General features: G+C 71.5%; 51 protein-coding genes and 4 tRNA genes (2 of these 55 only partly in view). 24 read left to right on the forward strand and 31 right to left on the reverse strand.

Annotation, left to right across the window (positions count from 1 at the left end):
• From OG736_RS21780 to OG736_RS21815, 8 genes are all read right to left on the reverse strand, one after another.
• On the reverse strand, window positions 1–891 hold the 5' portion of the coding sequence (locus OG736_RS21780; RefSeq protein WP_327183928.1) for an HTTM domain-containing protein. Its footprint begins 306 nt before the window's first position; the window shows 891 of its 1,197 coding nt (coding positions 1–891); the start codon lies at window positions 889–891; the stop codon falls past the left edge of the window.
• Window positions 881–1,534 carry a DUF5819 family protein gene (locus OG736_RS21785; protein WP_327183929.1) on the reverse strand — a complete coding sequence of 218 codons (654 nt, stop codon included), beginning with the start codon at window positions 1,532–1,534 and terminating at the stop codon, window positions 881–883. Before OG736_RS21785 ends, OG736_RS21780 begins: the two co-directional genes overlap by 11 nt.
• A gap of 199 nt (window positions 1,535–1,733) precedes the next feature.
• The gene (locus OG736_RS21790; protein ID WP_327183930.1) at window positions 1,734–3,146 is read right to left on the reverse strand and encodes an ice-binding family protein; all 1,413 of its coding nucleotides are present in this window, start codon (window positions 3,144–3,146) and stop codon (window positions 1,734–1,736) included.
• A gap of 257 nt (window positions 3,147–3,403) precedes the next feature.
• Window positions 3,404–4,033, reverse strand: coding sequence for a hypothetical protein (locus OG736_RS21795; RefSeq protein WP_327183931.1), 630 nt, complete (start codon window positions 4,031–4,033; stop codon window positions 3,404–3,406).
• A 56-nt stretch (window positions 4,034–4,089) separates the two neighbouring features.
• Window positions 4,090–4,317 carry a hypothetical protein gene (locus tag OG736_RS21800; protein WP_327183932.1) on the reverse strand — a complete coding sequence of 76 codons (228 nt, stop codon included), beginning with the start codon at window positions 4,315–4,317 and terminating at the stop codon, window positions 4,090–4,092.
• 158 nt (window positions 4,318–4,475) lie between these two features.
• Window positions 4,476–4,994 (reverse strand): DUF5994 family protein, encoded by a 519-nt coding sequence (locus OG736_RS21805; RefSeq protein ID WP_327183933.1) that lies wholly within the window; start codon window positions 4,992–4,994, stop codon window positions 4,476–4,478.
• Window positions 4,995–5,005: 11 nt separating this feature from the next.
• The gene (locus OG736_RS21810; RefSeq protein ID WP_327183934.1) at window positions 5,006–5,164 is read right to left on the reverse strand and encodes a hypothetical protein; all 159 of its coding nucleotides are present in this window, start codon (window positions 5,162–5,164) and stop codon (window positions 5,006–5,008) included.
• A gap of 5 nt (window positions 5,165–5,169) precedes the next feature.
• A complete protein-coding gene (locus tag OG736_RS21815; RefSeq protein ID WP_327183935.1) occupies window positions 5,170–5,805 on the reverse strand; it encodes a DUF5994 family protein in 636 nt (211 codons plus the stop codon).
• A gap of 802 nt (window positions 5,806–6,607) precedes the next feature.
• Between OG736_RS21815 and OG736_RS21820 the strand changes: the two genes are divergently transcribed.
• Both OG736_RS21820 and OG736_RS21825 read left to right on the forward strand, forming a co-directional pair.
• Window positions 6,608–6,871 carry a hypothetical protein gene (locus OG736_RS21820; protein WP_327187676.1) on the forward strand — a complete coding sequence of 88 codons (264 nt, stop codon included), beginning with the start codon at window positions 6,608–6,610 and terminating at the stop codon, window positions 6,869–6,871.
• Window positions 6,872–7,570: 699 nt separating this feature from the next.
• A complete protein-coding gene (locus OG736_RS21825) occupies window positions 7,571–8,812 on the forward strand; it encodes a PP2C family protein-serine/threonine phosphatase (RefSeq protein ID WP_327183936.1) in 1,242 nt (413 codons plus the stop codon).
• 69 nt (window positions 8,813–8,881) lie between these two features.
• Here the strand turns inward: OG736_RS21825 and OG736_RS21830 are convergent, their stop codons facing one another.
• From OG736_RS21830 to OG736_RS21840, 3 genes are all read right to left on the reverse strand, one after another.
• Entirely contained in the window at window positions 8,882–9,754 is an 873-nt protein-coding gene (locus OG736_RS21830) for a helix-turn-helix domain-containing protein (RefSeq protein WP_327183937.1), read from the reverse strand.
• Between the two features lie 398 nt (window positions 9,755–10,152).
• A tRNA-Arg gene (locus tag OG736_RS21835) sits at window positions 10,153–10,225 on the reverse strand.
• 194 nt (window positions 10,226–10,419) lie between these two features.
• Window positions 10,420–10,510 (reverse strand) — tRNA-Ser (locus tag OG736_RS21840).
• 157 nt (window positions 10,511–10,667) lie between these two features.
• On the opposite strand from OG736_RS21840, the gene OG736_RS21845 reads away from it, so the two are divergent.
• Together OG736_RS21845 and OG736_RS21850 are read left to right on the forward strand one after the other, a co-directional pair.
• Window positions 10,668–11,225: an SSI family serine proteinase inhibitor gene (locus OG736_RS21845; RefSeq protein ID WP_327183938.1), complete on the forward strand. Its 558-nt coding sequence runs from the start codon at window positions 10,668–10,670 to the stop codon at window positions 11,223–11,225.
• Window positions 11,226–11,561: 336 nt separating this feature from the next.
• A complete protein-coding gene (locus OG736_RS21850; RefSeq protein WP_327183939.1) occupies window positions 11,562–16,076 on the forward strand; it encodes a hybrid sensor histidine kinase/response regulator in 4,515 nt (1,504 codons plus the stop codon).
• Between the two features lie 38 nt (window positions 16,077–16,114).
• Here OG736_RS21850 and OG736_RS21855 read toward each other — a convergent pair whose 3' ends face one another.
• Window positions 16,115–16,699, reverse strand: coding sequence for a TetR/AcrR family transcriptional regulator (locus OG736_RS21855; RefSeq protein ID WP_327183940.1), 585 nt, complete (start codon window positions 16,697–16,699; stop codon window positions 16,115–16,117).
• Between the two features lie 166 nt (window positions 16,700–16,865).
• Between OG736_RS21855 and OG736_RS21860 the strand changes: the two genes are divergently transcribed.
• Window positions 16,866–18,113, forward strand: a complete 1,248-nt coding sequence (locus OG736_RS21860; protein ID WP_442817060.1) for an MFS transporter — start codon at window positions 16,866–16,868, stop codon at window positions 18,111–18,113.
• A 190-nt stretch (window positions 18,114–18,303) separates the two neighbouring features.
• Here the strand turns inward: OG736_RS21860 and OG736_RS21865 are convergent, their stop codons facing one another.
• The 6 genes from OG736_RS21865 to OG736_RS21890 form a co-directional block, all read right to left on the reverse strand.
• Window positions 18,304–19,983: a long-chain fatty acid--CoA ligase gene (locus OG736_RS21865; protein WP_327183942.1), complete on the reverse strand. Its 1,680-nt coding sequence runs from the start codon at window positions 19,981–19,983 to the stop codon at window positions 18,304–18,306.
• A 127-nt stretch (window positions 19,984–20,110) separates the two neighbouring features.
• A complete protein-coding gene (locus OG736_RS21870; RefSeq protein WP_327183943.1) occupies window positions 20,111–20,659 on the reverse strand; it encodes a SigE family RNA polymerase sigma factor in 549 nt (182 codons plus the stop codon).
• A 185-nt stretch (window positions 20,660–20,844) separates the two neighbouring features.
• Window positions 20,845–22,023 carry a lipid-transfer protein gene (locus OG736_RS21875; RefSeq protein WP_327183944.1) on the reverse strand — a complete coding sequence of 393 codons (1,179 nt, stop codon included), beginning with the start codon at window positions 22,021–22,023 and terminating at the stop codon, window positions 20,845–20,847.
• On the reverse strand, window positions 22,020–22,415 hold the full coding sequence (locus OG736_RS21880; protein ID WP_327183945.1) for a MaoC/PaaZ C-terminal domain-containing protein: 396 nt from the start codon (window positions 22,413–22,415) through the stop codon (window positions 22,020–22,022). The genes OG736_RS21875 and OG736_RS21880 overlap by 4 nt, the downstream gene beginning before the upstream one ends.
• Window positions 22,412–23,434 (reverse strand): bifunctional MaoC family dehydratase N-terminal/OB-fold nucleic acid binding domain-containing protein, encoded by a 1,023-nt coding sequence (locus OG736_RS21885; RefSeq protein ID WP_327183946.1) that lies wholly within the window; start codon window positions 23,432–23,434, stop codon window positions 22,412–22,414. Before OG736_RS21885 ends, OG736_RS21880 begins: the two co-directional genes overlap by 4 nt.
• Before the next feature lie 285 nt (window positions 23,435–23,719).
• Window positions 23,720–24,034 (reverse strand): hypothetical protein, encoded by a 315-nt coding sequence (locus OG736_RS21890; RefSeq protein WP_327183947.1) that lies wholly within the window; start codon window positions 24,032–24,034, stop codon window positions 23,720–23,722.
• Window positions 24,035–24,396: 362 nt separating this feature from the next.
• Here OG736_RS21890 and OG736_RS21895 point away from each other — a divergent pair, with 362 nt between their 5' ends.
• Entirely contained in the window at window positions 24,397–25,290 is an 894-nt protein-coding gene (locus OG736_RS21895) for a bifunctional DNA primase/polymerase (RefSeq protein WP_327183948.1), read from the forward strand.
• 21 nt (window positions 25,291–25,311) lie between these two features.
• Here OG736_RS21895 and OG736_RS21900 read toward each other — a convergent pair whose 3' ends face one another.
• Complete coding sequence (locus tag OG736_RS21900) at window positions 25,312–26,010, reverse strand: LAETG motif-containing sortase-dependent surface protein (protein WP_442817061.1); 699 nt, start codon at window positions 26,008–26,010, stop codon at window positions 25,312–25,314.
• A 324-nt stretch (window positions 26,011–26,334) separates the two neighbouring features.
• Between OG736_RS21900 and OG736_RS21905 the strand changes: the two genes are divergently transcribed.
• Window positions 26,335–26,496: a hypothetical protein gene (locus tag OG736_RS21905; protein WP_327183949.1), complete on the forward strand. Its 162-nt coding sequence runs from the start codon at window positions 26,335–26,337 to the stop codon at window positions 26,494–26,496.
• Between the two features lie 135 nt (window positions 26,497–26,631).
• Here OG736_RS21905 and OG736_RS21910 read toward each other — a convergent pair.
• Both OG736_RS21910 and OG736_RS21915 read right to left on the reverse strand, forming a co-directional pair.
• Window positions 26,632–26,718, reverse strand: a tRNA-Ser gene (locus tag OG736_RS21910).
• A 217-nt stretch (window positions 26,719–26,935) separates the two neighbouring features.
• Window positions 26,936–27,454 carry a hypothetical protein gene (locus OG736_RS21915; protein ID WP_327183950.1) on the reverse strand — a complete coding sequence of 173 codons (519 nt, stop codon included), beginning with the start codon at window positions 27,452–27,454 and terminating at the stop codon, window positions 26,936–26,938.
• A 359-nt stretch (window positions 27,455–27,813) separates the two neighbouring features.
• On the opposite strand from OG736_RS21915, the gene OG736_RS21920 reads away from it, so the two are divergent.
• Window positions 27,814–28,665, forward strand: coding sequence for a hypothetical protein (locus tag OG736_RS21920; RefSeq protein WP_327183951.1), 852 nt, complete (start codon window positions 27,814–27,816; stop codon window positions 28,663–28,665).
• 164 nt (window positions 28,666–28,829) lie between these two features.
• Here OG736_RS21920 and OG736_RS21925 read toward each other — a convergent pair whose 3' ends face one another.
• Complete coding sequence (locus OG736_RS21925; RefSeq protein ID WP_327183952.1) at window positions 28,830–30,443, reverse strand: S1C family serine protease; 1,614 nt, start codon at window positions 30,441–30,443, stop codon at window positions 28,830–28,832.
• Between the two features lie 281 nt (window positions 30,444–30,724).
• Here OG736_RS21925 and OG736_RS21930 point away from each other — a divergent pair, with 281 nt between their 5' ends.
• From OG736_RS21930 to OG736_RS21940, 3 genes are all read left to right on the forward strand, one after another.
• Entirely contained in the window at window positions 30,725–31,561 is an 837-nt protein-coding gene (locus tag OG736_RS21930; RefSeq protein WP_327183953.1) for a glycerophosphodiester phosphodiesterase, read from the forward strand.
• Window positions 31,562–31,752: 191 nt separating this feature from the next.
• A complete protein-coding gene (locus OG736_RS21935) occupies window positions 31,753–32,391 on the forward strand; it encodes an ATP-binding protein (RefSeq protein ID WP_327183954.1) in 639 nt (212 codons plus the stop codon).
• Between the two features lie 219 nt (window positions 32,392–32,610).
• Window positions 32,611–33,576 carry a DUF5926 family protein gene (locus OG736_RS21940; RefSeq protein WP_327183955.1) on the forward strand — a complete coding sequence of 322 codons (966 nt, stop codon included), beginning with the start codon at window positions 32,611–32,613 and terminating at the stop codon, window positions 33,574–33,576.
• Between the two features lie 277 nt (window positions 33,577–33,853).
• Here the strand turns inward: OG736_RS21940 and OG736_RS21945 are convergent, their stop codons facing one another.
• Entirely contained in the window at window positions 33,854–34,408 is a 555-nt protein-coding gene (locus OG736_RS21945; protein WP_327183956.1) for a hypothetical protein, read from the reverse strand.
• 56 nt (window positions 34,409–34,464) lie between these two features.
• Complete coding sequence (locus tag OG736_RS21950) at window positions 34,465–35,130, reverse strand: bifunctional DNA primase/polymerase (protein ID WP_327183958.1); 666 nt, start codon at window positions 35,128–35,130, stop codon at window positions 34,465–34,467.
• Between the two features lie 524 nt (window positions 35,131–35,654).
• On the opposite strand from OG736_RS21950, the gene OG736_RS21955 reads away from it, so the two are divergent.
• The 4 genes from OG736_RS21955 (at window position 35,655) to OG736_RS21970 (ending at window position 41,654) form a co-directional block, all read left to right on the forward strand.
• On the forward strand, window positions 35,655–37,190 hold the full coding sequence (locus tag OG736_RS21955) for a PP2C family protein-serine/threonine phosphatase (protein WP_327187678.1): 1,536 nt from the start codon (window positions 35,655–35,657) through the stop codon (window positions 37,188–37,190).
• Between the two features lie 105 nt (window positions 37,191–37,295).
• On the forward strand, window positions 37,296–38,789 hold the full coding sequence (locus tag OG736_RS21960; RefSeq protein ID WP_327183959.1) for an aminopeptidase P family protein: 1,494 nt from the start codon (window positions 37,296–37,298) through the stop codon (window positions 38,787–38,789).
• A 127-nt stretch (window positions 38,790–38,916) separates the two neighbouring features.
• Entirely contained in the window at window positions 38,917–40,284 is a 1,368-nt protein-coding gene (gene pdxR / locus OG736_RS21965; RefSeq protein WP_327183960.1) for a MocR-like pyridoxine biosynthesis transcription factor PdxR, read from the forward strand.
• Between the two features lie 152 nt (window positions 40,285–40,436).
• Window positions 40,437–41,654 carry an MFS transporter gene (locus OG736_RS21970; protein ID WP_327183961.1) on the forward strand — a complete coding sequence of 406 codons (1,218 nt, stop codon included), beginning with the start codon at window positions 40,437–40,439 and terminating at the stop codon, window positions 41,652–41,654.
• Window positions 41,655–41,757: 103 nt separating this feature from the next.
• Here the strand turns inward: OG736_RS21970 and OG736_RS21975 are convergent, their stop codons facing one another.
• The 3 genes from OG736_RS21975 to OG736_RS21985 all read right to left on the reverse strand — a co-directional run bounded on the left by OG736_RS21975 (window position 41,758) and on the right by OG736_RS21985 (window position 44,153).
• Complete coding sequence (locus OG736_RS21975) at window positions 41,758–42,591, reverse strand: triphosphoribosyl-dephospho-CoA synthase (RefSeq protein ID WP_327183962.1); 834 nt, start codon at window positions 42,589–42,591, stop codon at window positions 41,758–41,760.
• Between the two features lie 9 nt (window positions 42,592–42,600).
• Window positions 42,601–43,545 (reverse strand): intradiol ring-cleavage dioxygenase, encoded by a 945-nt coding sequence (locus tag OG736_RS21980; protein WP_442817062.1) that lies wholly within the window; start codon window positions 43,543–43,545, stop codon window positions 42,601–42,603.
• Window positions 43,546–43,694: 149 nt separating this feature from the next.
• Window positions 43,695–44,153, reverse strand: a complete 459-nt coding sequence (locus OG736_RS21985) for an ATP-binding protein (protein ID WP_327183964.1) — start codon at window positions 44,151–44,153, stop codon at window positions 43,695–43,697.
• A 242-nt stretch (window positions 44,154–44,395) separates the two neighbouring features.
• Between OG736_RS21985 and OG736_RS21990 the strand changes: the two genes are divergently transcribed.
• The 9 genes from OG736_RS21990 (at window position 44,396) to OG736_RS22030 (ending at window position 54,346) form a co-directional block, all read left to right on the forward strand.
• Window positions 44,396–45,262: a hypothetical protein gene (locus OG736_RS21990; RefSeq protein ID WP_327183965.1), complete on the forward strand. Its 867-nt coding sequence runs from the start codon at window positions 44,396–44,398 to the stop codon at window positions 45,260–45,262.
• A gap of 126 nt (window positions 45,263–45,388) precedes the next feature.
• Window positions 45,389–46,153: a YcnI family copper-binding membrane protein gene (locus tag OG736_RS21995; RefSeq protein ID WP_327183966.1), complete on the forward strand. Its 765-nt coding sequence runs from the start codon at window positions 45,389–45,391 to the stop codon at window positions 46,151–46,153.
• 139 nt (window positions 46,154–46,292) lie between these two features.
• Complete coding sequence (locus OG736_RS22000) at window positions 46,293–46,943, forward strand: SCO family protein (protein ID WP_327183967.1); 651 nt, start codon at window positions 46,293–46,295, stop codon at window positions 46,941–46,943.
• A gap of 8 nt (window positions 46,944–46,951) precedes the next feature.
• A complete protein-coding gene (locus OG736_RS22005; RefSeq protein WP_327183968.1) occupies window positions 46,952–47,422 on the forward strand; it encodes a copper chaperone PCu(A)C in 471 nt (156 codons plus the stop codon).
• Between the two features lie 13 nt (window positions 47,423–47,435).
• Window positions 47,436–49,376, forward strand: coding sequence for a copper resistance CopC/CopD family protein (locus OG736_RS22010; RefSeq protein ID WP_327183969.1), 1,941 nt, complete (start codon window positions 47,436–47,438; stop codon window positions 49,374–49,376).
• An 8-nt stretch (window positions 49,377–49,384) separates the two neighbouring features.
• Complete coding sequence (gene efeB, locus OG736_RS22015) at window positions 49,385–50,692, forward strand: iron uptake transporter deferrochelatase/peroxidase subunit (protein WP_327183970.1); 1,308 nt, start codon at window positions 49,385–49,387, stop codon at window positions 50,690–50,692.
• An 89-nt stretch (window positions 50,693–50,781) separates the two neighbouring features.
• The gene (gene pheA / locus OG736_RS22020) at window positions 50,782–51,714 is read left to right on the forward strand and encodes a prephenate dehydratase (RefSeq protein ID WP_327183971.1); all 933 of its coding nucleotides are present in this window, start codon (window positions 50,782–50,784) and stop codon (window positions 51,712–51,714) included.
• Between the two features lie 551 nt (window positions 51,715–52,265).
• Window positions 52,266–53,543 (forward strand): serine--tRNA ligase, encoded by a 1,278-nt coding sequence (gene serS, locus OG736_RS22025; protein WP_327183972.1) that lies wholly within the window; start codon window positions 52,266–52,268, stop codon window positions 53,541–53,543.
• Window positions 53,540–54,346 carry an HAD family hydrolase gene (locus OG736_RS22030; RefSeq protein WP_327183973.1) on the forward strand — a complete coding sequence of 269 codons (807 nt, stop codon included), beginning with the start codon at window positions 53,540–53,542 and terminating at the stop codon, window positions 54,344–54,346. The genes serS and OG736_RS22030 overlap by 4 nt, the downstream gene beginning before the upstream one ends.
• A gap of 471 nt (window positions 54,347–54,817) precedes the next feature.
• On the opposite strand, the gene OG736_RS22035 is transcribed toward OG736_RS22030, so the two are convergent.
• The 4 genes from OG736_RS22035 to OG736_RS22050 form a co-directional block, all read right to left on the reverse strand.
• A tRNA-Ser gene (locus OG736_RS22035) sits at window positions 54,818–54,902 on the reverse strand.
• A gap of 283 nt (window positions 54,903–55,185) precedes the next feature.
• Window positions 55,186–55,428, reverse strand: a complete 243-nt coding sequence (locus OG736_RS22040) for an SGM_3592 family protein (RefSeq protein ID WP_327183974.1) — start codon at window positions 55,426–55,428, stop codon at window positions 55,186–55,188.
• 94 nt (window positions 55,429–55,522) lie between these two features.
• On the reverse strand, window positions 55,523–56,242 hold the full coding sequence (locus tag OG736_RS22045; RefSeq protein ID WP_020132774.1) for an ABC transporter permease subunit: 720 nt from the start codon (window positions 56,240–56,242) through the stop codon (window positions 55,523–55,525).
• A gap of 9 nt (window positions 56,243–56,251) precedes the next feature.
• On the reverse strand, window positions 56,252–56,685 hold the end of the coding sequence (locus OG736_RS22050; protein ID WP_057606361.1) for an ABC transporter ATP-binding protein. It continues 478 nt past the right edge of the window; only the last 434 of its 912 coding nucleotides appear in the window; the start codon falls outside the window, past its right edge; its stop codon occupies window positions 56,252–56,254.

Genomic DNA, 56,685 nt, shown 5'->3' on the forward strand with positions numbered 1-56,685 from the left:
GTGCATGCCCAGCAGCATGGCGAGGACGGGATACTTGAGCCTGCCGAAGAGCACGAACGGGAAGGCCACCTGCAAAAGCACGGTCAGGTATCCGGCCACGGCGACCACGAGCGTGTACTCGTCCACGAAGTGCGAGACGGCGGGCCAGGGCTGGAACAGTTCGAGGTTCAGGACGTAGTGGAGCGCGGTGCCGCCGCCCCAGAAGGCTCCCTGGACCTTGTACAGGCCGGCTGAACCGTAGAGAAAGCAGACCTGCGCCGCGATGACGAACATGCCGCAGTTGTGCACCACCGTGATCAACATGGTCCGGGCATCGCGGAGTTGCCGGACGAAGGGACTTCCGCCCGGTTCCGACGCGCTGCCCGCACGGGCCGCCTTCAGCCTGTTTCTGCGTGCGTCCAGGGACCAGCGCCGGCCGCACGCGGTGAGGACGAGGTAGAGGGACATCAGCAGGACCAGGTTGTCGCCCCCGTCCGTCATGAAGATCGCCCGGCCGTGGAACGAGGTCACCACGACGGCGAAGAGGACCGACAGGACACGGGTTCGCCAGCCCAGCATGAACAGTGCGGCCGTGACCAGCGCCAGCACATAGCAGAGCTCGAAGTAGGCACGGCTGTCGGACAGGACCAGAACGCTGAACCAGCCCGTCTGTTCGAAGAGCTGGTGTGCCAGGGCGGGCGTCCACGCAGAACCCGGGCCCCAGATCTCGTCACGGTGCGGGAACTCACGCAGCAGAAAGATCAGGTAGAGCAGTCCGTAGCCGATGCGCAGCACCGACGCCGCGTACAGGGACACCGGACGGCCGGTCAGGAGGTCCCACACGACCGTGATCCGATCGGCGAGCCATCGGTCGACGCCGGCGGACACGGACCTCTGTGCCTCATTTTCCATGGCGGGTCACCTTCCACCAGGGCAGGAGCCGGTTCTCGGCCGGCGTCGGCGGGCGATTGCCGGCGGCGGGGCCGGTCACGGGGATGGGCAGTGTGACGACGCGGAGCTGGATGAAGTCGAAGGGGCCGTTCTTGCGGGCGGCGGCGCGGTCCGCGGCGATGTTGCCGAGGTACTTCTGCATCATCAGGGCGCGTTCGGTGCGCGCCTTGTCGTCGCCGCCGTGCGAGTCGACGTAGCCGGCCCAGGCACGGCGCAACATGTTCTGCGCCGTGTGGCTCGGGAACGGATCATGCACGACCGCGGAGCGGTCCACGGCCGTCAGGTCGAACCAGGGACTCACCTGAACTGATCCGTCGGGGCCGGTGTGCGCGGTTCTCGCCAGAATCTGCCGGTTGACGGATTCGGGGTCCGGAGCGAAAAGCCGCCAATTCTGTTCGAAGAAGGGATACACCCATGCATTGATCAGCGGGCTGTATCGCTTGGAGACGGTGTTGGCCGGTGCCACGTGGAGAAACACCAGAAGCACGTGAACGACACTCGCCACCAGGCACAGGACCACGGTGGCGCACAGTCCGGATTTCAGCGCACGGGCACCTCTCGGCAGCTTGGGCGGCGCGGCCGCCTCGTCTGCACTTTCCTGCACGACCGGACCTGATTCGGAGTGAGGGACTTCCTTCACATCCGCTGAGTCAATTCCGCTCGACACCGCGTACCCTGTCTTTCTCGTTTCAGCTGCTCGCACCTGCTTTCCGCGTCGGCCGCCCCCGACGGCGCGCGGCGGACTCGAGGTGAATTCCGCCGCGCGCCGTCATCCGGTGAGCGGACCGACCGCAGTGCGCTGCCTAGCCCTCGTGACCCTGGGCGTCGCCCTCGTGGCTTCTGGGCACGTCGTCGTAGCCGAAGTTCTCGTCCGACTGCTTGCCGTGGTCGTCCTGGCCGTGGTCTTCCCGGCCCTGGTCGTACTTGCCGTGGTCTTCCCGGCCCTGGTCGTACTTGCCGTGGTCTTCCCGGCCCTGGTCGTGCTTGCCGTGGTCTTCCCGGCCCTGGTCGTGCTTGCCGTGGTCGGGCTTACCGGGGTGGATGTACTCACCGAGGTCGAGCTTGCCGCCGTGGTCATGCTTTCCGTTGCCGCCGTTGCCGCCGTTGCCACCGTGGCCCGGTCCGCCCGGTCCGCCCGGCGCATGGTCGTTCCCGCCGGGGCCGTTTCCGCCGGTGGTGTTTCCGGCGCTGTTGCCTGCGGTGTTCCCGCCGGTGGTGTTCCCCGCGGTGTTGCCCGCGTTGTTCCCGGCGGTGTTGCCCGCGGTGTTTCCGGACGAGTTACCGGCGGTGTTGCCCGAGGTGCCGCCGGTCCCGACGATGGGCCCGCCCAGGACGCCACCGGTGACGAGGCCACCGCTGACGAGACCGCCGCCGAGGAGCCCCCCGCTGGTGGTCGTGCCCGTGGTGGTGCCGGTGGTCGTGCCCGTGGTGGTGCCGGTGGTCGTTCCCGTCGTCGTTCCACCCGTGGTGGAGGCCGCGCACCCGCCGAGGAAGATCCTGTTGTTGTTGAGGGTCACCGAACCGACCTGGGCCAGCAACCGGCCCTCGACGTTCGTTCCCTGGTTCACGGTGATCGAGTTCTCGGCCATGAGGGTGCCCACGAAGCTGGTCGTGACGCCGAGCGACGCATCCTCGCCGATCTGCCAGAACACGTTGCACGCCGAAGCGCCGTTGGTGAGGAGAATCCGGCTGGAGGTCGCCGTCGTCAGGGACTCAGGAATCTGGAACACCCAGACCGCGTCGGAGCTGCCCTGACCGTCCAGGACCAGGTCGCCGGTGATGCCGACACCGGCTGTGGCCTTGTAGACGCCGGGAAGCAGCGCCGGGCCTCCGCCGATTCCCGCCGGAAGCGCGAAGTCCACGGCCTGGCCGGCGGCGTTGTTGTACGCCACGAGCAGGTCGGCCTTGGCCTGGAGGGCCGCGGCGTCCGCGGGGTGGATGGCGCCTCCCACCTGGCCGGGCGGGAATCCGGTGATGGCCGGATTCGGGTGCGTCCCGAGGTCGTGGGCGAGCACCGAGTTGCCGGTGTTGGTGACTCCCTGACCCGCCAGAACGGAGTAAGTGGCGGTGGTGCCCAGAGGTACGGGCAATGCGATCGCCGACGCCGCCGTCGGCGTCAGGAAGACCATCGCAGCGGAAACCGTCGCCGCGAGGGCGGAGGCCAGCAAGCCGGACAGAGTGCGGCGGTCAGCTGCTTGAGGGATCTTCAGCTTCATCAAAGCCATTTTCTGTGGGGGCCGTGGCGTACCGGGCCCTACCGATCACCCGGAAGCCTTTTCACTGCTGCCGCATATTACGCAGAAATATCCTGGCCCCGGCAGCAACGAAACAGGGGTATTTCTCCCTCACGCGAACAGCGGACAGCGCTCCGTAAATACTCTGATTCGCATTTCCGACTATGCGTCGCACTCCCGAACACGTGGAGCCGTCGGCAACGCGATGACCCCGCCGGCACCGCACTGCACGGCGTTCGTCAGCCGGGCCGCTGCGTGCGGTTCTCGTGGGCGAGCCCGTCCGGGTGCGCGGTCGTACTCGGCCCGAGCCCGAGCGGAAGGACCAGGGCTCGGTGCACCACAGGGTCCGACGGCCGGAGAGCCTGCTGGTCCGACGGCCGACGAACCAGTCCGATGTCCTGCCAGCCCCACGACAGGAAGGCGTTGCGGACCGCCGAGTCGGCCTGTTCCACCAACGTCGCCCCGAGCGAGGCGTGATGGTCGGCGAGCAGGCGGTACTGAAGGCGGCGGGCCAGGCGCTGGTCGTCCGTGTGGGGGTGGATCACTGTCTCGGTGATCGCGAAGACGTGCCCCGACGCCGTGAGCTGTTCGACGCTCCGCGGGAGGGGCCCGTCGAACCCCCGCCACCACGTACCGTCGCGTCGTACCGGGAATCCGTAGACACACCCGGCGAAAGCGGTGTTCTCCGCGATCAGCAGGGCGAAGCCGGGCCGCCGGACGGCGCCGGTCAGCCGCCGCAGAAACGCCTCCCGGCTCCGGTACCCCTCGCCGGGCTGCGCCCGGGAGGACTCCACGTACAGATCGGCCAGATCCTCCTTGAGGGTCTCGGCCTGCCAGCGGTTCAGCCGGCGCACGCGTAACGCGTCCATGGCGGACGGTGTGCTGCCGTCACCGAGCGGCGGCTGCTGCCGGCCGAGCGGGGGCGTCACAGAGCACTGCCCGTGGCAGCGGAGATCCGACCCGATCGCGCCCCGGCGACCGGGAACGAGACGACAGGGAACGAAGGGAGGCTGCTGCGGATGTCATCGCTCAGGCACTCGGCCGGCGCTTCGCGCGCCGGCGGTGCCGTGGCCAGGTCGATCTCTCCCGTGAGGGTGATCAGAGCGCGGGTGCCGCGTTCGTACCGGTGGACGTTCAGTTGTGGAAGGGCCATGGCTCCTCTGTCCGGACGCGTGTGGGTGTCGGGTGTGCGTGCGCGGTGACGGACGGGATGAACTTCCGGACCGGCGAACCGAGTTCATGCCCTCGGTTCTGAACTCGGTTCTTGAACGCGACCTCCGGCACCGGAGCCCGCGATGTGCGCCCGCCGGGCTACCAGCCGGGAGCGCCGGGCAGTACGGGCGTCCGGTCGGCGGGGGTGACGCCGGTGGCGGCGAGAATCCGTTCGGCCGAGGCGTCGTTGTCGTCCCGTACGGCCATGGCCATCGCGGCGCGAGCGAGCGAGGGAATCGTCTGCGGAGGGATCACCAGGAACATGAGGTGGTCCTGGTCGCCCCGAGTGACGATCATGGTGTCGTCGCCGACGGCCGACCGGTCGATGCGGACGGTACGACCGTCCACGACCGGATGACCCGGCCTCTCGTCCCAGGCGCCCGCGTCGAGGCCGACACGGGCGAGCGGACCCAGCCGGGCGGTCGACGTGGCGAGCAGTCCGGACAGTTGGCTCTCGAGGTCACGTGACCTCGGCCACCACGCGCCGTCGAACGTCCCCGTGCGCCGGGGCGTCGTCTCCATCCGCAGGACCGCGGTGCCCGGGAGTATCGGCTCCCTGCCGGTGTCCGCCAGGAGCCTGACGGGGATCGTCGGGAGCAGGGGGATCGTGGGGATCACGGGGACTCACCTCACTCCCTTCCGGGTGCCGCGTCTCGGCCGGGTCGCCCAGGGGCGGCCTCGGTGGAAGGCGGCGGTGCGATCGCGTGCTGCCGGTTGGCCAGGTGGACGAGGATCACACCCAGAGCGATCATCGCCATGACGACGGCCAGGGTCGCGAAGGTCTCCATGGTCCTCACATCCCCATCAGCAGAGGACCGGGCCGCGACAAATGCAACGGCTCGACTCCGCCCTCGGCCGTGGCTGCCGGGATCCGTGGACGCGCGGCCGGCTCGCGGGCCCCGTGCCCTCCCTCGGAGTCCCAGACCGCTTCCACGGCCCGGTCGGTCTCGGACGCAGTCCGCAGGCGCGCCGCCTCCTCCATCAACCGGCTCGCGGTCGACGTGCCCCGTGGGTCGCCGGCGGCGGCCATCAGCCAGGCTGCCGAGACGGGGTCCGTCCGCGGCGGGACCACCAGCAGGTTCCAGCGGCCCAAACGGTAGGAGAGCAGCAGCAGTTCGTGCGGGTCCTGCTCGGCCAGGAACCAGCCCACCTTCACGACGTGCCCGCCGACCGGCACCTTGCGCGGGACGACCGGCCAGTGGGTGGGATTCACCGTGACCCGGGTGATCCGCCCCCACAATGGATCCAATACCGCTGTCAGGACCGGGAGTTCCGCCGCCAGATCGCGGGAGCGGGGCCACCATGCGCCGTCCAGGAGAGCCGGTGCCGTGCCGACAGGAGCCAGCGACAGGCGGAGAGAGGAAGAAGCGGCGGAGGACGACGGGAGCCGGTCTTCGAGTATCGGCGAGAGGGAAATGGTCGCAGTCATGACGCGAACCCTGCCCCGGGCGACCGCGGTCGGCCCGGCCTATGCGATCGCCGAAAACGACACGAGCATGGAAGCCGGTGCGCGAAATATCCTCGGTACTTCGAGCGTACTCCCCGGCCGAGCCGAACGGACCGTGCCGTCGGCGGATGAACCGCCCCCCTTGCGCTCCTCTTCCGCACGAGCCCGATCCACGGCACTGTCCGGGGCGGACGAGTGATCACCAGGCCGGAGGCACGGCACACGGTGCCCGGTATCGAGGCGCCGTCCCCGCACGGTGGCCCGGACGGCGCGTTGTCCGGGAGAACGGCTGGTCACACGCACCCACAGGGGCCTTCGGGCGGAGTAGGGTCGAAATACCGGGAGCACTTCGCACACCAGATCAGATGCTGGTGCCGTTCTCGGCGAGCGACAGGACCGGACGTCGAAGACGAGCCCGGGGACAGGTTCGCGCCATGACCGCGACCAGCAGAGGTACAGCCCTCACCGAACAGGACCGCCCCGGTGCGCTCCGTCCGAGGGAGGTGAGGACGTGGAGACCGTCGTCACCGCGGTACTGATCATCGCCGTGATCGCGATGGGAGCCGTCCTGATCCATCAGCTCAACGCGCAGCACGACGCGAGGATCGCGGCCTACCGCTACGGCGATGCGCTGCCGGGAATCGGCCGCCTGCGGGCGAAGAACCGACCAGCGGCGAAGCCTTCCGCGTCGCCCGCTGTGGACGACGCCGAGCCGGGCGGTGCCACGGATGACTCGGCCCGCGCCCCGGTGGAAGCAGTGGGCCGGCCGGAACGGCTGCACCCCGTGGAGTCACCGGAACCGCCCGGCGGCGGGAACGTCGACGTGCGTCTCGTCGCCTCGTCCCCCGAGGCCGCCCGCCAGGTCGCGGAGGTTCTCCGTCGCTGCTTCGCCTCGTCCGAGCAGCGCAGCTACCCCTCCGGCACGGTGGCCGGCGGAACCCGCCTCCACCTCACGGTGGACACCGCGCGCGCGGCGGAGCCTGCGCGCTCCTGGCTGGTCTCCAGTCGGTCCTCCGGAAACGGCCGTACGCAGGCCGACGAGACCTGACCCGCGAGAACCGTAAGACGCCTTATGGCCGAAATGTGCACCAGGGCTACCATGAAAGCGGGTCGGCACACTCTCACGTGCGACCGGCCCGGAAGGGCGACCCCGGTGTGTATACGCCGGGGTCGTTGCAGCATGAGGGACACGGCCGCCGGGAGCGGGGCGTGATCCGTTCCGCCGGTGCCCGGAGTGCCTCGACCGCGACGACGTGGACCCGAACGGGCGCAGGATCGGGCTCTGAACGGCTGCGCGGACACCACTACCGACCGACCGGCCGCCCAGGGCCACCGACGGCCCGTTCGATCAGGGCCGGTGTCCGGTGTCCCGAACCCGGCCCGCTCATCGCTCGGCGTGCTCCCGCCCCCGCCGCCCAAGGCTCTTGTGGTGACCGCTGTCCGGGGCGACATGCCGCCCACGGCGTAATCGTCTCGTCGGGCCGGTCGGCGATGCGAGCCTGTGCCGGTCGACTGCGTCGTGCCACGCTGCTCGCCGTTGCCTGCCGGGCGGATCCGAGAGGAGCGGGGTGTGCGTCGCCTCGGGGCGCCGCGTCCGGACACGAGGTCGGGGTGCCGGAAGCGCCGGCACCGCCTGCACCGGCTGCGGTTCGACGAGGCCGGGGCACCGGGCCGCCCGGTGAACACCGCGTGGGCGCTGCCACCCCGATGAGTTCCCGATGCCCGGGACGAAGGGAAGCAGACAGCCATGACGGACGGTGGGCGCAGGCCGGACCGGATCGGGGTGGACCGGTCGGAGGGATTCGGCGAACGGCTGTTGGGGGTGCTGCTGGACCGCGCCCACGAGATGCCGCCGCAGTTGATCGCCCCACTCGTCGCGGAAGAGGTGACCAGGGTCGGGGGACGGGACGTCTCCATCCTCCTGCAGGACTACGAGCAGGTGCTGCTGGTACCGCTGCCGGGCCGGAGGCTGAAGCTCGGCGGCCCCGAGCCGGTCGAGGACTCCCCCGCAGGCGACGCGTTCCTGAGCCGCAGAACCGTGGAGGTGCCGCAGGACGGCAGTGTGCGGATGTACCTGCCGCTGCTGGACGGCAGCGACCAGATCGGGGTGATGGCCGTCACCCTGGACAGCGTCGATGACGACGACCGGCGACTGCTGCGCAGACTCGCCGGTCTGGTCGCGGACATGATCGTCACCAAGGACGCCTACACCGACCAGTTCTTCCAGGCCCGCCGCAGTGCCCCGATGAGTGTGGCCGCGGAGATCCAGTGGTCGTTGCTGCCCCCGCTGTCGATGACGGTGCCGCAGGTCGAGGTGGCCGGGATCCTGGAGCCCGCCTACGACGTGGCCGGCGACAGCTTCGACTACGCACTCAACGGCGACATCCTGCACGTGGCCATGATCGACGCGATGGGCCACGGGCTGGACGCGGCGACCATGGCGACGGTGGCCATCGGCGCCTATCGCCACACGCGACGGGCCCATACGGATCTTTCCCAGGTGTACGCGTTCATGGACAGGGCCGTCAATGAGCAGTTCGGCCCCGACCACTTCGTCACCGCTCAGATGATGATCCTGGACATCACCACAGGCCGGCTGCAGTGGGTCAACGCCGGCCACCCGGCTCCGTTCCTGATCCGTGACCGCGCCGTGGTGGACCGGCTGGAGAGCCCGACCACGTTGCCGGTCGGCTTCGGCGGTGAGGAGCCGGTGGTCAGCGAGCGGATGCTGCAACCGGGGGACCGGTTGCTGTGCTTCACCGACGGCCTGTTCGAGGAGCACCAGGCCGGCGGAGAACAGTTCGGTGAGGAGCAGCTGATCGAGTGGACCAACCGGATCCTCCGCGACCGCCCCCAGGTACGGGCGGTGGTACGAGCGCTCTCCCACGCCCTGAAACAGGAACGCGGCGGCACCACGACCGACGACGCGACCATCTTCCTCATCGAGTGGCGAGGCGGCGATGCCGATCACCTCGCCACCCTCGATTGAGCCCGCCGACGATGTACCGGCTCCCTCGCCGAAGCCTGCCGGTGACCTGTGGTTCGTACTCGAGGTCGCTCAGGACGGGATCATCGCGTCGACGTACGTCTTGGCGATGTCGGTGATGAAGTCGCGGCTGCTGTCCGGGGTGAGGGCCTGCGCCTGGAGGTGGTCGTACATCACGTTGTAGTGCCGCAGGTCGGACGGCTTCTCCAGGTAGAGATCGCTGGCGAACCGTTCCAGGTACACCACGCCCGCCTCGGGACTGTCGGCGAACCGCAGGATGGAGAACTGTCCTGACAGCCCCGGATGAGCGCCGGCCGTGTAGGGAAGGACCTGCACCGTGATGTGCGGCTCCGCGCTGAGTGCCTTCAGGTGCTCCAGTTGTTCACGCATGACGTCCGGGCCGCCGACGACGCGGCGCAGGGCCGACTCGTCGATGATGACCCACAGGCGCAGCGGGCAGGCCAGGTCGTAGATCCGGTGCTGGCGGCGCAGCCGTACCTTGAGCTGCGTGGCGGCCTGTTCGGCAGTGAGCCGAGGAATGATCTCCCCGATGACAGCCTGGGCGTAGGCAGGGGTCTGCAGCAGATCGGGCACCATCATTGGCGCGTGGGTGTGCAGGGAAGCGGCGTCCGTCTCCAGGCCGATGTAGACGCTGCCGGAGAGTTCGCCGTAGGGGTGCCACCAGCCTCGCTGACCGGATTCCCTGGCCATCTCCATCAGGGAGTCGATGACCTGCTGGTCCGTCACTTCGTAGATCACGCACAGGTCGCGCACATCACGGGGGCTGATGGCGCGGTTGCCGTTCTCCAGGTGACTGATCTTGGGTTGAGAGACCATGAGCCGCTCGGCCACTTGTGTGCTCTTCAACCCACTGAGCACGCGGAGCCGACGCAGCTCGGCGCCGAGACGGCGTCTCCTGACAGTGGGATTGGTCTTCGCCGCCACGCGCGGTGTACCTCCGGGTCCAAACGGGTGTGTCGGCACGCAGGTTGCCATGGCACGAGGGGTGCAGGTGACGCGCAATGCCGCCGTGATCGTCAGCAGCCGAAACGGACTCTTACGTTGGCAATTGCCGTGGCTGCAAGACCCCGCGATGAGCAGCCGACGGCTCCCCGCCCGCAAGGCGGAACCCGAAGGACGGACACGGGTGGGGCGCGTCGCGGCGGACCCGAGCAGAGTCGCCGCGCCGTGGCCGGAGCCGAGCCGCGAGAGCCGGAGCGGCCCGTCAGGACGACCGACCCGAGGGGGTCTGATCCGCCCCGCACCCGGTTGCCGTCGAACGCTGCCGTCAAGGCAAAAGCCAGAAGCCCCGTGGATCAATCCACGGGGCTTCTGGTCAGCTGTGCACTCGGCAGGATTCGAACCTGCAACCTTCTGATCCGTAGTCAGATGCTCTATCCGTTAAGCTACGAGTGCTTGTTATTCGGTTTTTCTGTCTTCGCTCTCGGCCCTTGCGGCCCGCTCGCGGCGACAGGAAGAACATTACATGACTGCCGCCGACATGTGAAATCCGTTTGCCATACCGCTTGTGAGCTGCGGAAACACCTGTCTGGAGGGCCTTGGGAAACAACGAAGCCCCGGTCGGGTGGACCGGGGCTTCGGTGATCGCGCGGAGGCGGAGGGATTTGAACCCTCGATGGGATTGAAGTCCCAAACCGCATTAGCAGTGCGGCGCCATAGACCGGACTAGGCGACGCCTCCAGCACAACCGCTCGCGTGTGGGCGAGTGGTGCGTGCAGATGATGACACAGTCGAAGGGCGTGTCACCAATCGGCGTCCACGGTACTAGGCAGGTGGGTCGCAGGGCAAAGAGGTTGCCGGGGCGCAACGTCGTCGGGGACCTCGCGTTAGTCCTGTCATGTTCCAGGTCACCTCACTCCGACGGCTCGCCGTCGCCGCTTCCGCCGCCTGCGCCGCCGTGGTCGCCTCACCCGCCACCGGGCCCGTCCCGGCGTACGCCGCCGGGACAGCCGGGACAGCCGGGGCCGCAACGTCGGTCGCCGCCGTCACCGACGTCACCTCGCTCGCCTCGCCCGCCTCGCTCGCGCCTCCGCCCGTCCGTGACGAGGACCGGGTCTCCGGTGATCACCTCACGGTCACCGTCCGGCACGCCGGCGGCCGGGCGAACGGGACGTTCGAGCTGTACTGCCACCCGGGAGGCGGCAGTCACCCGGACGTGGGAAGCGCCTGCCGCGCCGTGGACCGCAACACCCGGTGGGGCAGGGACGCCTTCGCGACCGCCGCCGACGGCGGTGTCTGCACCATGCGGTACGGCGGGCCGGCCACCGCCCACGTCACGGGCCGCTGGGCCGGGCGGCCGGTCGACGCGACGTACGACCGCAGCAACGGCTGCCAGATCGAGCGGTGGGACCGGCTCGTGCCGCTGCTGCCCGACCTGCGCCCGGCCGCCCGCTGACGCGCGCCCGGTGTCCGACGGGCCCCGTCCCGCCTCCGCGGTCGTGCGCGTACAGGCGACGCGTGGCGGAGGCACCGGTTCCGTAAAGGTCGCGCGAAGGTCCCGCGAAGTCCGAGCAGTGTGCGGGGCGGGCGCGGGAGCCGTCCGCCGTGCGCAGGGACAGGCCACGACAGGTGAGGACACACGTTCTGTGTCACTTCGTCGTGCGAGCTCCCTCTCATCCGGCGCCGCCGACGGGACCCCAGCCCTTAGACTCCCTCGCGTGACACGGTGCGGGCCGGTTGGCAAGATGGCCCGAACGGTCGGCAAGGTGCGGTAACAGGGAGGAAGCGACTCGTGAGCAGCAGGCCATCCCGAGGCGCTGCTCGCCTCGCAGCCATACTCGACGCGCTCCCCGATGCGCTGTTGCTGGTCAACGCCAACGGGACCGTCGTCAACGCGAACACCATCGCGCTGGAGGCGTTCGAGACGCCGGGTACCGCGCTGGTGGGGCGGGGGCTGCTCGATCTGCTGCCGCAGTTCGACTCCAAGCTCATCCCGGGGTCCATGCGGCGGCCCGATCACATGGACCCGCGCGGGCGGACCAAGCCGACCCGGATGGTCGCGCGCCGCACCGACGGCAGCGAGTTCCCGGTCGAGGTCACCAGCGCCAACCTCGAGAACGGTCAGCAGGCCTACGACGGCTACGGCTACTCCTCCGCCTCCGACGAACTGCTGATGCTCGTCGTGCGCGACCTGTCCGGGACCGTCGACACCGAGGCCGAGCTGGCGCGTTCGCAGCGGCAGACCGAGATGATCCTGAGGGCCGCGTCCGAGGGCGTCGTGGGCACCGACACCGACGGCCGGATCGTCCTCGTCAACCCGGCCGCCGCCCAGATACTGGGATACCGGGCCAGCGATCTCGGCGCCAAGGAGCTGCACACCCTCGTGCTGCACTCGCGCGCCGACGGCTCGCCGTTCCCGTACGACGAGTCGCCGCTCGCCGACACCCTGCGGTCCGGGCGCAAGCACCGGGTGCGCGGGCAGGTCCTGTGGTCCAAGAGCGGGGACAGGGTGGCGGTCGATCTGACGACCGCGCCCGTGCGCGACGGCGATCAGCTCGTCGGCGCCGTCATGACCTTCACCGACCGCCGGCCCTACGACGCCCTCGCCGAGGAGAAGGACGGCGTCGAGAAGCGGCACGCGGACGAGTTGGAGAAGCTCTCCGAGGAGCACGCCTCCGACCTCACCGCGCTGCGCCAGCAGCACGTCACCGAGCTCGAGGAGCTGCGCGAGCGGCACGAGGAGGAGCTGGCGGCCGGCGAGGAGCGCTACGCCTCGCTCGGCGAGCGCGAGAAGGACCGGTACGAGGCGCTCGCCGGGCGCCACGAGCAGCTGCTCACCCTGCTCGGGGAGTCCCTGCGCGGGCCGCTGGACGAACTGCGCCGCGAGCTGGCGGCGCTCGCCGCGGACGACGCCGGTCAGCTCTGGCCCGAGGCCAACCAGGTGCTCCACCACCTGTCGGCCGGCTACTCGCGGATCACCACGCTCATCGACAACGTGCTCGGCTACCAGCGTCTCGACACCGGGTCGGAGGTCATCGCCCGGACGAAGGTGATGCTCGACGCCGTCGTCGCCGCCGGTGTCGACGGCGCGGTGGATCTCATCGGGCCGGGACGGGTGCAGTTCGCCGTGCACGCGCCGCCCATCGAGGCCGAGGTCGACGCGCGGCTCCTCGCGACCGCGCTCGCGCACCTCGTGGCCGACGTCGCGGGCGTCGACGCCACCGGCAACGCGCCCGTCTCGGCGGGCGGTTACATGGACAACACGGTCGTGGTGGCGGCCGCCCAGCGCGGCGAGGTCGTCCGCATCGAGGTGCGCGGGCCGTACGCCGGCGGCGACCCCGTGCACGAACCGATCGTGCGGGGGATCGTGCGGGCGCACGGTGGCGTGCTGCAGACGCACGAGGTACCGGGCATGAGCGGCAGCGCGTACGTGCTGGAGGTGCCGTTGGGCGGTGGTGCGGGGGCCATGGCGGCTCCGGCGGCCATGGCCCTGCCCGCTCTCGCGGCCGGAGGCGGCGCCGCCTCGGCGGCCCCCGCGACCGCCATGGCCTCGGAGGAGGACGTTCCGGGCGAGTACGGCGCCGGTGGGCGCCGACGGGCTCGGCGGTCCTCCGTGGACGCCTTCCTGGAGGGCGACGTCCCGGCCGCGGAGGGCGGCGCCGAAGCGGAGGCGGCGGTTCCGACCGGACGGCGGCGCAGGCGGGCCGGGGCCGCGGCCCCCGAGGAGACGCCGGGCGAGCTGTCGCCCGCCATGGACGAGGCCGACGGCTCAGAGGGCTCCGGCGGCACCGGGCGGCGGCGTGGGCGGTCGGCCGAGATCGCCGTCGTGGGAGCCGACGCGGGGATGCCCGCAGCGCTCGACGGCGGCGTGAGCGAGGGTGCCGTCGTCACGGCCGCCGAACACGCGGCGGGGACCGCGGCCTCGGGTACGGGACTCGGCGGCACCGTTCCGCCGCAGGGCGTACCCGCGCCGGGCGGCCAGCGGCCCCCACACCACGCACCGGACGGCCGGCAGCCGCAGAACGCGCTGCCGCCCGCGCTGCCGGCGCTCGCGGGCGCACCGGCCGAGGCCCCGGGGACGGGTCCGGACGCCATGACACAGGCGGAGACGGAGGACGGACAGCCGACGGGCAGGCGACGGCGTGCCCTGGCCGCCGCGAACGAGCGCGCCGCCGCGCAGGAGGCGGGGCCCCGCGCGGTGTTCGCCCTGCCGCCCGCGCAGGCCGACCGTGCGCCTGACGGTGCCGTCGGCACGAGTGCGACCGCCCAGGGCACCCAAGCTCCCCAGGCCGCACAGGCCGCCCGAGCAGTGGGGCCGATTCCGGTTCCGGGTTCGGTTCCGGCTCCTGCTCCTGCTCCGGTGCAGGCGCTGGGAGCGGTTCAGGTGCCCGCGCAGGGCCCGGTTCCCGCGCAGGCTCATGCGCCCGTTCCGGCGCAGGCTCCCGTTCAGGGATCCGCCGAGGATTCCGCGATCGACCACGGGCGGCACGACGCCGTCCCGCTCGACCAGGCAGACGACCACACCCCGCCCCAGCCGCACCCCACGAACGCGCCCACGGGTCGCCGTCGACGGGCCGTCGCTCAGGCCGCGGAGGTCGCCGCCCCGGCACAGGTTCAGCACCAGCAGCCCCAGCCCCCCTCTCAGCCGCAGCAGGTGGGGCAGCCCGTCGCCGAGCAGCCCGCCCCCGCGCAGCCGGTTCCGGCAGCCGTGCCCGTCCCCGGACAGCCGTTGCCCGGGCAGTCGGCCGCGGGGCAGCCGCTCCCCGCGCAGGCCGCCCCCGGCCGAGCGGCCCCCCTCCCCGAGCCGAACGCGCCCGGGCAGGGTCAGCCGCTCCCGGCCGAAGCGGCCCCGGCCCCGGCAGCCCCCGCCCCCGCGGCGGCGCAGCCCGCACCGGTGGCGACAACGCCCAGCGGTGGTACCCCGCTTCCGCCCGAGGCCGCCGTCGGGCAGCCGCGGGCGGCGCAGCCGTTGCCCGCCGAGGCCGCGGCGGGCCGGCCGGTGGACCCCAACTCGACGCAGGGTCGGGCGATCAGCGTGCGGACCCTGGGGCAGGGCGTGCCGTTCACCCGGCAGGCCGCGCAGGTGCAGCAGGCACAGCAGTTGCAGCAAGCACAGCAGGCTCAGCACGCACAGCAGGCTCAGGCGATGCGTCACTCGCAGCCGGGTCTGCCGTCGGCGCAGGCCACGGCCACCCCCGCCCCGCACGCCCCCGGTGGTTCCGGGCGGCGCCGCAAGCTGGGGACTCCGCCCGACCCGACGACGCGCCCGGAGCAGACGGCACGTCCGCACCCGTCGGCCGAGCAGCCCGTCGTGGCACAGGCGCAGGCGCAGGCCGTCGCGGCTCCGGCGCCCGGCACGGCACCCACGCCGGCGGCCGCGCCCGTACCGAATCCCGTACCGCATCCCTCCCTCGCGGGTCAGTCGCGGCTCGTGCCGGGTGGGCCGGGGACCGAGGGCGCCGGACGGTCGTACGCCATAGGAGCCCCGGACGAGAACGCCGCCGAGGGGCCCGAGCCGCTGGACGGGCCCGGTGGGGCCGTCGAGGTGGCGGACCCGCCGCGGCCGCAGCCGCTGGACGACGAGCTGCCGCCGGAGCCGCTGGACAACCCCCGTCGGCTGCTGGTGTGGCCGGCGCCGGACGTCAGTACGCAGCAGGCGCTCAGCGACCGCGGCTACCGGCCGGTGATCGTGCACTCGCGCGAGGAGGTCGACGCGCAGATCGCCGCCTTCCCGGCCGCGCTGTTCGTGGACCCGCTGACCGGGCCGATCACCCGTACCGCGTTGCAGTCGCTGCGCACGGCCGCGGTGGCCGCCGAGGTTCCGGTGCTGGTCACGGCCGGGCTCGGACAGGCGACGCGCGAGGCGGCGTACGGCGCAGATCCCGCCGTCCTGCTGAAGGCGCTCGCGCCGCGCGACAGCGAGCAGCATCCGCCGCGGGTGCTGCTCATCGAGGAGCACGCCGAGATCGCCCTCGCCCTGACCTCGACGCTGGAGCGGCGCGGGATGCAGGTGGCGCGGGCGGCGAGCGACGCGGACGCCGTCACGCTGGCCGGGCAGCTGCGGCCGAACCTGGTCGTGATGGACCTGATGCAGGTCCACCGGCGCCAGTCCGGGATCCTGGACTGGCTGCGGGCGAACGGCCAGCTCAACCGCACGCCGCTGGTCGTCTACACGGCCGCCGTCGATCCGGCCGACCTGCCGCGGCTGGCGTCGGGGGAGACGGTCCTCTTCCTCGCCGAGCGGTCGACGAGCGCGGAGGTGCAGAGCAGGATCGTGGACCTGCTGGCCCGGATCGGCACCAACTAGGAGCCGTCCGGCCCGGCGACGTCCTACCGGGCCCCGTCCTACCGGGCGACGATCCGTCGCGCCGCCTCCTTGATGGAGGCGCGCAGGCGGTCGCGGTCGGTGTCCTCGGAGCCCGCCAGGATGCGGCTCATCTGGGGGACGAAGGCGGCCCAGTTGGCCATCGCGATCAGCAGGAAGAAGAGGTCACGGGCCGGGATCGCGTCGGAGATCACCCCCCGGTCCTGCGCCTCCTGCACGGCGGCGACCTTGAGCGCGTAGTGCTGCTGGCGTTGCGCCTCGTCGGGCAGCAGCTCGGTGCTGCCGTACTGGATGCCCTCCCAGTACAGGAGGCGCAACAGCTCGGGATGGGCGGCGTGGTAGTCCATCAGCCGGTCGAGCCAGCCGTCGATGTCGTCGGGGTCGACCGGGACGGCGGAGGCGAGGTCCACCATGGACCGGCCGAGGACCTGGGAGAACAGCTCGGCCTTGTTGCCGAAGTAGGCGTAGATGAGCTGCTTGTTCGCCTTGGCTTCGGCGGCGATGCGGTCGATGCGGGCGCCCGCGATGCCGTAGCGGGCGAACTCCGCGACGGCGGCGTCGAAGATCCGGGCTCGGGTGGCCTCGGGATCCCTGGTGGTTGCCATGGAGTCATCGTAGCGAGGGCCTAACCAACTAGTTGGTTGACAGGGAATTCACGCGCGACCCAGACTGTTCCCCCTCCGTTCCAACCAACCGGTTGGTTGCCGGTTGCGTCAGATGCCAGATGCCTCAGATGCCAGATACCAGATGTCGGAGTGGGAGCACCGCACCATGTCGCCCGAAGCCACAGAAGCCCGAGAAGCTCGAGGGACCCGAGAAGCCCCGGCCACTCGAGAAACGCAGGAAGTCGCGCCCTCGGTGGCCGCGGGTCGGCGCAACGAGCTTCTTCTCGTCCTCATCGCCCTCTGCACCGCCGTCACGGCGGCCAACATCTACCTCGCGGCCCCGCTGCTCCCCCTCATCGCCCACGACTTCGGCTCGGCGCCCTCGGCCGTGGCCTGGATCGCCTCGGTCGCCCAGTTCGGCTACGCGGCCGGCCTGCTCGTCTTCGCCCCGCTCGGCGACCGCGTGAACCGGCGGCGACTGGTCGCCGTCCTCTCCCTGGTCACCGCGGCGGCCCTGGTCGCCGCGGCCACGGCCGCCGGGACCGGCGCGCTCGCGGCCGCCGTGCTCGTCGCCTCGGCCGCGACCGTCGTCCCGCAGCTCCTCGTGCCGCTGGTCGCCGCCCGCGCGCCCGCCGAGCGGCGCGCCCGGCACGTGGCCGCCGTCATCGCCGGGCTGTTCACCGGCATCGTCGCGGCCCGGGTCCTCGGCGGACTCGCCGGGCAGGCCTTCGGCTGGCGGGCGGTGTTCGTGGGCGCGGCCGTCCTCACCACGATCCTGGGCCTGCTGACCGCGGCCGCCCTCCCCGCCGAACGCCACCGCCCCCGCGAGGGCCACCTCTTCGCCGGTCTCACCGCGATGCCGGGCCTGGTGCGGCGCTCGCCCGACCTGTGGCGGGCCTGCGTGCGGCAGGCCGGGATGTACGGCGCCTGGAGCGCCTTGTGGACCTCGCTGGCCCTGCTGCTGACGGGCGAGGAGTCCTACGGCCTGACGACCGCCGCCGCCGGCCTCTTCGGCCTCTTCGGACTGGCCGCGAGCGTCGTCGCACCGCTGGCCGGCGGTCTGGTCGACCGCTTCGGCGCCGCGAAGGTCGTCCGCAACGCGTATCTTCTCGCCGCTGCCTCGGTCCCGCTGTTCTGGCTGGGCGGGCAGGTGCTCGTGGCCCTCTTCGTGGCCGCGATCGTGATCCACGCGGCGCTCGTCGCCTCCCACGTCGCCAACCAGACCCTCGCCCTGACGACCACCTCCGCCCCGGCGACCGCGAACAGCGCCTATGTCGTCGCGGGGTTCGCCGGCGGCGCGACCGCCTCGGCCCTGGCCGGCCTCGCCTTCACCCACTTCGGCTGGGGTGGCGTCGTCACGGTGGCGGGCGCGTGGCTGGTCCTGGGCTGGACGACCACGGCCGTACGCCGGTGACGGCCCTACGGCGGTGACGACCGTAATCGGTGACGACCGTACGGCGGTGAAGTCGGCCTGGGACCGTACCGCCGCGCAGAACGGCGTACGCCGGGCAGGGGCCGCGAGGTGCCCTGCCCGGCGTACACGACATGTGTGAACGACCGCGACGACTGCTGTGTCGTCGACCGCGTCCGCAGCGCGGGGGAGGTCAGAGCCGGGTGACGTCCAGCTCGCCCTCCGCGTACTGCCTGCGCAGCACCTTCTTGTCGAACTTGCCCACGCTCGTCTTCGGGACCGCCCCGATGATCGTCCAGCGCTCCGGGAGCTGCCACTTGGCGATCTGCCCCTCGGCGGCGAGGAAGGCGCGCAGGGCCTCGAAGTCCGTGGCGGCGCCCTCCCTGAGGACGACCGTGGCCAGCGGGCGCTCGCCCCACTTGTCGTCCGGGACGGCGACGACGGCGGCCTCGGTGACGTCCGGGTGGGACATCAGCGCGTTCTCCAGGTCCACCGACGAGATCCACTCGCCGCCGGACTTGATGACGTCCTTGGCGCGGTCGGTGAGGGTGAGGAAGCCGTCGGGGGAGATGGTGCCGACGTCGCCCGTCTTCAGCCAGCCGTCCTCGCTGAACTTGTCGGCGGGACGCAGGGGTTCGCCGTCGGGGCCGTTGTAGTAGGCGCCGGCGATCCACGCGCCGCGCACCTCCAGCTCGCCCGCGGACTCGCCGTCCCAGGGGAGGCGTTCGCCGCCGGGGCCGGTGAGGCGGCCCTCGACGCCGGCCGGGAAGCGGCCCTGGGTGAGGCGGTAGCCGAATTCCTCGTCGGTGCCGACCGCGTGGGCCGGCGGACGGGCGATGGTCCCGAGCGGGGAGGTCTCCGTCATGCCCCAGGCGTGGCAGACCCGCATGCCCAGCTCGTCGAACGCGGTCATGAGGGAGGGCGGACAGGCCGATCCGCCGATGGTGACCTGGGTGAGGGAGGAGACGTCCCGCGGCTTGGCGGTGAGCTCGGCCAGCAGACCCTGCCAGATGGTGGGGACGGCGGCCGCGTGGGTCGGCTTCTCGCTCTCGATCATCTCGGCGAGGGGCGCCGGCTGGAGGAAGCGGTCCGGCATCAGCATGTTGACGCCGGTCATGAAGGTGGCGTGCGGCAGTCCCCAGGCGTTGACGTGGAACTGCGGGACGACGACGAGCGAGGTGTCCTGGTCGGTCAGGCCCATCGACTCGGCCATGTTCACCTGCATCGAGTGCAGGTAGATCGAACGGTGGCTGTAGACCACGCCCTTGGGGTCGCCCGTGGTCCCGGAGGTGTAACACATGGCGGCGGCCTGGCGTTCGTCCAGCTCGGGCCAGTCGAAGGTCTTCGGCTTGTCCGCGATCAGCTCCTCGTACTCGTGCACGCGCGCGTGGGCGCCCTCGAGGAGCGAGCGGTCGCCCGGGCCCGAGACGACGATGTGCTCGAGCGTGGGCAGCTTCGGCAGCAGGGGCGCGAGCAGCGGGAGCAGCGAACCATTGACTATGACGACCTTGTCGGCGGCGTGGTTGACGATCCACACCAGCTGCTCGGCCGGGAGACGCAGGTTGAGGGTGTGCAGCACCGCGCCCATGGAGGGGATCGCGAAGTACGCCTCGACGTGCTCGGCGTTGTTCCACATCAGCGTCGCCACCCGGTCGTCGCCGCGGACGCCGAGGTCGTCGCGCAGGGCGTTCGCCAGCTGCACCGCCCGGGTGCCCGCCTCGGCGAAGCTGCGCCGCTGGGGCTCGCTCTCACCTGTCCAGGTGGTGATCTGGGACCGGCCGTGCACCAGCACACCGTGAACGAGAATGCGGGTGACGGTCAGCGGTACGTCCTGCATGGTGCTCAGCACGGCGTCCTCCCAGGGCGGCGACATTGCCTACGCGGTGGTAACGGTTGTGCTGATTCTGCGCACATACCGCGCGGTATGTCACTAGGGAGCGGTGATCGATCAGGTCACGGCGCGGTCCGGATCACGGCGCGGGCCGGAAAATCGGCTCTCGTCAGCGGACGAGGACCAGCTCAGGGTCCTCGCGCAGCTTGCCGAGCGCCCGCGACACCGCCGACTTCACCGTGCCCACCGAGACACCGAGCACCTCGGCCGTCTGGACCTCACTGAGGTCCTCGTAGTACCTGAGGACGACCATCGCCCGCTGCCGCGCGGGCAGCTTCATGATCGCCCGCCACATGGCGTCGTGCAGCGCCTGCCGCTCCGCCGGGTCGTCCGCGGAGCCGACCGGATCCGGCTCCGGCAGCTCGTCGCAGACGAACTCGTCGACCTTGCGCTTGCGCCACTGCGACGTACGGGTGTTCAGCAGGGCCCGGCGGACGTAGCCGTCGAGCGCCCGGTGGTCCTCGATCCGCTCCCACGCGACGTACGTCTTGGTGAGCGCGGTCTGCAGCAGGTCCTCCGCGTCGCTCGGGTTCGCGGTCAGCGACCGTGCGGTGCGCAGCAGCACCGGCTGACGGGCCCTGACGTACGACGCGAAGGACGGGTACGGAGAAGGCCGCGTCATGCCGTTCGAAGCGCTGGTGCAGACGGGTGTGGTCATGGCTCCACGCTAGGTTCGCGGCCCGCTCGGGCGGATCGGCCGCAGGTCCCGAAGCCGGGTCCGTCTCAGGTTGTAGGGGTGGTGCCCGCCCCACCTCCTGAAGGTGGACGAGGCGGCGGCGACTACTACGGGATGACCCCTGGGTGCTCATCCCTCCGTGGCTCGGCCCCGGCTCCGTCCGCGGCTCAGTCCGTGGCTCCGTCCGCGGTCAGGACCAGGCCCGACGTCGGCACCCCGGTCCCCGCCGTCACCAGGGTCCGGGCGGCCCCCGGCACCTGGTTCACGGACGTGCCGCGCAGCTGCCGCACGGCCTCGGCCACACCGTTCATCCCGTGCAGGTAGGCCTCGCCGAGCTGGCCGCCGTGGGTGTTCAGCGGCAGCCGGTCCTCCGCCACGAAGGCCGGGGCCTCGCCCGGGGCGCAGAAGCCGAACTCCTCCAGCTGCATCAGGACGAACGGCGTGAAGTGGTCGTACAGGATCCCCACGTCGATGTCGGCGGGCGCCAGACCGGAACCGCGCCACAGCTGGCGCGCGACCACGGACATCTCCGGCAGGCCCGTCAGGTCGTCGCGGTAGAAGCTGGTCATCTGCTCCTGGGCCCGGCCGGCGCCCTGGGCGGCCGCGGTGACCACGGCGGGCGTCTGCGGCAGGTCCCGGGCCCGTTCCACCGAGGTGACGACCAGCGCCTGGCCGCCGTCCGTCTCCTGGCAGCAGTCCAGCAGCCTGAGCGGCTCGGCGATCCAGCGCGAGCCCGCGTGGTCGGCGCGGGTGATCGGACGGTCGTGGAAGTACGCCGCCGGGTTCACCGCCGCGTGCCGGCGGGCCGTGACGGCGACCGGCCCGAACGCGTCCTCCGGGGTCAGCCCGTACGTGTACAGATAGCGCTGCGCCGCCATCGCCACCCAGGAGGCGGGGGTGAGCAGCCCGAACGGCAGCGTCCAGCCGAGCGCCGTCCCCTCCGCCGACGGTTCGCGGTGTCGCACGCCCGAACCGAAGCGACGCCCCGACCGCTCGTTGAAGGCGCGGTAGCAGACCACGACCTCGGCCACCCCGGCCGCTACGGCGAGCGCCGCCTGCTGCACGGTCGCGCAGGCCGCCCCGCCGCCGTAGTGGACCCGGGAGAAGAAGGACAGCTCGCCCATGCCACAGGCCTGCGCCACGGTGATCTCCGGGCTGGTGTCCATCGTGAACGTCACCAGCCCGTCCACGTCGGCGGGCGTGAGTCCCGCGTCGGCCAGGGCCGCCCGCACCGACTCCACCGCCAGCCGCAGTTCACTGCGTCCCGAGTCCTTGGAGAACTCCGTGGCCCCGATGCCGACGATCGCCGCCCGGCCGCCGAGGGAGTCCCGCGTCCGCACGCTCACCCCGCACCTCCCGACGGGACGGTGAGCGTCACCGTGCCGGTGACATGTCTGCCGATCCCGTTGTCCCCGGTGACCCGCACCACGGCGGTGGCTCCGTCGAACTCCTCGACCGTGCCTCTCAACACCATGGTGTCCCCAGGGTAGTTGGGCGCCCCGAGCCGGATGGCGACCTTGCGGAGCAGGGCCGTCGGGCCGAAGTGGTCGGTGAGGTAGCGGCCGACCAGGCCGTTGGTGGTCAGGATGTTCATGAAGATGTCGGGGGACCCCTTGCGCCGGGCCAGTTCGGGGTCGTGGTGGACGTCCTGGTAGTCACGCGAGGCGAGGGCGCCGGCGACGATCAGGGTGCGGGTGATCCCGATCTCCAGCGGCGGCAGCTGGTCACCGGCCTTCACGCGGCCACCTCCCCCGTGCGGGGCCGGAACACGGGGAGCACCAGTTCGCCGTCCTCATCGTCGTAGGACCGGAATTCCAGCTCCACGGGCATGCCGATCCGCACCTTGTCGTAGGGCACGTCGACCACGTTGCTGATGATGCGGACGCCCTCGGCGAGCTCGATCAGCCCGATCGCGTAGGGCGGGGAGAAGGCCGGGAACGGCGGGTGGTGCATCACGACGTACGAGAAGACCGTGCCCTCGCCGCCGGTCTCGACGGTGTCCCACTCCGCCGAGCCGCAGGCGTTGCAGCCCGGGAGCCAGGGGAAGCGGAGCGTGTCGCAGGCGGTGCAGCGCTGGACGAGGAGGCGGTGGCGCCGGACGCCCTCCCAGAAACCGGCGTTGTCCCGGTTGACGACGGGACGCGGCCGCCGCGGCGCTTCCTGCCGACCCTGCGCCTTCTGTTCCCGTCCGGTCGTCGCGTGCTCGCCCGGTACGTACTTGTTCGATGCGCCCCCGCTCGATGCCTGCCCGCTCGATGCGTGCGCGCTCGGTGCGTGCGCGCTCGGTGCGTACTTGAGGATGCGGAAGCGATGGGTGCCGACCGGTTCCTCGCCCACGCGCACGTCCGTCCGGGTCGTGACGAAGTACCCGGTGCCCAGCTTGGTGGTCTTCCGCTGCGAGACCGACTCGATCACCGTGTCGAAGGCGACCTCGTCCCCCGGCCGCAGCGGGCGCAGGTACTCCTGCTCGCAGTCGGTGGCGACGACCGAGGTGCAGCCCGCCCCGTCGAGGAGGGAGAGCAGCTCCTCGTAGGCCTGCGCACGCCCCTCGTGGCCGCTCAGGCCGCCCATGATCCACGCCTGGAGCATGGTCGGCGGAGCGATCGCGCCGGGGCCGGTGTACGCGGGGTTCCGGTCGCCCGTCGCCTCGCACCAGTGCCGGATCATGGGCGCGTTGACAGGGTCCCGGCCGGTGCCCGCGACCGCCGCGGGGCGGCCCTCGTAGGCCTTGAGCCGCGCGTGGAGCTCGTCGTCCACGGCCGTACTCCTTCCGCGGGAAACGCTTGCCGAGGCTTACCGGGAACAGTTTCTGACTGTCCGTCAGATACGAGCCTCTGTCAAGGTCACTTCCCCGTACGAAAACGCCTGCGCGGCGGTACCGAAGTACCGCCGCGCAGACGCGTTGCCACCCCCACAGCCCCCACCCGGCGCGAAGCTCCCCCCGGTGCCGGCACCGGCCCCCGACCCCCGACCCCCGACCCCCGACCCCCGATCCCCGGACCCGGACCGGACCCGCGATCCCCGGACCCCGGTCCCCTCAGATCACCACCACAGTGGGGTGAAGGCGACCGCGACGTTGCTGTTGCCCTGGTTGACCGCGGTGAACGCGGACCCGTTGACCTGCGCGGTGTTGCTCTGGCTCGAGGCACCCGAGCCGACGGCGTTCTGCTGTGTGGTGGCCGAGTTGCCGCTGTTGTCGCGCCCGACACCACTGCCGGAGATGCTCGCGACACCCGCGTTCGATCCGTCGTCCGCGAAGCCGCCGTTGTCCGCCACCGCGACGCCGGTGAAGAGGGCGGCCGCCAGCGGGAGGGCGGAGACGGCGGCGATGACGCGGGCGGTACGGATGCTTGCCATGTGGTTCCTCCAGAACGGAAGTACGTGAGTACCCGAAGTGCGTGAAGCACGGCTTTCACCTGGGCGGTTGGCCGACCGCCCGGGCGTTTGTGACGACGTCGCGAGACCAGGGTTGCCCACCGAATCCCCGGCGAACCACCCCGGAAGCCGTGATTCGCACTCAAGCGTGATGACAAGTCGATAAACCCCTAGCACCACTTTTCCTGTACGTGCCGCCATAACCCCCGGCAAGTCGGACACCTCCCTCCCGGGCGCCACAAGAGGCGAAGCGTTCCGGCATCTTTCCGTCCCGGTCGACCGCTCTCGGGCGCGTCACGGCCCACCCCCTTCCTTTTATCGAACATACGTACGACACTGATTCCATGGCCACCACCGACCGGTACCCCCGGCAGGCCACCACGCTGGCCCTCGCCCACGCCCTGTCGGCCGCCGAACGCGGCCTGGCCGTCATCCCCCTGTCCCGGACGAAACTCCCCGCCCTGCGCTCCCCCCACCGCGACGCCCCCGAGCCGACGGGACCGCCCTGCCACGGCGAGTGCGGCCGCCTCGGCCACGGCGTGTACGACGCCTCGACCGACCCGGCCCGCATCCGCGAACTGTTCGCCGCCGCGCCCTGGGCGACCGGCTACGGCATCGCCTGCGGCCTGTCCCCGCACCACCTCATCGGCGTCGACCTGGACACCAAGTCGGACACCGACTCCACGGCCGCCCTACGCGAACTGGCCCTGCGCCACCTGTTCACCGTCCCGCCCACGATCGTCGTCCTCACCCCGTCCGGCGGACGGCATCTGTGGCTCACCGGCCCGCCGGACGTCGTCGTCCCCAACTCGGCGGGCCGTCTCGCCCCCGGCATCGACATCCGGGGCGCCGGCGGCTACCTGGTCGGCCCCGGCTCCCGCACCGCCCACGGCGTCTACGCCACCGCACCCGGCACCGCCCACCTCACCCCCGCGCCCTGCCCGCGCTCCCTCCTGCGCCTGCTGCTGCCACCGCCGCGCTCCTCCCGCCCGGGCCCCGGCTCGACGGCGGGCGGCGCACACGGCCGGGGCCTGGTCCAGTTCGTCCTGGCCGCCCACGAGGGGCAACGCAACACACGGCTGTTCTGGGCGGCCTGCCGGGCCTACGAGGACGGCATCGGCCCGGAGTTGACCGAGGACCTCGTCGATGCCGCCGTACGAACCGGCCTGACGGCACGGGAGGCACGGGGGACGATCACGTCGGCGGCCCGCATGACCGCCCACCGCCCCGAACCGTGACAACTCCCCGGCGCTCCGCCGTCAGTGCGAGCGCTGTGCCGTGCGACGGCGCAATCCGAGGACGATGCCACCGCCGGCCAGGACCAGCGCGGCGCCGACACCGACTGCCACCGGCGTACGGCCGGACGCCCCGGTCTCGGCGAGGACGGTGCCACCACCGGCGGGCGACGGCGCGCCGCCACCCTGCGTCGACGTCGGCTGCGCGCCCGCCGAGGCGGAGGACGACGGGGACGACGCAGGCGAAGACGAGGTCGACGGTCGGTCGGACGGAGTGCCGGACGGAGTGCCGGACGCCGAGGGACCGACGGACGCGCAGGTCTCGTCCTGGACGACGACCAGGGGCTGGATGTCCTCGTCGACCTGATCGCCCGCCTTGACGTGCACCCGGAACGTCACGCCGGCGTGCCACACCTGGGGATCGAGATCGACGGTGACGCCCTGCGCCGTCGGGTGCTCGATCTTCTGGGTGTCGACGAGCCGTTCGTTGTTGATCGGCTGGTTCAGCTGGAGGTACAGGAAGACGGTGGCCGGCGTGCCGGAGCCGTCCTTGTCGGTGACTTGGACGACGCCGTTGCCGTCGGCGTCACAGACTGCGGCTGCGGAGAAGTCGCCGATGCTGCACGCGAGCGCCGTATGGGCGGCACCGACGGCGAGTGCGGCCGAAGCCGCGAGGGTGCCCATGACGCGGGCCGCCCGGGCGGCGCGAGGTGAACGAGACACGCTTGTCCTTCACGGTCGATCAGGATGCGACGGGACGGCTCCTCGGGGCCCCGTCCGGTCGAACCACCGGACGAGCCCCGGAGCCGGAAACCCCCCAGGGCCCACAAGCCCTTGGAGTTCACTGTCAAAGACACATCGCCGCAGCCCAAGGCGGGATGAAGGAACAGCAATGATCGACCGTGAGCCCGGCCAAGAAACGGTCATGCCCGCGAGCCCGAGACACTCGTCGTCTGCTCGCGGATCGGGACCTGCGCATCTGCCGGAACACGACCGCCACCACCAGGAGTAGCCTTCCCGTCCGTTCGAAGGTCCTGGAGGCTACCTGTGCACACCACCGTCTTCCTGCTGCGGAGCACGCTGGGCCTCGGTGGCGGCCTGGTGGGCGTCTGGGAGCTGACCCGCCAGGCCTCGGGACCGGGTTGGCGAAAGCCGCGGCTCCTCTCCGCGATCGCGGCCCTGACGCTCGCCGGACTGCTCGCCGTCTAGAGCCGGGAATCAGCGGGGCCCGACCGACACGGGGTCCGGCCGACGCCGCACGACGCCGGGCCCGGCGAACGCCGCCGGACGACGCCCACGAGAACGGCCCCCGACCGATTCACCTGGTCAGGGGCCGTTCGCCTGCGGTGGGTGTGGGATTTGAACCCACGGTGACATCGCTGCCACGACGGTTTTCAAGACCGTTCCCTTAGGCCGCTCGGGCAACCCACCCGCGCCCCTGCCCACCTGGGGCGGAGCGGGTACAGACTACCGGGCGCGGGCTCGAAGCGGGGAGCATGGTCCACACGGGGTCCACTGGTCCTGTTACAGCGGCAAGTGCGCTCCGCGCCCGGTCTCTCCACCCACGGCGGGTCCGGGTCGCCCGCCTGGATCTGTTCGAACCGGCGGTGAGCTCGGCGACCGCCCGGGGAGCGGAGCTCTGGATGCGTCAGCTGTGTGCGCCCCACCAGACCCAGCGGGCAGGGTCGATGCCGCCTTCGCCGATGTAGTTGGTGGTGTAGACGGCGGCGCCGTTGCCCGAGGTACGGAGGAACACCCCGGTTCCGGAGATGAAGTCGCATTCGAGGTAGTCGTCATCGCCGCTCCACCACTGCCCGGGGGCGTTCCCGCAGCCGCTCATCCAGACAGCGTTGGTCGCGGTCTTGCTGTCCGTGGTGAGACACATGCCGTTGGCCTTGCTCACCAACCGGCGGAACACCGTGCCGTCGTAGTTGCGGGTGTAGGAATCCGAACCCCAGTACCAGTTCCGGGTGGAGAGCCCGTCGTTGCAGGTGTCCGACCAGACCTTGTCGCTCACGGTCGACGAGACCAGGCACTGGCCCTCGTAGTCGTTGCTGTACGACCAGTACGTCGTGGCCGACGCCGTGGACATCGAGCCTGCCACGGTGAGCACGAGGGCAGCGAGTCCCATGGGCACGGTCAGCCTCAGAGCCTTCAGAGATTCCATGATCGCGAGGATCGGGGGCAGAGGAGGTGTCCGCGTAAATCATGCGTGAACATGCCATGTCACTTCAGTCATGTTCACGCCACAGTTGGCGGCCGTGATCCACCCACCCGATCACGCCCGGAAGGCGGACGACGTCCGCGGAGGCGAGCCAGAGCCGCCGATGCCCCGATGCGTGGCGCGAAGCGGCAACCCCGCTCCTGGGAAACCGAGTTGTCCATGTCACGGGACAGTGACGACGTCGTTCTGGATCGAGGACCGAGGCATCCTTTCGGCTCCCGGTCCCCTCATAGTGATCAACAGCGCTGAGAAACCGACCGCCCCTCAGCACCAACCAGCCGACTGATCAGAGGAATTGACCCATGACTCGCAACCGTCGCAAGGCCTTCCTCGTCTCCGCCGCGCTCCTGGGCGGCACCTTGCTGATGTCGGCGTGCAACCAGGGCGACGACGCAGCCGACAGCTCCTCCGGGAAGGCCGACACGACCGCGGCGGCGAACAAGTCCGGCGCCAAGGGCGTCAGCGGCACCTTCGCGGGCGGGACGGTGACGTACCTCGCGTCGGGCAAGTACATCGTCAGCGTGTCCGGCAAGTCCGACCAGCAGTTCTGGATCGCGGACGACACCGAGATCCTCGGCGCGGGCACCATCTGCGGCGACGCCTCCTCGAAGGTGGACGCCCCGTGCGAGGAGGCGGACCTGGAGACCGCCACCAAGGGCGGAGCCTCCGTCAACGCCGATGTGGTGATGAAGGACGGCGCCGCGACGCAGATCACCGAGCGCCGCGTCTCCGCCTCGTCCTCCGGCGGCAGCACGTCCGGCGGCGGCAGCACGACCGCTCCCGGGAGCACCTCCGGCGGCGCCACGACCGCCCCCGGAAGCACGTCCGGCGGCAGCGACAGCGTCGTGGACGGTCTCAACAAGGGCAAGGGCGTCAACGGCACCTGGTACGGCATCGTGCGGTACATGGCGCCCGGCAAGTACCAGGTAGACGGGCCCGCGGCCCAGGGCTCCGGCGGTGAGCAGCAGGCCTTCTACCTCGCCGAGGACACCGTGATCCTGGGCGGGGGCCAGATCTGCGGCACCGCCGGCTCGAAGGTGGACGCCCCGTGCGACGAGGCCGACCTGGAGAAGGCCGCCAAGAAGGGCGTGGAGGCCGAGGTCGTGATCGAGAACGGCATCGCCACCAAGATCACCGACGGTGCGATCCTCTGATCCCGTAGCTCGCGACGAACAGAGGCGGTCTGCCGGAAGCAACGCTTCCGGCAGACCGCCTCATTCGGTGACCGTTCCCGCAGGCCGCTCGGCAGCCCGCCCCGCGCCGTTCTTGACCGGCGGCGCGGGGACCGGAGCGACGGGTGGGCACGCGCGCGTGGGCGTCAGCTGTCGCCCTTGCGGGAGCCGAGGGTGAGGTCGACGGTGTGGGACTTGCCGTCGCGCTCGTAGGTGATCGTGACCTTGTCGCCGGGCTGGTGGGTCCAGATCTCGCCGATGAGGGTCGGGCCGCTGTCGATCACCATGTCGTCGAGCTTGACGATGACGTCGCCGGGCTTGAGGCCGGCCTGGTCCGCCGGGCCGCCCGTCTCGACAGCGGAGGCGCCGCCCGCGGCCGTGTCGGTGATCTTCGCGCCCTCCGTGGAGTCCGCCAGGGAGACGGACGCGCCGATCTTGGCGTACACCGGCTCACCGGTCTTGATCAGCTGCTGGGCGACGTACCTGGCCTGGTTGATCGGGATGGCGAAGCCGAGGCCGATCGAGCCGGACTGGGTGGTGCCGCCCAGGCCGCCGCTGCCGGTGGACTGGATCGCGGAGTTGATGCCGATGACGTTGCCCGAGGCGTCCAGCAGCGGGCCGCCGGAGTTGCCCGGGTTGATCGAGGCGTCCGTCTGGAGGGCGCTCATGTAGGAGGCGGCGCTGCTGGTGCCGTCGCTGGAGGCCACCGGGCGGTTCTTCGCGCTGATGATGCCCGTCGTGACCGTGTTGGACAGGCCGAAGGGGGCGCCGATCGCGATCGTCGAGTCGCCGACCGCCACCTTGTCGGAGTCGCCGAGGGTCAGCGGCTTCAGGTCCGAGGGGGCGTTCTTGAGCTTGATGACGGCGACGTCGTAGCCCTGGGCGTGCCCGACGACCTCGGCGTCGTACTTCTTGCCGTCCGGGAAGGTGGCCGTCACCTTGCCGCCGTCGACCGCGTCCGCGACGACGTGGTTGTTGGTGACGATGTGACCCTGGGTGTCGAAGACGAAGCCGGTGCCGGTGCCGCCCTCGCCGCTGCTGGACTCGGCCTCGATCGTGACCGTGCTGGGCAGCGCCTTGGCGGCGACCCCGGCGACCGTGCCCGGGTCGCGCTTGACGTCGCCGCCGTTGGTGGAGGCGGAGACGGTCGTCGAGCCGGTGTCGTCGTCGTTCTTGGCCAGCGTGTAGCCGAGTCCGCCGCCCAGGCCGCCCGCGACCAGCGCGGCGACCAGGATCGCGGCGACGAGCCCGCCGCGGCCACGGCCCGACTTGGGCGCGGGCTGCTGGTAGGCGGCACCCCAGACGGTCCCACCGGGGCCAGCGGGGCCGCCGGGGCCGCCGGGGCCGCCGGCAGCGACGTCGGCGGAGCCGGGGGTGCCGTACGCGTGCGTGACGGCGCCGGCGTCGGCGTAGACGGGCGTCGCCGGAGCCGGGTTCGGCCAGTCGTCGGCGGCGGCCGGGGCTCCCTGCGGGGCCGGGGCGGCCTGCGGAGCGGCCGGCGGCGGCCAGTCCCCGTCCACCGGGGCCGGGGCTGCCTGCGGGGCGTTGGGCGGCGGCCAGTGGCCCTCGGGCGCGCCCGCGGAGGCGTGACCGGCTTCCGGTGCCTGCGCGGGCGCCGCCGGGAGCGGAGTCGTGGGCGCGCCGGCGTCGGGCGCGGGCGCCTGCGGGGAGGCCGAGGGAGATTCCACCGGCACGGGGGGTGCGGACGGGGCCGGGGGTACCTGGGTGCCCTCGCTCTTGCCCTCGTTCTCGGTGCTCACAGCTCTTCTCCTCGATCCACGGCTGTTGTCGTCGGTCGCACTGGGTCACGCTCGTCGGCGCTTGTCGCGCTTTCACGCGCTTTGTCGTCGACCCCGCGCGCTGAAGCTGTGCATGTGCTTTTGTACGTCTCAGCTTTTCCCACGGGCCGTCAGAGCACCATAAGCGGTGGCTGTGGGTCCTTGGCCATTCCTTATATGGGTCATTACGTACAATAAGTGCGCATCATCGAAACATCTCAGAGGGTTCTCAGACGACCGGGCGCCGATGGCACCATGACGCGGTGACCCACGCACGGCAGCACCACATTCAAGTCGTCGCCCACCGCGGGGCTTCCGAGGAGGCCCCCGAGCACACCCTGGCCGCGTACAAGAAGGCGATCGAGGACGGTGCGGACGCCCTCGAGTGCGATGTACGGCTGACCGCGGACGGCCATCTCGTCTGCGTGCACGACCGTCGCGTCAACCGTACGTCGAACGGCCGCGGGGCGGTCTCCGCCCTGGAGCTCGCCGACCTCGCGGCGCTGGACTTCGGCTCCTGGAAGACACGGGAGGCCCGCGAGGCCTGGCACGCGCGCGAGGAGGACCCCGACTGGGAGGTCCGGCCCGAGGACCGTGAGGAGACCTCCGTCCTCACCCTGGAGCGACTTCTGGAGCTCGTATCCGACGCGGGGCGCCGGGTGGAGCTGGCCATCGAGACCAAGCATCCGACGCGCTGGGCCGGACAGGTGGAGGAGCGGCTGCTGGTGCTGCTGAAGCGGTTCGGCCTGGACGCACCGGCCTCGGCGGCCGAGTCCCCGGTGCGGATCATGAGCTTCTCGGCCCGCTCGCTGCATCGCGTGCGTGCCGCCGCGCCCGCGGTGCCGACGGTCTACCTGATGCAGTTCGTCTCGCCCCGGCTCCGCGACGGGCGACTGCCCGCGGGGGTCGGGATCGCCGGCCCCTCGATCCGGATCGTGCGCAACCATCCGGCGTACATCGAGCGCCTGAAGGCGGCAGGCCACCAGGTGCACGTGTGGACCGTGAACGAGACGGAGGACGTCGACCTCTGCGTCGAGCTGGGCATCGACGCCATCATCACCAACCGCCCGGGCGAGGTGCTGCGACGGCTGGGCCGCTGAGCCGCCGAGCCACACCTGACGGAAGTAACAGAAATCCCAGAAGTCACAGAAGCCCCGTCCACACCTCTTGACCCCACAGCGCCGTTACAGCATCCTCCGTTCTCAGCCATACCGTCCAAATTTAGCCACTCACTGACAGGCCCCTCACAGGGAGTGCTCCGGCGCGTTCGGTCCGTGTTCGATCAGGACGAATGCGTCGCCGGGGCCGCATTGGCCGGTTTCCGGTACAGGCCAATGGGGCATCCACACCGTGGCGTGGGGCGAAGGAGGTCTCGGGGGTGGCGTTGGTGGTGGCACAGGAGGTGCCCGCGTCGTCGAGCATGGCCGTACCCCATGGCCCTGCGGGCGTGGGTAATGCGAGACACCGCATGCGCGATCAGTTGCGCACGGGCGGGGTGTCGGAATCGGTCATCGACGACGCCGTACTGATCCTTTCCGAACTTTTGAGCAATGCGTGCAAGCACGGCAGGCCACTGGGCGACGCCCTGGCCGGGGACGGCGACGTCCGGGCCGCGTGGCGTGTCGATCAGGGTGGCCGGCTGGTGGTCGAGGTGACCGACGGCGGCGGACCGACCCGTCCGGCCCCGGCAACCCCCTCCGTCACCGCACACGGCGGCCGCGGGCTCAACATCATCACGGCGCTGGCCGACGACTGGGGCGTCCGGGACGACGCCCGCGGCGAGGTCACGGTGTGGGTCGTGGTCCACGCGGACGTCTACGACCCCGACGCGGGCTGCCGACGCGACGACTTCGTGTCCCGGGTCGCGGCCCCGTCGGTGGCGTCGATGCCCGGCCTGGACTTCGCGGACGCGTTCGACGACCTGGACTAGACCGGAGACGGTCGGAACAGTCGTCAGAACAGCCGGAGACAGCCGGAGACAGCCGGAGACGGTCGGAGTGAGTCGCTGGCGGGGCCGGGGAGATCCGTGGGGCCGAGCGCGGTGATCGTCCGTCGACAGCCCCCGCGTCGTCCACAGGTTCCCGTGACGGAGCGTACGAACGGCTAGGCTCCCGCCGTACCAGACGAGCCGTACCCGGGAGACACCCAGATGGCCAAGAAGCGACCCCAGACGAAGGCCAAGCGGCCGCAGCCCACCGACGCGGACATCCCGGTCGTCGGCGCGCGGGAGCCCTGCCCGTGCGGCAGCGGCCGCCGCTACAAGGCCTGTCACGGCCGGGCCGCCGCACATGCCGTGACCGAGCTGGTCCAGCGCCCCTTCGAGGGCCTGCCGGGCGAGGGCGACTGGGTGGCGCTGCGTGAGTTGGTGCCGGCCGCCACGGTCGAGCTGCCGCTCAAGGGCGGTCTGCCCGAGGGCGTCCCGTCCGTCACGCTCGCCACGGTGCTGCCGATGGCCTGGCCCGCGCTGCGCCGCGACGACGGCTCGGTGCTGCTCGGCCTGCAGAACGACACCCCGTCGGGCGACATCAGCCGCGACCTGGCCGACACCCTGCTGCGCGCCCTGGAGGCCGACCCCGGCACTCCGGTGCAGGCGCGCCGCGCGCCGGCCGACGGTCCGCGGATGCAGGATCTGCTCGACGCCGAAGGCGTGTTCGAGCCAGTTGTGCACAGCGGCTTCGAGTTCTGGGTCCCGGACCCGGAGAACGCCGCGCCGGAGGTGGCCGCCTCCCTGGAGCGCGCCAACGCCGCGGCGATCCCGACCGTGAAGCTGACCGGTGTGGACGCCGCGTACTGGTGCGAGACGCCGGAGAAGAACCACCTGCGCTGGGTCATGCCGCATCCGGAGGAGCGGCTTTTGGACGCCCTCGCGCGGCTGCACGCGGCGGGCCGTTCGAGCCTCGGCGAGGGCACGCGCCTGGTCGGCTCCTTCCGGGCGCACGGTCTGACGGTGCCGGTCTGGGACCTGCCGAGCGCGGTCACGGCGGACGACGTGGAGAAGCCGGCGGCCGAGTTCGCCGAGCGGCTCGCCACCGCCCTGGCCTCGGACGCGCCGCTCACGGCCGACGAGCGCCGCGCGCGGGGCGGCCTGACCAACCGACAGGTGACGCTCAGCTGACGCACAGACACCGACCCCGGCCGAACTGACCGACCGGTCAGCACCCCTTGCGCCGGCGGGTGGCGTGACTCCCCTCACAACTCCCGCCCGCTCAGGGTGAGTCGGCGCGAGAAGCGCCGTTTCGCCGGTGTCCGGAATACCGATGAAAACAAGAGATCGAATTTGCGTGGAGCAGATCTCTTGTTACCGTTCGAGTTGCCCGGTTGCTGATGCATCCCCCGTCGTCAGCAACCGGGTCTTTTCATGTCCGGCGCCGTTTACAGGGTTCGGTCGCACGTCAACTGCCCGCATCCGCCTGGGAGTTGCTCCCGGAGCGCAGCAGCAGCGGTCCGTCGCCGGTCGCTCGCGCGAACTCCGCGACCGCCGTGTACGCCGCGAGTTCGCCCCGGGTCCGCTCATGGGGTGTCTCGCAGGATTCCGGCTCGTCCTCGGCACCCACGGCGCAGCGCGTGCGCACAGTGCGGCCCTCGGGCCCCATGAGGCTCAGGAAGGCGTCCAGGGCGCGTCCGGTGGCGTTGCGGTAATAGATGCGCGCCCAGCTGTCCTCACCCTGGGACAGCACGCAGGTCTGCGCCTCCACGCCGTCGGGGGAGGTGAGTTCGGGGCCGCAGCGGGCGGCGGTGGCCAGCCCCAGGCCGAGCAGCAGCGGGGACCGGGAGGGTTCGACGGGCGGCGCTTTCGGATCCGTACCGTCCGTGGCACCGATATCGGCCACTTCGACCGCGCCGGCCGTCCGTCCTTCGTCGCCGACCGGCCCCGCGGACGCCATGGCCAGAGGCAGCGCGATCGCGCCTGCCACGGCGCCCACGAGGGCGAGGAGACGAAGGTTCATGTAGCGGAAGATAGAGGGCGGACGCCGGTGTCCTGTCCGGCGCGCGCCCGACACCCCTACAACTCGGGTGCGCTCACACCCGTACGAGTGAGGGCGTCGACGACGGCGTCCACCACGGCCTCGACGTCGGGCACCCAGGGCGAGGCCGAACCGGGCAGCGGCGCGCGCTCCCACCGGATGTCGCCGCGACCCGTCTCGGACGGGGGCAGGGCGATGTAGCCGCCCTCGCCGTGGAAGCGGAGGGAGCCGGGCACGAAGTCCTTGGCGTAGAGCAGCTCACCCAGCTGCTCCATCGTGTACGGCCGGACGAGGATCGACCAGCGGGTGGGCGAGGCGACGACCGGGCCGAGGCGGATGCCCTGGCGGTCGAGCGCCACGAGCGCGCGCGAGGCCGCGAGGGCGGGGAGGCTGACCGCGCAGGGGGCCGTGCCCCCGGTGGCCAGGACGATCGGTGCGGTCGGCCGGTTGGTCCACCACCAGCGCACCATGCGCGCCTCGGTGGTGGCCGCGAGCAGGCCGGGGTCGAAGGGGTGAGCACCGGGGACCGTGCACTCCGGGTCGGGACAGCCACAGCGGGAACGCCCCTGCGGGTCCGCCGTCACGCCCGGGAGGACGGGCCACTGCCATTCCGTCGCGAAGGTCAGGGCCGAGTCGATCAACTCAGGTCCTCTGTCGCTGGACTGGGACAGGAGCCTGCGTCGCTTTCCGAGGATCTCGCGCATGAGCGCTCGTTCCTTTCCGTTGCACCGCTGGCAACACCGTGGGCCACATCACATCATGTGTCGATCACTTCACTGTGCGTACCTGTTGGCGCATCACACCCTTGTACGAGACAAGGGGAACCCCTCAGGGTCGAGCGGTGGCTGCTTCCGCGGCCACTCCGTCCGACTTGCATCCATCTAATGCCTGGGCGTGGCGTGGGGTGGCGAAGTCTGGCGTTTAGCGTCGCGCGTATTTCTCTCCGCCTCCGCCACGGGAGGATGGGGCACGGTCGTCGATGACTATGACGCCCGGGCCGGTCACCAGGTTCCGGAAGGCTCCCAACGAGCTCCCAACGACACCTGGCCCCTACCGAGTACGTACCCATCACGACCGCTGTGACGCTCCGTGGAGCAAGCCCAGTCGACCGCAATCACCCGTTACCCGAGGCATTTTTAAGCCAACTTTACAATTCCGCAAGGGAGCCGGAAGAACTGTGCCCGATTCTCCCAAAGAGCCCACGGACACCAGCAAGCCCAGCAGGACAATGCTGGACATCCCCTCACGAGTGCGTGTACATGTGGAGACACCGCTAGCGGCGCAGAATGACATGGGGGTTTGCGATGCTTTTGAGCAATACGCTCCGGTCCGAGAGCCGGACGCCATGAACGCCCCTCACCCTCCGAAAGTGGCTGGAATCGATTCAACGGTTCCCTCGCCCGCACACACTGTCGCGCCCGCGCCCGCCACCCCGGGCGCCCCGACGGTCCCTGCCGCCCCCACCAGCGCATCCGGTTCCACCGGCCCGGGCGCCCTCCTGACCGACCGGCTCGCCGGCTGGGTCTCCGATCTCACCACCCTCCACGAACTCACCGAACGCCTGGCCCGCACGGACGCGCTGCCGGAGACCCTCCAGGAGATGCTGCACGCCGGAGCCGCCCTCGTGGGCGCCCGGCGCGGTCTCGTCGTCCTCGAGCCCGCCGACCGGCTCGGGCCGGACACCATGATCGGACTGGGCCTCGGCCGCGCCGATCTCGGCCATATCGAGACCGTGCCGCGCAGCGCCCTGTCCTACGGCCGCATCCTCGAGGGGCTGCCCGGCGGCGAGGGGGAGATCGCCGAGCCCGACCTGTTCGCCGAGGACGGCATGGACCCCCGCCACCGGGAGGTGGCCGCACGCCTCGGCTACGCCGCCAGCTACGCGCTGCCCCTGGAGACGGACGGCGCTCCCGGCCGCCTGGGCGCGGCCGTATGGCTCTACGACGAGCCCGCCGAGCCGAACGAGCGTCAGCGCCACCTGATCGGCCTGTACGTCCGGTACGCCGCCGAGCACCTGGCACGGCTCCTGGAGCTCGAACGCACCCGCGCGTCCATGAAGACGATGGCCGAGGAACTGCTGCCCTCCCGGCTGCCGCGCGTACCCGGCGTCCAGCTCGCCGCCCGGCATCACACCGGCCCGCGCGGTGGTGGCGACTGGTACGACGCGCTGCCGCTGCCGGACGCCGCGCTGGGCCTCGCCGTCGGGTCCGTCACCGGGTCCGGGCCGAGCGCGGTCGCCGCGATGGGCCGGCTGCGCGCCTCCTTGCGGGCGTACGCCGTGATGGAGGGCGAGGACCCGGTCGCCGTCCTGTCCGACCTGGAGCTGTTGCTGCGGCTGACCGAGCCCGCCCGGTCCGCCACCGCCCTGTTCGCCTACTGCGAACCCGCCCTGCGCAAGATCACTCTGGCCGGCGCCGGACACTGCCCGCCGCTGCTGGTCGGCGAGCGGCGCACGGAGTTCGTCGAGACCTCCGTCTCCGCCCCGCTGGGCATGCTGGCCTGCTGGGAGGCGCCGAGCGTCGAAATGGAGGCCGAGCCGGGCGAGACGGTTCTGCTCTACACGGACGGCCTGCTGCACCGCACCGGCGAGCCCGTCGACCGTGCCTTCGCCCGGCTGCACGCGGCCGCCGCGGGGGTTCCGCGACCCCTGCGGCACGACCCGGGCGCGATCGCCGACCACGTCCTGCGCACCCTCCTGCCGGACGGCGCGGCCGAGCGGGACAGCGACGAGGACGTGGTGCTGCTGGCGGCGCGCTTCGAGTAGCGCGGCGGTGACATCGGGTGACCGGCCCCGCAACAGGTCCTTCGGCCCTGGGCCCCCTTACGTACGACCGTACGATGGAGGGGGTCCAGTGCCATATCAAGGAGGATGACCGTGGCCGACGAGCTCACCCCGGCTGTGCCGGATGATGCTGCTACCGCAGCGGGCCCGGAGACTGAGTCCGAGGAGCCCATCAAGCAGCGGAAGAACGGCCTGTACCCAGGCGTCTCCGACGAGCTGGCCGAGAGCATGAAGTCCGGCTGGGCCGACACGGAACTGCGTGACCTGGAGCCGATCGCCCAGGCCGCCGAGACCGCCGCCCGCCGTGCCGCGCTCTCCGCCCGCTTCCCGGGCGAGCGCCTGGTGGTCCCCGCGGGCAACCTGAAGACCCGCTCGAACGACACGGAATACGCCTTCCGCGCCTCCGTCGAGTACGCGTACCTCACCGGCAACCAGACGGAGGACGGCGTCCTCGTACTGGAGCCCGTCGCCGACGGCCACAAGGCCACCGTCTACCTGCTGCCGCGCTCCGACCGCGAGAACGGCGAGTTCTGGCTGTCCGGCCAGGGCGAGCTGTGGGTCGGCCGCAGGCACTCGCTCACCGAGGCGGAGCGGCTGTACGGCATCCCGGCCTCCGACGTGCGCGAGCTGGCGGACAAGCTGCGCGAGGCGACCGGCCCGGTGCGGGTCGTGCGCGGTCACGACGCGGGCATCGAGGCGGCCCTGACCGACAAGGTCACCGCCGAGCGCGACGACGAACTGCGCGTCTTCCTCTCCGAGGCCCGCCTCGTCAAGGACGACTTCGAGATCGGCGAGCTCCAGAAGGCCGTCGACTCGACGGTCCGCGGCTTCGAGGACGTCGTGAAGGTCCTGGACAAGGCCGAGGCGACGAGCGAGCGCTACATCGAGGGCACGTTCTTCCTGCGCGCACGCGTGGAGGGCAACGACATCGGCTACGGCACCATCGCCGCCGCCGGCCCGCACGCCTGCACGCTGCACTGGGTGCGCAACGACGGCCCGGTCCGCTCCGGCGACCTGCTGCTGCTCGACGCGGGCGTCGAGACCCACACGTACTACACCGCGGACGTCACGCGCACGCTTCCGGTCAACGGCCACTACAGCGAGATCCAGAAGAAGATCTACGACGCCGTGTACGACGCCCAGGAGGCCGGTATCGAGGCCGTCAAGCCGGGCGGCAAGTACCGCGACTTCCACGACGCCGCGCAGCGCGTGCTGACCGAGCGGCTCGTCGAGTGGGGCCTGGTCGAGGGCCCGGTCGAGCGCGTCCTGGAGCTCGGCCTCCAGCGCCGCTGGACGCTGCACGGCACCGGTCACATGCTCGGCATGGACGTCCACGACTGCGCCGCCGCGCGCGTGGAGTCGTACGTCGACGGGACGCTGGAGCCCGGCATGGTGCTGACGGTCGAGCCCGGTCTGTACTTCCAGGCCGACGACCTGACGGTGCCCGAGGAGTACCGGGGGATCGGCGTCCGGATCGAGGACGACATCCTCGTCACGGAGGACGGCAACCGGAACCTGTCGGACGGCCTGCCGCGCCGCTCCGACGAGGTCGAGGCCTGGATGGCTTCGCTGAAGGGCTGACACATCGCTGATCGATGGCCGGGTACCGGTGGGTGCCCGGCCATTCACCTGTCCAGAGGACTTCTCTCGAGGGGGACTTCTGTCCGGGGGACTTCCGTCCAGGGGCGCTTCTGTCTAGGGGGACTGCGTGAACGACTTCTGGTCCGGTGTCGGCGTCGACCTGCACCTGGAACCGGATGCCGCCGAAGGGCGGCGGGCCGGGCTGGAACGGGCTCTGCGGGACGCCGTGCGGGAGGGGCGGCTGGCGCCCGGCAGCCGGCTGCCGGCCACCCGGCGGCTCGCGGCCGAGACCGGTATCTCGCGCAACACGGTGAAGGCCGCCTACGACCAGCTGGTCGCCGAGGGTTATCTGACGGCGCGACAGGGCTCGGGCACCCGGGTCGCGGCCCTGCCGTCCGACGCCGCCGAACCGCCGGGCGCCGCCGCACGCGCGCGTGAGCCGCGTTTCGACCTGCGGCCCGGGAGCCCGGACGTCGGGGCGTTCCCGGCCGCGGCCTGGCTGCGCGCGCTGCGCCGGGCCATCGCGACGGCGCCCTCACTGGCGTACGACTACGGCGACCCGCGCGGCCGCATCGAACTGCGCACCGCGCTCTCGGGGTATCTGGGGCGGGCGCGGGGCGTCATCGCGCCGCCCGAGCGGATCGTGATCACCTCCGGGTACGTGCAGGGTCTCGCGCTCCTCACGCGCGTGCTGGGCGGCGCCGGGATCGCGATGGAGGACCCGGGGCTGCCCTTCCACCGCGAGGTCGTACGACGCAACGGCGGGACCGTGACGCCGGTACCGGTGGACGAGCGCGGGGTGCGCGTCGGGGAACTCGGCGACGCCGGGGCCGTGGTCGTCACGCCCGCGCACCAGTACCCGACCGGTGTGACGCTGCACCCGGGGCGGCGGCGGGCACTGACGGAGTGGGCACGCGCGCGTGACGGGCTGATCGTCGAGGACGACTACGACGGGGAGTTCCGCTACGACCGGCAGCCGGTCGGCGCGCTCCAGGGGATGGCGCCGGGGCAGGTCGTCTATCTGGGCACCGCCTCCAAGACGCTCGGGCCCGCGCTGCGGCTCGGCTGGATGGTGCTGCCGCCGCACCTGGTGGACGCGGTCGCCGACGCCAAGCTGCACAGCGACCACCACACCGAGTCCATCGGGCAGCTCGCGCTGACCGAGCTGATCCACAGCCACGCCTACGACCGGCACGTACGCGCGTGCCGGCTCCGCTACCGCCGCCGCAGGGACCTGCTCCTGGAGCGGGTGGGCGCGGGCCGGGGCGTGCGCGGCATCGCGGCCGGGCTGCACGCCCTGGTGGAGGTCGGCGACGAGGCGGCGGTGCTGGCGCGGGCGGAGGCGGAGGGGCTCGCCGTGGGCCGTCTGGGCGAGCACTGGCACGCTCCCGGCCCGGGACGCCCGCAGGGGTTGGTCGTGGGGTACGGCACGCCCCGGGAGCGGCTGTATCCGGAGGCCCTGGACGTGCTGACGAAGGTCCTGGGCCGGGACTGACCGGAGCGGGACCCGAGCGGGACCGGACCATGATCGGCTCGGGTCGGGCCGGACGGACCATGACCGGACCATGATCGGACTGGGATTGGGCCATTTTCATGGCCCGTGATTGGTGCTGTCGAGCGGCCCACTGCGGCTCTAGCGTCATCGGTATGTCGAAGACTCGCCCCAGGCGGCTGCTCGCGCTCGCCCAGTTGAGCAACTCGGTGGGGGACGGCGCGTACTACACGACGTCGGCCCTGTACTTCACCCAGGTGATCGGTCTCGCCCCCGCGCGCGTGGGGCTCGGGCTCACCCTCGGGTGGGCGGTCGGCTCGGTGACCGGGGTGCCGCTGGGGCGACTGGCCGACCGGCGCGGGGCGCGCGGGACGGCGGTGATGCTGGCCCTCGCGACCGGGCTGGCGGTGGCGTCCTTCACCCTCGTGCGCGGGTTCGTGCCGTTCGTGTTCGTGGCGTGCGGGTACGCGGCCGCGCAGTCGGGGCTCGCGGCGGCCCGGCAGGCCCTGCTGGCCGGGCTGGTGCCCGCCGGGGAGCGGACGGGGCTGCTCGCGCGGCTCCAGGCGACCCTGAACGCGGGTCTGGCGGTGGGCGCCGGGCTCGGCGGGCTCGCGCTGAACGCCGGGACACGGGAGGCGTACCTCGGGGTGTTCGTGGTCGACGCGGTGAGCTTCCTGGTGTGCGCGTCGCTGCTCGCCGGGCTGCCCCGGGTGGCTCCTGGGAAGGTCCGGCCGCGCGGGAGCGGCCTGGGTGTGCTGCGGGACCGGCCGTACGCCCTGGTGGCGCTCCTGAACACCGTGCTGCTGCTGCGGATGCCGCTGCTCAGTCTGGTCCTGCCGCTGTGGATCACCGAGCGGACCGGGGCACCCGCCTGGCTGGTCTCCGCGCTGTTCGTGCTCAACACCGCCGTGGTGACGGTGTTCCAGGTGCGGGCGGCGCGTGGCGTGACGGGGTTGGCGAGCGCCACGCGCGCGGTGCGTCGGGCGGGCTGGGTGATGTGCGCCGCGTGCGCGGTGTTCGCCCTGTCCGCGGGTGCCTCGCCGTGGGTGGCGGCGGGCGTGCTGGTGCTGGGGTCGGTGCTTCAGGTGGTCGCGGAGATGGGGCAGTCCGCGGGCTCCTGGCAGCTCTCCTTCGACCTGGCGCCGGCCGACCGGGTCGGCGAGTACCAGGGGTTGTTCGGGACCGGTGTCACGGTGGCCCGCACCCTCGGTCCGCTGGTCCTGACCTGGCTGCTGGTCGAGTGGGGCACACCGGGCTGGCTGCTGCTGGGCGCGGCGATGGTCGCGGCGTCGTACGCGATGGGCCCGGCGGCCCGGAGGGCCGCGGCCGTCCGGACGACCGAGCCCTCGGCCGCGTTGGTCCCGGCGGGCTGACGGCGGCGCACACCCTCAGCACACCCCGAAGTCGCCCTGAGGCGGCCCGAAGAGCACCGTCGCCGCCATCGCCCGTCGTCGTGAACGTCGTCCGTCGCCCGGTTCAGGCCGCCCGGGTGAGTGCGGCGACCGGTAGGGAGTCCACGAAGAGCGCGCCCGCCAGGAGGCCCGCGCTGCCGCGTGGGCTCCACGCGCGCGCGTGGAGGTCGGTGTCGAGGTCGGTCAGGGCCGCGCGACCCGCCGGGGTCGCCGTCCCGCCCGCCTCCAGGATGCCGCGGGCGCCGGCCTGCACATGACGCAGCCCCAGCGGGCCCGCGGTGTGCAGGAGTTCGGTGTCCTGGAGGGTGGACATGACGGTGAGCAGGGCGTCGAGGCGCGCCTCGGGCTCGTCCGCGCCGGCCGAGCGGGCCGCGGTGAGCGCGTCCAGGGCGCGCCTGACGTGCGGGAATCCGGCGCGTGCCTCGCCTCGGGCACCGGCCGCGCCGTACTTCGCCGAGACCGTCGCGCCCCGCGAGGGCCGCCGTGGAGCGGCCCGGTCGGGGTGGGCGGCGATCCGCTTGGCGGTCGCGGCGACCTCGACGCCCCGCGCGCGGGTGTCGAGGGCGGCCGCCGCGACCAGCAGGCCGAGCGTCCACAGCGCACCCCGGTGCCCACCGCCGGCCAGGCCCACCGAGTGCTCGGTGCACCTCCCGATCGCGCCCAGCTCCGCGCGGAGCCGGGGCGTGGGTTCGCCGGTGCGGCGGGCGGCCGCGGCCATCGCCGCGAGGCCGGGTGCGAGCGCCTTGGCCGACCAGCGCAGCCCGCAGTGGTCCTTGCGGGTGACACGGGCGGCCAGGTCACGTGGGTCGGGCAGGCCCGGCTTGGGAGCCAGGGCCAGTTGCCCCGTCAGCGCGGCCACCGCGGCCTGCGCGAGCGCCTCGTCCTCACGGCTTGTCATGTCCCGACCCTATGAGGAGGCGGAGGCCGTCGGGGCGTCGCTCGGCGGGGTGCCCGTCGGAGCGTCGCTCGGGGCGCCGCTGGGGGGCGTACCACCGCCGCCTCCACCGCCCGCGCCGGTGTTCTCGGCGTCGGGGTCGACACCCAGGGTGATGGAACCCTTGTAGCCCTTGGAGGGGTCGGCCTTGTGCACGGCCTTCAGGGTCAGCAGGCCGCTGGAGGTGCCGCCGCCGTCGTAGACCATGTCGTTGTCGAGGGTGGTGTAGCTGCCGGAGTGCTTGGAGTAGGGCTCCAGCGTGAAGATCTCCTCGGCGATGTCGTCGGGGAAGAAGAGCTGGCCGGTGTAGTTGACCTTGCCGCCCTCGTAGGTGCCGTCCTCCTTCTGGCCGCCCGTGTGCACCTTGAGGTGGATGTGGCAGGTGCGCGGGGTGTACCAGCCCGGGAAGATCGTCTCGAACTTGACGACCCCGTTGGCGTTGGCGATCTGGTAGCCACGCAGGTAGGTGTCGTCGTCGGCGGTGGAGCCGTCCTCGCTCTCCGCCGGGGCCGAACCTCCGGGGTTGGCGGTCGTGTAGCCGGAGTAGTAACCCCAGGCGTCGCAGTGCCAGATCTCGACTGCGGCTCCGGAGACCGGCGTGCAGCCGTCGGTGGCGTCGACGACGGTGAGGCGCAGGGTCAGCGGCACACCGCTCTTGCCCTCGGTGATGTCCTTGCGCACCAAGGCACCATCGAGGTAGTACGGCCCTTCCGTGACGCTCGTCATCAGCGTCATACAGCTGCTGCTCGTGGACGTCGAGGTGGCGGACGCCGACGCGCTCGCCCCGTCGTCCGCGGCCGTGTCGGCGAAGGCCGACTGGTACCCGGCGACGGCGAGCCCGCCGGCCGCGACCGTGCCGCCGGTCACCGCGAGGGCGCGGCGCCGCGTCATGGTGGAGTCTTTGTGGTTTCCCGTCATGAACATGAACGTAGGAACGCCACCAGTCAGCGCCATGAGGGAACGCTGAGAGCGACCTGTGAGTGCTGAGAAAGCTGAACTCCCGCTTCGCGAGGGCTCCTACCGGGCCTGACCGGCCAAGATCGGCACCCGCTCCATCTGACGTACGGTCAGACAGCCATGAGGGGAGCGTCCTTGCGCCACTTGAGGATCTTGTCGAAACTCACCACCGCACCGCTGCGCCCCGGCTTGTTGCCGATGTGGACGTGGTCGGCGAGTTCCTGGATGAGGTAGAGGCCGCGGCCGTGCTCGGCGTAGGTGTCGCCGTGCGCGGACCGGTCGACGCGGGGGGTGCGCCCGCCGGTGAAACCCGGCCCCGAGTCTGCGACTTCGATGCGGCACTTCTCGCCGTCGAGGTAGGCGGTGACGCGGTACGCCTCCGAACAGCCGCCGCGCGCGCCCCCGCCGTGCTCGACGGCGTTGGCACAGGCCTCGCTCAGGGCGACGGAGAGGTCGTAACAGACGTCGGGATCGACGCCCGCCGTCTCCATGGTGCCGAGCAGCAGGCGGCGGGCGAGCGGAACGCTCGCGGCATCGCGCCGCAGATGGAGTGACCACCAGATGCTCATGCTCCAGCCTCCAGGCCGCGGCTCGACATACCGATACGTATTGCCCCTCAAGGCCCTGTGTAAGCGCGAATTCCACGTGATGCCGCCCATATGGGGGATGCCCGCGGCCCTGAAATCGGTGTATGTGGGACTCAGGGTCATCAGTCGCACCAGTCACAACAGAAGGTGATCTTCCGCATCGTACGGAATCTTGTGGACCTGCCGTACGGCCGCGGTGAGGCCAGTGCGATGATGACCCCGCCATGACTGCCCCCCACAGCGAGCGCTCAGGTCGCGATCTACGGCTGCTGCGGGCCGCGGTGTTCGCCGCGGTCTGCGTCGTGCTGGCCGCGGCCGGGCACACCATGGCCTCCTGCGCCACGGTTCCGCTGTGGACGCTGGGTGCGGGATTCCTGGGCGCCCTCGCGGTCGTGGTGCCGCTCGCCGGACGCGAGCGGTCGCTGCCGGGCATAGCGATGCTGCTCGCGGTCGGACAGACCGTGCTGCACACGCTGTTCGGACTCGGCCAGCACACCTCCTCCGTCACCGCTTCCGCTTCCACCACGGCGTCGGCCATGTCCGACGCCACGCTCGTCGAACGGGCGGCCCGGCTGGTGTGCGGGGCCACCGCGGCGGCGATCAGCCCCGCCCAGGCCCAGCGGATCCTCGTCGACGCGCGGCTCTACACGAGCGGCGACGGCAACACCGCCGGGGGCGGTACGGACATGAGCGGCATGAGCGGGATGGGGGCCGCGCATCATCCCGCGGACGCCCTGAGCACCGCCGGCACGTCGATGTCCCTGCTGCCGTCCCTGCCCATGCTGCTCGGCCATGTCCTCGCGGCCGTCGCCGCCGGATGGCTGCTGCGACGCGGTGACACGGCCCTGCTGCGGCTGCTCGCCCTGTCGGCCCACGGCGTCGCCGAGGGGGCGCTCGTACGCTCCCTGCGCGGGGCGCTCGCACTGGTGCGCGCCCTGCTCGCCGGGCTGCCCGCCGCGCCCGGGGCGGGACCGCGCGTCCCGCGCACCGCCCTGCTCGCGGCGGCGCCCGCACCCCGGACCGCCGCACTCCAGCACTCGGTGATCAGGCGCGGCCCGCCGGACGTATCTCTTCTCGTCCTCGCTGCCTGACACGACACGACCAGCACTCCACACCCGGGGGGGAACGGCCGCCGTCGTGCGGCACGCGCGCGTGCGCACATCCCTGCTCACGCCTCTCCCACCCGCAGATTCACTCAGAGTGGAGTGCTCGCTGTCATGAAGGCCTCTCGTATCGCCTCCCGCGTCGCCGCCGCCGCTGCCGTCGCCGGTTCCGCCGTTCTCGTCCTGTCCTCGCCCGCCTTCGCGCACGTCAGCGTCGCCGCCGAGGGCACCGCCGCCAAGGGCGGCTACGCGGTCGTCGACTTCAAGGTTCCCAACGAGCGGGACAACGCCTCGACCACCAAGCTCGAGGTCACCTTCCCGACCGACCACCCGCTGGCCTCCGCGATGCCGGAGCCGATCAACGGCTGGAAGATCGAGGTCACCAAGTCGAAGCTCGCCAAGCCCATCGAGCTGCACGGCAAGCAGATCTCCGAGGCCGTCTCCAAGATCACCTGGACCGCCACCGGCAAGGGCATCGAGGCCGGCTACTTCCAGAAGTTCCCGGTCTCCGTCGGCGCGCTCCCCGAGGACGCCGACGAACTCGTCTTCAAGGCGATCCAGACGTACTCCAACAAGGAGGTCGTGCGTTGGATCGAGGTCCAGGAGGACGGCGCTGAGGAGCCGGAGAACCCGGCCCCGGTGCTCGCCCTGGCCGCCGCCTCCGAGGATGAGCACTCCCACGGCACGACCGCCGAGGACGCCTCCGACGAGTCCTCCGACGACGCCAAGGCGGCCGCCTCGACGACCGAGGCCGCCTCCGACTCCGACAGCAGTGACACGACCGCCCGGGTCCTCGGCGTGGTCGGCATCGTCGTCGGCGCCGCCGGTGTGGCGTACGGCGTGCTCGCCGGCCGCCGTCGGACCACGACCGAGGCCTGAGCCGCACCCCCCGCGTCGGGCGGCCGCCGCCGCCCGACGCCTGCTCCTCGACGGCGCGCACCGGGCCGTACGCCCTGTCGTACATCCCGCCCCGCACCCCCGGTGCGCGTCGGAGTTCACACATCTGGGACATTTTTCTATGCGCAAGAAGACGTTCGCCGTGGCCGCGCTGCTCGCCGCCGCCACCCTCACTCTCTCCGCCTGCGGCAGCGGCGACAGCGGCAGCAGCCCCGTCGCCGTCGTCTCCGAGGACGGCAAGCAGCAGGCCGCGACCGTGCTCGACCAGCCCTTCCCCAAGCCCGACCTGGTCCTCACCGACACCCAGGGCAAGAGCTACGACCTCCGCAAGGAGACCGCGGGCCACCCGACGTTGATCTACTTCGGCTACACCAACTGCCCGGACGTCTGCCCGCTGACGATGAGCAACATCGCCGTCGCCAAGAAGCAGCTGACCCAGGCCGAGCAGGACGAGCTGCGCGTCGTGTTCGTCACCACCGACCCGGACCGCGACACCCCGGCCGCGCTCGGCAAGTGGCTCAAGGGCATCGACCCGCAGGTCGTCGGCCTGACCGGGAAGTTCGCGACGATCCAGGCCGCCGCCCGCACCCTCGGCATCTCCGTCGAGGCACCGCACAAGGACAAGAACGGCAAGATCGTCTCCACCCACGGCACCCAGGTCGTCGCCTTCTCCCCGAAGACCGACGGGGGATACCTCCTGTACGGCGAGGACGCCGACGTCGACGACTACACCAAGGACCTCCCCAAGATCCTCAAGGGCGCGAACCCGTGAGGCGTGTGATGCCCGCCGGGCCCGTGCGGCTGCTCGCCGTACCCACCGCCGTGATCACCGGGGCGGTGCTGCTGCTCACCGGGTGCGGGTCGGACTCCGACGGGCGGGCCGAACTGTCCGTACGGGCCGCCTACATCCCGCAGCCCGTCTCCGACACCATGGCCGCCGGTTTCCTGACCATCGTCAACAAGGGCGGTACGAAGGACGAGCTGACCTCCGTCACGAGCACCGCGGCGGGCAGCGTCACCCTCCACGAGACCGTCGGGTCGTCGATGGAGGAGGTCAGGTCCCTGGACGTGCCCGCGCACGGTCAACTCGTGTTCAAGAGCGGCGGAAACCACCTGATGTTCGAGAAGCTCAAGAGCAAGCCGGTGCAGGGCGGGACGGTGACCGTCGAGCTGCACTTCGCCGCGTCCGACCCCGTCGAGGTCGAGATGCCGGTGAAGTCCGCCACGTACAACCCGAAGACCGGCCACTGAGGGAGGGACCACCTTGACGCAGACCATCGCCCCCCGCGTCCGAATGCTCGTGCTGCTGTTCCTGGCGGTCACCGGCGCGCTCCTGGCCGGCGCCGGGCCCGCATCCGCGCACGCCGCGCTGACCGGCAGCGACCCCGCACAGGGGGTGGTGGTCGACAAGGCACCCACACAGGTGTCGCTGACCTTCTCCGAGACCGTCTCGATGAACGACGACTCGCTGCGCGTCCTGGACCCCAAGGGCACCCGGGTCGACACCGGCAAGCCGTCCGAGGTCAGCGGCACGACCTATGCCGTGCAACTGCACTCGGGGCTGCCCGACGGCACCTACACGGTGACCTACCAGGTGGTGTCCGCAGACAGCCATCCCGTCGCCGGCGCCTACACCTTCTCCATCGGCTCCCCCTCCGCGACCAGCGTCTCGGTCTCCGACCAGGAGGCCGGCGGAGGCGTCGTCGGCTGGCTCTACGGCCTCGGCCGGTACGCGTCGTACGCCGGGTTCATCGTGATGACCGGCGGGGCCGCCTTCGTGCTCGCCTGCTGGCAGCGCGGCACCGGAGTACGGGTCCTGCAGCGGCTCGTCGTCACCGGCTGGGTCGCGATGACCGCGGCCACCCTGTTCCTGCTTCTCCTGCGCGGCTCCTACACCAGCTCCGGCAAGCTCGGCGACGTCTTCGACCTCGACCTCCTCGGGGAGGTCCTGCAGACCAAGACAGGCGCGGCCCTGGTGTCACGACTGCTGCTGCTCGCCGCGGCCGCGCTGTTCATCGCCGTGCTCTTCGGCGCGTACGACAAGCGCGAGGGCGAGGAGAAGCGGGACCTGACCTTCGGACTCGCCATCGGCGGAACCGTCGTGGCCGCCGGACTCGCGGCCAGCTGGGCCATGGCCGAGCACGCCTCGACCGGACTGCAGCCGGGCATCGCGATGCCGGTCGACGTGCTGCACCTGCTGGCGGTCGCGACCTGGCTCGGCGGACTCACCGCCCTCCTCGTCGCCCTGTACCGGGCGCCCGCCGACCGGCCCGTCGAGGCCCCCGCGGCGCGACGCTTCTCCCGGCTGGCCTTCGGCAGCGTCCTCGTCGTGGTCGCCACCGGCACCTACCAGTCCTGGCGCCAGCTCGGCTCCTGGTCCGCCTTCACCGACACCCGTTACGGCCAGCTGCTGCTCCTCAAGATCGGGCTCGTGGCGCTGCTCGTCGGCGTCGCGTGGATCTCGCGGCGGTGGACGGCACGGCTCGCGGACACGACGACCGAGGAAGCGGTACGGAAGTCCGCACCCGAGAAGGAGCGCGTCACGGCGTCGGCCGGGACCACCGACACCGCCGAGCAGACGTCCGGCGACGCCAAGCCCGGCTCCGGAAGCGCCAAGCGGGCCGCGCAGCTCGCCCGGCAGCAGGCCGCCGTCGACGCCACCCGGCAGAAGCGGCTGCGGGACTCCGACACCCACCGCTTCGGCCTGCGCCGCTCGGTGCTCGCCGAGGCCGGCGTCGCCGTCGTGGTGCTCGCCGTCACCACCGTCCTGACGTCGACCGAACCCGGCCGTACGGAACAGGACGCAGCCGCGGCCAACCGGGCCTCGTCCTCCTCCTCGTCCTCCGCGGGGGACTCGGCGTCGGGTGCCCTGACCCTGGACATGTCGTTCGACACCGGCGGCACGGACGGCAAGGGCGTGGTCAGCGTCGACCTCGACCCCGCGCGCACCGGCGCCAACGAGATGCACGTCTATGTCACCCGGCCCAACGGCCGCGCCTTCGACGTGCCCGAGGTCAAGGTCGCCTTCACCCTCGAGGCCAAGGACATCGGACCGCTGCCGGTCGTCCCCGACCACATCACCACCGGCCACTGGTCGGCCAACGGGGTCCAGATCCCCATGGCCGGCGAGTGGGAGATTTCCGTGACCGTGCGGACCTCCGACATCGACCAGGTGACCGTCTCCAAGAACGCGCAGATCGGCTGAACCGCACCATGCCCGACCAGTCCATTCCGCAGTCCCTCCCGGAGGCCCGCCCGCCCGTGGATGCGGCAGAAGGTGTCCCCTCGGAACCCCCCTCCCCCGAGGGGCTGACGCGGCGCAGGCTGCTCGGCACCGCCGGGGCCACCGGGCTCGCGCTCGGCGCGGCCGGCGGGGCCGTCGGCTACACGGCCGCGCCCTCGCAGGCGACTCCGCTGTCCTCGATCGGCGCCGGCGAGGCGATGTTCCACGTGAAACATCAGCCGGGCATCACCCAGGGCCTCCAGGCCCGCGGCCATCTCGTCGCCTTCGACCTCGCGGCCGGCGCGGGCCGAAAGGAAGCCGCCGCGCTCCTGCGCCGCTGGTCGGAGACGGCCCGGCGGCTGATGGCGGGCGAGGCCGCCGCCACCGACGACACCGACGTGGCCCGGGACGCGGGACCCTCCTCGCTGACGGTCACCTTCGGTTTCGGCAACAGCTTCTTCACCCGTACCGGCCTGGAGAAGGAGCGCCCGGTCGCCCTGGACCCGCTCCCCGACTTCTCCTCCGACCACCTCGACAAGACACGCAGCAACGGCGACCTCTGGGTGCAGATCGGCGCGAACGACGCCCTGGTCGCCTTTCACGCCCTGCGCGCGATCCAGAAGGACGCGGGCGCAGCGGCCAAGGTCCGCTGGCAGATGAACGGCTTCAACCGGACGCCGGGCGCCACCACCCACCCCATGACGGCCCGCAACCTGATGGGTCAGATGGACGGCACCCGCAATCCCAAGCCGGCCGACTCGGACTTCGACCAGCGCATCTTCGTCCCGGCGGACAGCACCGAGGACCCCGCCTGGATGGCCGACGGCTCCTACGCCGTCGTACGCCGTATCCGCATGCTCCTCGACGACTGGGAGAAGCTGTCGGTCAAGGCTCAGGAGCAGGTCATCGGGCGCCGCAAGTCCGACGGGGCCGCTCTGTCCGGCGGCACCGAGACCACCGCGATGGACCTGGAGAAGACCGACGCGAACGGCGATCTGGTCGTCCCCATCAACGCGCACGCCCGTATCACCCGCCCCGACCAGAACGGCGGAGCGGCCATGCTGCGGCGGCCCTTCTCCTACCACGACGGCATCGACCCGGACGGCACCCCGGACGCGGGCCTGCTGTTCGTCTGCTGGCAGGCGGATCCGCTGCGCGGCTTCGTCACCGTGCAGCGCAAGCTGGACCGCGGCGACGCCCTGTCGAAGTACATCCGCCACGAGTCGAGCGGTCTGTTCGCGGTACCGGGCGGGGCGGCGGAGGGCGAGTACGTGGGGCAGCGCCTGCTGGAGGCGTGAAGTTACGCCCCCTCGTGCGAATTCATTCCTGCGAGGGGCTGTTGTGAGACACGTGGGCCCGGCTTCGCAAGGGCCATTAGGGTGAGGTCATGCCAGCGAGCTATGCGTATCTCGGCCCCGAGGGCACCTTCACGGAGGTCGCCCTGCGCACGCTTCCGGAGGCGGCCACCCGGCAGCTGATCCCGTACGTGTCGGTGCAGTCCGCGCTGGACGCGGTGCGCACCGGCGAGGCCGAGGCCGCCTTCGTGCCCATCGAGAACTCCGTCGAGGGCGGGATCACCACGACCCTGGACGAGCTGGTCGCGGGCACACCGCTGATGATCTACCGCGAGGTGCTGCTGTCGATCACGTTCGCACTGCTGGTCCGGCCCGGCACACAGCTCACGGACATCAAGACGGTGTCCGCGCATCCGGCCGCGCAGCCGCAGGTGCGCAACTGGCTGAAGGCGAACCTGCCGGAAGCCGCCTGGGAGTCGGCCGCCTCGAACGCGGACGCGGCCCGGCTGGTCCAGGAGGGCCGTTACGACGCCGCCTTCGCGGGCGAGTTCGCGGCCGCCCGGTACGGGCTGACCGCCCTGGAGACCGAGATCCACGACGCCGAGAACGCCCAGACGCGGTTCGTGCTGGTGGGCAGGCCCGCCCGGCCCGCGGCACCGACCGGCGCGGACAAGACGTCCGTCGTCCTGTGGCAGCGCGACGACCACCCCGGTGGCCTGCGCGATCTGCTGGGCGAGTTCGCCACCCGGGGCGTCAACCTCATGCTGCTCCAGTCCCGCCCGACCGGCGCCGGCATCGGCAACTACTGCTTCTGCATCGACGCCGAGGGGCACATCTCCGACCGTCGGATGGCCGAAGCTCTCATGGGGCTGAAGCGGATCTGCCGTGAGGTGCGCTTCCTGGGCTCGTACCCGCGTGCGGAAGTGAACGTGGCGGATGTGGCGGCTCCGCTGCGCGGGACCTCGGACGGGGAGTTCGTGGCGGCGGCGGACTGGGTGGCGCGCTGCCAGGACGGCCGGTTCTAGGAGCCGTTCCGGCCGGTCCTATCTGCACATCTTCGTTATCCACAGAAGTTATCCACAGGCCTGCTTCTCGACCTGGGGACAAGTCGACAACGAAGTGCCATCCAGTCGACAAATCGCCCTACAGCACCCCACCGCGACCCCCACCCGCCGGGTCACCCTTCGTCCACCTGTTTCCTTCGATCAATCCCTTGGGGCGATCCATTTCCACCCGAAAGTGGGTTGGAGCCGGGTTTGGGCAAGGAATTACCCACCCCGCACGGCGGTATCGGAATGATCCATTCCGATGTCCACAGATCTTTCGCACACCCTGTGGATAACCCTTTCGGAAGCGTGGGCGCCTGTGGACAACACCTCCTCCAAGTCCCCTCTCCCGCAAGGGAATCGAGTCAACGAGACGCCCGCCACGTGCCCCGTCCCAGGGAGTGAGACACTTTTTATTGACACGTTGGGCAATTCCCTCATAACGGAACGTAAGCCATGATTCGGAACGGGCCGCGCACCGCGCGGAATGGTGTCGTGAGCCGCAACCCCGCACGGGTAGCCTTGGCCGCGTGATTGACCTTCGCCTGCTCCGTGAGGACCCCGACCGTGCGCGCGCTTCCCAGCGCGCCCGTGGAGAGGACGTCGCGCTCGTCGACTCCCTCCTGTCCGCCGACGAGCGACGCAGGTCGTCCGGCGTCCGCTTCGACGAGCTGCGCGCCGAGCAGAAGTCGCTCGGCAAGCTCATCCCCAAGGCCTCCGCGGACGAGAAGGCCGAGCTGCTGAAGAAGGCGAGCCAGCTCGCCGCCGACGTCAAGGTCGCCGACGCCGAGCGCGCCGCCGCCGACACCGAGACGCAGGAGCTGCTCCAGCAGCTCAGCAACCTCGTGCACCCGGACGTGCCCGTGGGCGGCGAGGAGGACTTCGTCACCCTCGAGACGCACGGCACGATCCGCGACTTCGGCGCCGAGGGCTTCGAGCCCAAGGACCACCTGGAGCTCGGCCAGATCCTCGGCGCGATCGACGTCGAGCGCGGCGCGAAGGTCTCCGGCTCCCGCTTCTACTTCCTCACCGGCGTCGGCGCCCTGCTCGAGCTGGCCCTGGTCAACGCGGCGATCGCCCAGGCCACGGCCGCCGGCTTCACGCCGATGCTCACCCCCGCGCTGGTCCGCCCCCAGTCCATGGCGGGCACCGGCTTCCTCGGGCAGGCGGCCCAGGACGTCTACCACCTCGACAAGGACGACCTCTACCTGGTCGGCACCTCCGAGGTCCCCCTCGCCGCGTACCACATGGACGAGATCATCGACGCGGACAAGCTGCCGCTGCGGTACGCGGGCTTCTCGCCCTGCTTCCGCCGCGAGGCCGGCTCGCACGGCAAGGACACCAAGGGCATCTTCCGTGTCCACCAGTTCGACAAGGTCGAGATGTTCTCGTACGTCACGCCCGAGGACTCGCAGGCCGAGCACCAGCGTCTGCTGGCGTGGGAGAAGCAGTGGCTGTCCTCGCTGGAGCTGCCGTTCCGGGTCATCGACGTCGCCTCCGGTGACCTCGGTTCCTCGGCCGCCCGCAAGTTCGACTGCGAGGCGTGGATCCCGACGCAGGGCAAGTACCGCGAGCTGACCTCGACCTCGGACTGCACCGAGTTCCAGTCCCGCCGTCTGTCGATCCGCGTCCGCGAGGGCAAGCAGGTCCGCCCGCTGGCCACGCTCAACGGCACGCTGTGCGCCGTCCCGCGGACGATCGTCGCGATCCTGGAGAACCACCAGCAGGCCGACGGTTCCGTGTACGTGCCCGAGGTGCTGCGCCCGTACCTCGGCGGCCGGGAGATCCTGGAGCCGGTGGCCAAGTGACCGCCGCGTTCCCCTACCGCCTGGTCGCGACCGACCTCGACGGGACGCTGCTGCGCTCCGACGACTCGATCTCGCAGCGCACCCGTGACGCCCTCGCCGCGGCCACCGCGGCGGGCGCCGCGCACATCGTGGTGACGGGCCGCGGGGTCCCGTGGACCCGGCACATCCTCGACGACCTCGGTTACGACGGTCTCGCGGTCTGCGGCCAGGGCGCCCAGGTCTACGACGCCGGCGCGCACCGCCTGCTGACCTCGGTGACCCTGGACCGGCAGCTGGCCGGTGTGGCGCTGGCCAAGATCGAGGCGGAGGTGGGCCCGCTGTACCTGGCGGCCAGCCGCGACGGCCTGGACGGGGACGTGCTGGTCGGCCCCGGTTACGCGGTCACCGGCGCGCTGCCGTCGACACCGTTCACGGATGCGTCCGACCTCTGGTCCGCCCCGCTGAGCAAGATCTACATACAGCATCCCGAGCTGTCGGACGACGCGCTGGCCGCGGCGGCCCGGCGGGCGGCGGGCGGCTTCGTCACGGTCGCGATGGCCGGCGCGGGCATCGTGGAGCTGCTCCCCCTGGGCCTCTCCAAGGCCACGGGCCTCTCCCTGGCGGCCCGTCGCCTCGGCCTGAAGGCCGCCGACACGATCGCTTTCGGCGACATGCCCAACGACATCCCGATGTTCGCCTGGGCGTCCCACAGCGTGGCGATGGCCAACGCCCACGAGGAACTGAAGGCCGTGGCGGACGAGGTGACCACCTCCAACGACGACGACGGCATCGCCGTAACCCTGGAAGGCATGCTGCCCGCGTAGACATCCCTGGGACCGGACCCACATGGGTCACCGGGCCACGGAAACACGCGGACACCCCGATCGCCAGAGGCGACCAGGACCAGGGGAAATCTGGAACCCCAGGCACAGGGCACCGCCGGGACGCGCCGATCGCCGTAGGTGATCAAAGGCGCGGGGAACGCTGGAACCGCGGGCGCAAGGGGACGCCGGCACCGCCGGGGCCCGACGACCGCTGTAGGCGACCAGGAGCAGGAGAGCGCTGGAACCGCGGGCGCAGGGGAACGCCGGCACCGCCGGGACGCGCCGATCGCCGTAGGCGACCAGGGGCGCGGGGAACTGCGCGACCAGCCACGACGCGCCCGCAAGCACGCCCGCACGCACGCACGCACGCACGCACGCACGCACAACGAACGAACCCGCACGAGTGCCACGCGCCGGCGCCAAGCGGAGCCACCCGCACAACTCCCACCCAGTCCCAGTGACAACGCCTCGCGGAGGATGCACGGATCGAACGTGCGCGGGGTTGCCCCCGACCACGGCTTAGCAAGCCGGTGCCTTGCCTCTCGGCCAATCCTCCGGGTGGGCGGCCCACGCGAGAGCGACAATCGCGTGCTCGAAGCGGCCGCCCCGGGCAGCTCCCCTGTACGGAACGGGTTCGACGGAGGGCTAACTACTCCGGAACCCGCTCCTGGCTGCCCTGAAGGGAACTCGACGGACTGTCGTGCATGGACATCGTCGAGCTCCTCCCAGTCTGTGGCACCGGATCCCTTCCGGCCCTGCGGGTACAACCACTGTGCCCGGAGGACGAGTTGGGCGCCACCGAATAAAACACCCGTGCGAGGGCCGGGGCCGAGAGCTCGCTACCGGCGGCGCCACCTGCGTCGGCGTGCCTTGCTGAAGAACCAGCCCGCGGGCGGGTCGTCGGAGCGCCAGGGCTGCGGCTCGGGCTCCTCCGCCCGCCAGCGTGCGGCCAGCATCCGGGCCCGGGCGGACGGTTCGGACGTATCGGCGGCCCGTATGAAGTCCTCGTCCAGCACGAGGTCGTTCCACACCTCGTCCTCGGACCGCTCGCGACCGCCGCTCTCCGGATCGTCGTCCGCCATCCCGCCCTCCCCGCCACGTCCGTTCCGGCCAGTGTGCCGGGGCACGGGTGAAGCCGCCGTCAAGAACGGCCGCTCCGCACCCCGGCAGGCCCGGTCACTCCTCGCCGGCGAGCGTCAGCGCCCGCAGCTTCTGTCCCGCGTACCAGGTGGCCAGCACGGTCACCACGACCAGCAGCACCGTCGCCGTGGTCAGTCCGACGTCCGAGGTGACGAGGTCGCCGCCCGCCACCTTGTGGGCGACGGCCAGCGACCACTGCTGGACGCTGAGCGTGCGCGCACCCGGTACCAGGGAGCCGAACAGGGCCTCCCAGACGAGGGCGTAGACGAGACCGAAGACCACCGCGTGCCGGGACACCGTGCCCAGCAGCAGGAAGACCGCCGCGTAGGCGATGGAGGAGACCAGCGCGGCCACCGTGTAGGCGACGGCGATCTGCTGGCCGTTGCCGTTGAGGATGAAGCCGGCGATGAGCGTGGGCAGCGCCGAGAACACCATCGTCACCGCGACCGCCACGATGAGCTTGGTGAAGATGATCGTCGGCCGCTTCAGCGGCTTGGACAGCAGGTACACCACGGAGCCGTCGTCGATCTCCGGGCCGATCGCGCCCGTGCCCGCGATGACGCCGATGATCGGCACCATCGTGGCGAGCGCGAGCCCGCCGAGCAGGTCGGAAGCCGTCTGGTCGTCGGCGCCGGCGAGTCCGCGCACCACCACGGAGATGGCGATCAGCAGCAGGGGCAGGGCGCCCAGGATGAGGGCCCGGCGACGGCCGAGCAGAGCCCGGTATGTGAGCCGGGCGACTGTGGGGTCGTACATCAGGGCCTCCTACGCCGCGACCAGGTAAGAGAACACGGACTCGAGGGACTCGTCGGACGGCGAGACCGTCAGCAGCCGGATGCCGTGGTCCCTGGCGACCCTCGGCAGCAGCGCGGTGAAGCGGCCGAAGTCGACGGCCTGGATACGCAACGCGCCCTCGGCGAGGTCGACTTCGATGCCGGACGTCGACGGGTCGGCGATCAGCGCGGCCGCGAGTGCGCGGTCGTCGCTGGAACGCACCAGGTAGCGGTGCGGCCGGTCGGTCATCAGACGGCGGATCCTGCGGAAGTCGCCGCTGGCCGCGTGCCGGCCCGCGACGACGACCTCGATGTGCCAGGCGAGTTGCTCGACCTCTTCGAGGATGTGCGAGGAGAACAGCACGGTGCGGCCCTCGTCGCCCATGCGCCGCAGCAGGTCCATGAGCTGCATGCGCTGGCGCGGGT

This window comes from Streptomyces sp. NBC_01334, assembly GCF_035983595.1.
GTDB lineage: Bacteria > Actinomycetota > Actinomycetes > Streptomycetales > Streptomycetaceae > Streptomyces > Streptomyces coriariae.

Bases quoted from the DNA above. Each gene is read 5' to 3' on its own strand.
- OG736_RS21790 (WP_327183930.1), bottom strand. From the start codon at position 3,146: ATGAAGCTGAAGATCCCTCAAGCAGCTGACCGCCGCACTCTGTCCGGC.
- OG736_RS21795 (WP_327183931.1), bottom strand. From the start codon at position 4,033: ATGGACGCGTTACGCGTGCGCCGGCTGAACCGCTGGCAGGCCGAGACC.
- OG736_RS21800 (WP_327183932.1), bottom strand. From the start codon at position 4,317: ATGGCCCTTCCACAACTGAACGTCCACCGGTACGAACGCGGCACCCGC.
- OG736_RS21810 (WP_327183934.1), bottom strand. From the start codon at position 5,164: ATGGAGACCTTCGCGACCCTGGCCGTCGTCATGGCGATGATCGCTCTG.
- OG736_RS21815 (WP_327183935.1), bottom strand. From the start codon at position 5,805: ATGACTGCGACCATTTCCCTCTCGCCGATACTCGAAGACCGGCTCCCG.
- OG736_RS21825 (WP_327183936.1), top strand. From the start codon at position 7,571: ATGACGGACGGTGGGCGCAGGCCGGACCGGATCGGGGTGGACCGGTCG.
- OG736_RS21845 (WP_327183938.1), top strand. From the start codon at position 10,668: ATGTTCCAGGTCACCTCACTCCGACGGCTCGCCGTCGCCGCTTCCGCC.
- OG736_RS21855 (WP_327183940.1), bottom strand. From the start codon at position 16,699: ATGGCAACCACCAGGGATCCCGAGGCCACCCGAGCCCGGATCTTCGAC.
- OG736_RS21860 (WP_442817060.1), top strand. From the start codon at position 16,866: ATGTCGCCCGAAGCCACAGAAGCCCGAGAAGCTCGAGGGACCCGAGAA.
- OG736_RS21865 (WP_327183942.1), bottom strand. From the start codon at position 19,983: ATGTCGCCGCCCTGGGAGGACGCCGTGCTGAGCACCATGCAGGACGTA.
- OG736_RS21870 (WP_327183943.1), bottom strand. From the start codon at position 20,659: ATGACCACACCCGTCTGCACCAGCGCTTCGAACGGCATGACGCGGCCT.
- OG736_RS21890 (WP_327183947.1), bottom strand. From the start codon at position 24,034: ATGGCAAGCATCCGTACCGCCCGCGTCATCGCCGCCGTCTCCGCCCTC.
- OG736_RS21895 (WP_327183948.1), top strand. From the start codon at position 24,397: ATGGCCACCACCGACCGGTACCCCCGGCAGGCCACCACGCTGGCCCTC.
- OG736_RS21915 (WP_327183950.1), bottom strand. From the start codon at position 27,454: ATGGAATCTCTGAAGGCTCTGAGGCTGACCGTGCCCATGGGACTCGCT.
- OG736_RS21920 (WP_327183951.1), top strand. From the start codon at position 27,814: ATGACTCGCAACCGTCGCAAGGCCTTCCTCGTCTCCGCCGCGCTCCTG.
- OG736_RS21935 (WP_327183954.1), top strand. From the start codon at position 31,753: ATGCGTCGCCGGGGCCGCATTGGCCGGTTTCCGGTACAGGCCAATGGG.
- OG736_RS21940 (WP_327183955.1), top strand. From the start codon at position 32,611: ATGGCCAAGAAGCGACCCCAGACGAAGGCCAAGCGGCCGCAGCCCACC.
- OG736_RS21945 (WP_327183956.1), bottom strand. From the start codon at position 34,408: ATGAACCTTCGTCTCCTCGCCCTCGTGGGCGCCGTGGCAGGCGCGATC.
- OG736_RS21950 (WP_327183958.1), bottom strand. From the start codon at position 35,130: ATGCGCGAGATCCTCGGAAAGCGACGCAGGCTCCTGTCCCAGTCCAGC.
- OG736_RS21955 (WP_327187678.1), top strand. From the start codon at position 35,655: ATGCTGGACATCCCCTCACGAGTGCGTGTACATGTGGAGACACCGCTA.
- OG736_RS21960 (WP_327183959.1), top strand. From the start codon at position 37,296: ATGACCGTGGCCGACGAGCTCACCCCGGCTGTGCCGGATGATGCTGCT.
- OG736_RS21970 (WP_327183961.1), top strand. From the start codon at position 40,437: ATGTCGAAGACTCGCCCCAGGCGGCTGCTCGCGCTCGCCCAGTTGAGC.
- OG736_RS21975 (WP_327183962.1), bottom strand. From the start codon at position 42,591: ATGACAAGCCGTGAGGACGAGGCGCTCGCGCAGGCCGCGGTGGCCGCG.
- OG736_RS21980 (WP_442817062.1), bottom strand. From the start codon at position 43,545: ATGACGGGAAACCACAAAGACTCCACCATGACGCGGCGCCGCGCCCTC.
- OG736_RS21985 (WP_327183964.1), bottom strand. From the start codon at position 44,153: ATGAGCATCTGGTGGTCACTCCATCTGCGGCGCGATGCCGCGAGCGTT.
- OG736_RS21990 (WP_327183965.1), top strand. From the start codon at position 44,396: ATGACTGCCCCCCACAGCGAGCGCTCAGGTCGCGATCTACGGCTGCTG.
- OG736_RS21995 (WP_327183966.1), top strand. From the start codon at position 45,389: ATGAAGGCCTCTCGTATCGCCTCCCGCGTCGCCGCCGCCGCTGCCGTC.
- OG736_RS22000 (WP_327183967.1), top strand. From the start codon at position 46,293: ATGCGCAAGAAGACGTTCGCCGTGGCCGCGCTGCTCGCCGCCGCCACC.
- OG736_RS22005 (WP_327183968.1), top strand. From the start codon at position 46,952: ATGCCCGCCGGGCCCGTGCGGCTGCTCGCCGTACCCACCGCCGTGATC.
- efeB (WP_327183970.1), top strand. From the start codon at position 49,385: ATGCCCGACCAGTCCATTCCGCAGTCCCTCCCGGAGGCCCGCCCGCCC.
- pheA (WP_327183971.1), top strand. From the start codon at position 50,782: ATGCCAGCGAGCTATGCGTATCTCGGCCCCGAGGGCACCTTCACGGAG.
- OG736_RS22040 (WP_327183974.1), bottom strand. From the start codon at position 55,428: ATGGCGGACGACGATCCGGAGAGCGGCGGTCGCGAGCGGTCCGAGGAC.
- OG736_RS22045 (WP_020132774.1), bottom strand. From the start codon at position 56,242: ATGTACGACCCCACAGTCGCCCGGCTCACATACCGGGCTCTGCTCGGC.